The sequence below is a fragment of the Bradyrhizobium sp. WCU1 genome (assembly GCF_053474805.1).
Map to the genome: position 1 here is coordinate 508730 of NZ_CM130280.1, position 56494 is coordinate 565223.

A 56494-nucleotide genomic window follows, 5' to 3' on the forward strand; every position below is an offset into this window, starting at 1 on the left:
CGAACGCGCGCTGGCCGAGCTCAACGTCGAGGGCATTTTCACGACAAAGCCCCTGCACCAGGCGCTGGCGCGCGACGCCGACGTCAAGGCCGGACGCTTCCATACGGCATGGCTCGAACCGTGGCTGGAGTCCCATGCCGCCGGCCTTGCCACCGCTCAACCGCCATCGACCGTGAAGGTCGCGCCATGATGGCAAGAGAATCCGCCCCGTCAGCAACAGGAGGCCGCTAGTCATGCAAACCCGATTTTCCTTCGGCGGCGACGAGCACATCTTCGCCGAGGTCGGCGAAGCGATGTCGCTCGAGGCCTTTTTCAAGAGCCTCTTCATCACCAATGCGGTGCGCGACGCGAAGATCAAGGGCGTCACCGAGATCTGCCCGGCAAACGCGTCCTATCAGGTCAAGTTCGATCCCGACCAGATCAAGCCCGACGATCTCCTCACCGAGCTGAAGCGGCTGGATTCCGCATCGGAGAAATCGGAGCCGGTGATCAAGACGCGGATCATCGAGATTCCCGTGCTTTACAATGATCCCTGGACGCACGAGACCCTGATGCGCTTCCGCGAGCGTCATCAGGATCCAAACGGGACCGATCTCGAGTACGCCGCCCGGATCAACGGCCTCGAGAGCGTCGACGCCTTCATCAAGGCGCATTCCAGCGCGCCCTGGTTCGTCTCGATGGTCGGCTTCGTCGCCGGACTGCCCTTCCTCTACCAGATGGTCGAGCGCAAGCGGCAGCTTCAGGCCCCGAAATATCTGCGCCCGCGTACCGACACGCCGAAACTCACCGTCGGGCATGGCGGCTGCTTCAGCTGCATCTACTCGGTGCGCGGCGCCGGCGGCTACCAGATGTTCGGCATCACGCCGATGCCGATCTACGATCCCAACCAGAACATCAGCTATTTGCGCGACTTCATGTGCCTGTTCAGACCGGGCGACATCGTGAAGTGGAAGCCGATCGACCGGGCGGCCTATGACGCCGCGGTCGCCGACGTCGACGCCGGCCGCTTTGCGCCCGTGATCCGCGACGTCTCGTTCTCGCTGACCGAGTTCAACCGCGACGTTGACGCCTACAACGCCAAGCTCGATGGAGTTCTCCATGGCCGTTAAGGTTTTGAAGCCGGGTCTAGCGACCACCGTCCAGGATCTCGGGCGTCCGGGCTATTATCACATCGGCATCCCGCTCTCCGGCGGCATGGACCGTCACGCGCTCGCGGCCGCCAATCTCCTGGTCGGTAATGAGGCGGGTGCAGCCGTGCTCGAAGCCGTGTTCATGGGACCGGAGCTTGAATTCACCGAGGATACCATCGTCGCGATCACCGGCGCGGAGCTGCCGCCGAAACTCGACGGCGAGCCGCGCGAGACCTGGACCAGCTTCAAGGTGAGGCGCGGCCAGATCTTATCCTTCGATTTCCTCAAGCAGGGCGCACGCGGCTACATCGCAGTCGCCGGCGGTATTGATGTGCCCGTCGTTCTCGGCTCGCGCTCGACCTACGCGCTCGGCGCGCTTGGCGGATTCAAGGGCCGCAAGCTCGAGGCCGGCGACGAATTGCCCATCGGCCATGCCGCCGCGACAGGCAAGGACGGACGCAGCGTCGCCAGGGAGTTGCGCGGGCAACCGGCGGGAATGCCGACGGAACTGCGCGCGATGCCCGGCCTCTACTGGCACCGCATCACCGAGGCGGCCGGCAACGGCTTCTTCTCTGACACCTGGAAGGTCGCACCGGAGGCGGACCGGATCGGCTACCGCTTCAAGGGCGGGAAGCCGCTCGAATTCGTTCCACGCGAACCGCCGTTCGGCGCCGGTTCCGACCCGTCCAATATCACCGATGCCTGCTATCCCTACGGGTCGATCCAGGTTCCCGGCGGCACCGAGCCGATCGTGCTGCATCGTGATGCAGTCTCCGGCGGCGGCTACTTCATGGTCGGGACCGTCATCGCCGCGGACATGGACCTAATCGGCCAGCTGCAGCCCAACACGCCGGTGAAGTTCGTCAAGGTCGATATGAAGGAGGCGCTTGCGGCGCGCAAAAGCCGCTCGGAGTTGCTCGGCAGGCTGCACAGCGCATTGGCATAGTCGCCGGTAACCTGCCCTGTCCGCCAAGACCGCGGTCACCGATCGGTGACCGCGTGATCACGTCCTGCGCTTCAGGCCGTCGGTTGCGGCCTCTCAGGTCCGGAATCGGCGCCGCCGCGCGCTCTCGGCTTGTCGGCACGAGAGTTGCAAAGAATACCGCTGGGCTGAGAAACACGCTCATGAGTTAGGCAACATCGGAACAACCGCGATGTCCGTTTCTCTGAAACAGATCCGCTACTTCGTCGCCGCCGCCGAGACCGGGCGCATCAGCCAGGCGGCGATCGACCTCAACGTCTCGCAATCCGCAGTCACCGCGGCGATTCAGCAGCTCGAGGCGACCGTCTGCGCGCGCCTGCTGGAACGCGCGCCGAACGGCGTCACCGTAACGATGGAGGGCAGCCGCTTCCTGTCCCAGGGCCGTCAGATCCTCGCCGCCGTCGCCGAGGCGGTGCGCAACACGCAGATATCGGCGGGACCACTGTTCGGCACGATCCGCATCGGCGTCACCTATACCGTGTCGGGCTATTTCCTGCCGCGTCACCAGAAGCGGTTCCAGGCCAGCTTTCCCGGCATCACGATCGAGCTGTTCGAGGCGCCGCGCGACGTGCTGGAACGCGCGCTCGTCGACGGCGCGCTCGATCTCGCTGTGATGCTGGTCTCGAACCTGCGCGACAATGCCATGCTGACGAGCGAGACGCTGCTGCGATCGCCGCGCCGCCTGTGGCTTGCGCCAGAGCATCCGCTGACCCGCACTGAGCGGGTCCATCTCGCCGACATCGCAGCCTATCCCTACGTCATGCTCACCGTCGACGAGGCCAAGCACACCTCGATGCGCTACTGGAGCAACGCCTCGCTCGAACCGAACACGATCTTCCGCACCTCCTCGGTCGAAGCCGTGCGCTCCATGGTCGCAGGCGGCATGGGGATCGCCATCCTCTCCGACCTGATCTACCGGCCCTGGTCGCTGGAGGGACAGCGGATCGAGACCCGCGTCATCGAGGACGAGGTGCCCAGCATGGATATCGGTCTGGCCTGGCGGCGCGACACCAAGCCGTCGGAAGCAGCGATGGCGTTCCGCGATTTCATGCGCTTCGCGGTCGCCGGCGTCGGGCCGGGGCGGCCCCCCGTCAGCATGGATCAGCGGCACCAGGCCGAGGAGGCGATCGAAATCTAGAACATCTGTTTCCGTTTTATTCGACTTGACGCCGTCCGGCTGTCCTCGCCAAACTTTGGCCGGGGACACGACGACCGGAGGCACAGCCGGCGGCGGGGAGTGAGACATGCAAGTCACCTACACGACCAACGACATCCCGTTGCAGAGCCGCCGCCAGTACTGGCAGGAGGTCGTCTCGAAGACTTACTACTCGCTCGACCTGCGCTTCCCGAGCAGGCGCGAGTTCGATGCGCGCCTCGGCGCCTGGTCGATGGGTCCCCTCTCGGTCTCGCGAAACATCGCCAATGGCCTGCTGTACAAGCGCCATGAGCGGCATCTCCTGAGCGAGCGGGAGGAATCCTTCCTGATCACGGTGCCCGAACTCGCCGAAATCCGCTTCGAGCAGGACGGCAAGGTGGTGCACTGCAGGCCCGGCGCATTCCTGATCGAGCGCAGCCACCTGCCCTACGAATTCAGCCATCAGGATCCGACGGCGCTGTGGTGCCTGAAAATCCCGAGCGCTGTGCTGCGCGGGCGCATCACACGGCCCGAACGCCTCGCCACGCTGCAATTCGACGCCAGCCGCAGCGTCGGCGCGCTGTTCGTCGACACGTTGCGGCTCTCCGCCGAGCGGATCGAGGAAATGGACGAGACGGCTCGCGCGATGATGGGCAAGCACCTCATCGAGCTGCTTGCGATGGCCATCGAATCCGACGACCGCGTGCTCACCGGCCACTCCTCCTCGGTGCGCAACGGCCATCTGCTGCGCTGCGAGCAGTTCATCCGTAGCCACCTCGACGACATGCGGCTGACGCCGCAGATGATCGCTGATGGCTGCGGCATTTCGCTGCGCTATCTGCACCAGATCTTCGAAGGCGAGGGTCTGACCGTCTGCGCCCATATCCGCAACCAGCGGCTGGCAATGTGCGACGCCCTGCTGCGCGATGCGAGCTGCCGCAAGAGCATCTCGGAAATCGCCTATCAATGGGGCTTTGCCGACCAGGCGCAATTCAGCCGCAACTACCGGAGCCGGTTCGGCTGCACACCCAGCGAGGCCCGCGCCACCTCGCGCGCCGCCAACGCCTGACGACGGCATCGATAACGCCACCGGTGTGATGTTCCCTGGTCGGCCCGCCGCCGGTCCGGGCAGGTATGCCCCCGTGCAGGGCATCGCATATGGTTACGGCCAGGTCCCATAGCGGGTGTAAGCCGCCTGCATAGTTTCGGAATAATAGAATAACACGACTGATTTGCCCGACATGTCAAGCCGGGCGAATGCCGGCGCGCCGCCGGCTCCTTTGCATGGGGTTGTTTTCGACGTTTTGCAGTACGCCCCTGCGGAGGCGGGCGATATGCGACAGCCCCGCCCCATGCGGGTACGCTCTCTCGCACAAATCTTCCTGCGCTCAGCGTCAAGAAGGCAAGCCGCCGCTCTGCCTAAGATCGGCGAAACGCTTGTTCGAAAGGAAGACGCATGGTGCAGGACCTTCGTGTGGCTGTCGACGTCGGGGGCACGTTTACCGACATCTGCATCATGGACGAGACGACCGGTCTCATCCGCATCGAGAAGACCTCCTCCACGCGCGATCCGATCGAAGGGATCATGGGCGGCGTGTCCAAGGCCGGGATCGATCTGTCCAGGGTGGCGCTGTTCTCGCACGGCACGACGGTTGCCACCAACGCGCTGATTACGCGCCGACTGCCCCGCACCGCCGTGGTGACGACCAAGGGGTTCCGCGACGTCATCGAGATCCGGCGCGCCAACAAGGAAGATCTCTGGGACACCTACAAGGACGTCGTGCGGCCCTATGTGCCACGGCGGGACCGCCTGACCGTGCCCGAGCGCGTCGATGCCGGGGGCAAGGTGATCGAACCGCTCGACGTCGAAGCCGCGCGCGCGGTGGCGCGCATCCTCAAGCGTCGTGGCGTTGCCGCAGTCGCGGTCTGCTTCATGAACGCCTATCTCAACGGGGCCAATGAGCGCGCCATGCGCGACATCCTGCTGGCGGAGATGCCCGACATTCCGGTGTCGATCTCCTCGCAAGTGCTTCCCGAGATCTTCGAGCATGAACGGTTCTCGACCACGGTTGCCAACGCCGTGGTGAGCCCGGTCGTCGTCAACTACACGAGCCGGCTCGGCGAGCGCCTCGCCCGCGAGGGCTACACCCGCGATCTCCTGCTGCTGCACACCGGCGGTGGCGTGATGACGCCGGCGAGCGTCAAGGATTTTGCGGCCCGCCTCGCCGGCTCCGGTATCGCTGCGGGCGCCATCGCCAGCCGCTATATCGCCGGCCTCTGCGGCTTTCCCAATTCGATCGGCCTCGACATGGGCGGTACGTCCACCGACGTGTCGCTCGCCTATGAAGGCCACTCGCGCGTCACCAAGGACTGGCACATCGAATTCGGCTATCCGATCCGCTTCGCTTCGATCGAGGTGCTCACGATCGGCGCCGGCGGCGGCTCGCTGGCCTGGACCGACCCGGCCGGCTCCCTGCGCAACGGCCCGCAATCGGCCGGCGCCCACCCGGGACCGGCCTGCTATGGCAATGGCAACACGCAGCCGACCAACACCGACGCCAATGTGACGCTGGGCCGCCTCGGGACCGATCTCGCCGGCGGCAAGGTCAAGCTCGACCCCGCATTGGCCGAGCAGGCGGTCGAAGACGGCGTTGCAAAACCGTTCGGCCTCGGCCTGCACGAGGCCGCCGACGCGATCGTCAAGGTCGCCAATGCCAACATGTCGGATGCTGTGCGGCTGATCTCGATCAGCCGTGGCTACGATCCGCGCGACTTCGCGCTGGTGGCGTTCGGCGGCGCCGGCGCCCTGCACGGGGTCGACGTCGCGCGCGAGCTGGCAATTCCCGTCGTGATCGTGCCGCCGAATCCCGGCGTGACCTCCGCGCTCGGATGCCTGCTCGTCGACATGCAGCACGATTTCTCGCAGAGCTGCATGGTCGACGCCGCCGACGCCGACGCGACCGAGATCGAAGCACAGTTCGCCGAGCTCGAGAAAGCCGCGCTCGCGCGCCTCATCCATGAGGGCGTCGCGCAGCAGGACATCGTGCTGCAGCGCTCGATCGACATGATGTATCGCGGCCAGTGGCGTTCGCTCGCGGTGAACGCGCCGCAGCCGATCGGCGCGATCGCCGACCTGGTGCAGAGCTTCCACGCCGAGCACCAGCGCGAATACAATTTCCGCCGCGACAGCGCACCGGTGAGCTTCTTCCGCCTCAATCTGAAGGCGGTCGGTGTGGTTCCGAAGGCCGAATTTGCCGTTCACGCGCCGACCGGTGTTAGCCCCGCGCCGGTTGGCCACCGCAGGGTGTGGTTCGAAGGCAGCGGGCTCGATACGCCCGTCTATCGGCGCGCCGACCTGCCCTGCGGTTTCTCCTTCCAAGGCCCCGCGATCATCGAGCAGCTCGATGCCACGACCGTCGTGCCGCCCGGCGCCAGCGCCGAGGTCGACAAATATCTCAACATCATCATCCGCGTGAAGGAGTGAACCATGGCCACGGCCCTCCCGCTCGATCCCGTGACCTTCGAGGTCCTGAAGAATTCCTTCATCACCAGCGTCGACCAGATGGGCGAGCAGGTCCTAAGGACCTGCTACTCGTTCGTCATCTACAACCGCGACTTCTCCAGCGCGCTGCATGACGCCAACGGCGAATGCGCGGCGCAAGGCAACCAGGATATCGCTGTCCACGTCGGCACGCTGCATTTCACCTGCAAGGACGTGATGCGCCATTTCGAAGGTGACATGCATGAGGGCGATGTCTTTGCGATCAACGATCCCTATGCCGGCGGCACGCACTTCTCCGACGTGCGGCTGATCCGCCCGATCTTCGCCGACGGCAAGATCATCGCCTTCAGCCAGTCCAACGGACACTGGTCGGACGTCGGCGGCAGCGTGCCGGGATCGTTCGACGTCGCCGCCCGCGAGATGTTCCGCGAGGGCCTGCGCATCACACCGGTCCGCCTGTTCGACAAGAACGGCCTGCGCAAGGACGTTGCGCATCTGATCGCCTCCAACACCCGTGACCCGGCCTCGATCATCGGCGACATCCAGGCGCAGGCCGAAGCCACTGCGGTCTGCGAACGCGAGATCCTGCGCCTGGTCGGCAAATACGGCCGCGACACGGTCGAGACCGGACTTGCCGCCGTGCAGGACTATGTCGAGCGCTCGGCCCGGCAGCGCATCGCAGCGCTTCCTGACGGCGAATGGGAAACCGTCGACTATATCGACCGCGATCCGGCCGGCGGCGAAGGCATGATCCCGATCCGCATCAAGATGACGATCAAGGGCGACCGCGCGATCTACGACTTCACCGGCAGCCATCCGACCATCGGATCGATCTACAACTCGGCGTTCGGCGCCACGTTCTCGGCGGTTGCGGCCGGCATGAAGACCTTCTTCCCCGACCTGCCGCTCAATTCCGGCTTCTACCGCTGCTTCGACATCATCGCCCCCGAAGGCTCGATCGTCGATGCCAAATGGCCGATCGCGGTGACGGGCTTCCTGATGCCGTTCGAGAAGATCATGAACTCGATCTACGAAATGTGGTCGAAGTTGATGCCCGAGCGCGCGCTCGCCTGCGCCTTCAACCTCGAATATCTGCTGACCGGCGGGCTCGACGCCCGCAGCCCCGACAAGCCGATCTTCATGTTCTACGACTGGCTGCCCGGCGGCTGGGGCGGACGCAACGGCAAGGACGGCAGCAACGTCACGACCGCTTGCTTCGGCACCGGATTGATGTCGCAGCCGGTCGAAGGCCAGGAGCGCGCCAACCCGATCCTGACCACCGAATGCGAGATTCTCACCGACTCGCCCGGTCCCGGCAAATGGCGTGGCGGCGCGGGCGTGGTGAAGACGTCGCGGATGCTGCAGGCCGAGAAGACCGTGATCTCCTACATCTGCGACCGCGAGCGCGCCATCGTGTGGGGCATCGAGGGCGGCTTGCCGTCGATGCCGCACGGCCTGACCCTGAAGCGCGCCGGCAGCACCGCAGAGGAGCGGCTCGGCTCGATCTTCTCGGACGTCCCGATCGGCGAAGGCGACTTGTTTTCGCGTCCGACCGCCGGCGGCGGCGGTTTCGGCGATCCCTTAGAGCGCGATCCGAACCTCGTGATCGAGGACATCAAGGACGACTATATCTCGGTCGAGCGCGCCGCCAAGGACTATGGCGTCGTGGTTCACACTATCGACGCCGAACTCTGCAATTATGAAGTCGACAAGGTCGCGACCGCGGCGCTGCGCACGAAGATCCGCGCCGAGCGCGTCGCCAATGTCCGGCTCGATCCGGAGTTGGTCGCGCAGCGCTACCGCAGCGGTGAGCTCAACGCGTTCGACGTGATCCGCAGCCACGCGGTGATCCTCGACTGGGGCACCGGCGCGCTGCTTGCCGAGTCCACCCGCCAGTTCCGCGAAGCGTTCGAGCGGCGCTCGGTCGCGATGTGGAAAGCCGGCTGATCGTCACGGCAGCCGCGCCGCCGGCGCGGCCCGTGCGGCAGAAAAGGACGAGAAGCCGTCGCCCTTCACTTTCATTCAAACCATGAGGATTGCGCTATGACGATCTCGACGTGCCTTTCTTCCAACCGGCTGTGGCCAATCCGCTCCGTGCTCGGCATCGCCGCCGCCCTCGCCCTTGCCGGCGCCGCCACTCCGGCGGCGGCGGGGACCGAGACGCCGTGGTTTCCGATGAAGGTCTACGATGCGTCATCCGGCACGCCGAAGCCCGCCGACTACACACCGCTGCCGAAGGCCGAGAAGCCCTACAAGCTGTGCGTGCTGTTTCCCCACATGAAGGACAGCTTCTGGGTCGCCGTCGCCTACGGCATCGTGAAGCAGGCCGAGGCGATGAACGTCAACATGAACCTCTACGAGGCCGGCGGTTACGAGAACCTGCCCAAGCAGCTGTCGCAGTTCGACGACTGCATGGCAAGCGGACCGGATGCGATCATCGTCGGCGCCATCTCCGGCGCGGGCCTCAGCAAGAAGTTCGAGGAAGCCAAAACCAAAGGCGTGCCGGTGGTCGGCGTCACCAATCCGCTGCCGCCCAACGCGCTGCCCGCGGCCAATTATGTCGACTTCGTCGCGATGGGCGAGGTCACCGGCGACGGTCTGCTGGCGCAGGCCAAGCCCGGCGATAAGCTCAATATCGTTACGTTCCCCGGTCCGGCCGGCTCAGGCTGGGCAGAGTCGTTCAACGAGGGCTTCAAGAAGGCGATCGCCAAGAACCCGAACGCCAAGATCCTGGCTGAAAAGTTCGGCGACTCCGGCGTCGCCGCGCAGCTTCAGCTCATCCAGGACGCGCTGCAGGCCTATCCCGCCATGAACGTGATCTGGGGCACCGCCCCCACCGCGGAAGCCGCCATCGGCGCCGTTGCCGAGGCCGGCCGCAGCGACCTGAAGATCGTGTCGTCCTACGAGAACCAGGCCATGCTCGACGCGCTGAACCGCGGCGACATCCTCGCCTTCGCAACGCAATATCCCGTCGGCGAAGGCGCGATCGCGATCGACCAGGCCGTGCGTCTCATCGAGAAGAAGCCGGTCATGAGCCTGGTCCAGCCGGTGGCCACCGTCATCGACAAGACCACCGTGCCGAAATTGCAGATGGATCTCGTGCTGGCGCCCGCAAGCTGGACGCCGGTCTATTCGGTCAAGGCCAAGTAGGCCGATCGATACGGGCGGGAGCCGGCTCCCGCCTGCCTGCTCACGGCCACGGAGACGCGGATGAACGTCGAGATCGATCCAGAGCCGCCCGCACCCCTGCTTCAGTTGCGCGGGATATCGAAGCGATTCACCGGCGTCCGGGCGCTCGACCGCGTCGACCTCGATGTCCGTGCCGGCGAGCTTCACGTCCTGTTCGGCGAGAACGGCGCCGGCAAATCGACCCTGATCAATGTGGTCTCGGGCACCTTTCCACCCGACGAAGGCACCTTCCATTTCGGCGGCGAGGAGATCCACCGCCTGACGCCGCAGCGGGCGCGCGAGATCGGTATCAGTCCGGTGTTTCAGGAGTTCTCGCTGATCCCGAGCCTCACCGTGGAAGAGAACCTGTTTCTCGGCCGCGAGATCACGCGCGGCGGCGTGCTGCATTCGCGCGAGATGCGCAAGCGCGCTAAGGCGCTGATCGACGAGCTCGGTTTCGATCTCGATCCCGCGCGGCGGATCGATGACCTGTCCCGCGCGCATCAGCAGATGGCCGAGATCGCCAAGGCCCTGCTCGGCCGTGTCCGCCTTTTGATCCTCGACGAGCCGACCGCGTCATTGACCGAGCGCGAGACCGGACGGCTGTTTGAGCTGATCGCGCGCCTGAAGAGCCAGAATGTCGGGCTGATCTACGTCTCGCATCGCATGCGCGAAATCCGCGCGCTGGCCGACCGCGTGACGGTGCTGCGCGACGGCCGTCACATCCGGACCCTCGACGCCGCGACCTCAACCGATGGCGAGCTGGTGGAACTGATGACCGGCCGGACCATCGACCTGCTCTTCCCCGCCATCGCCCACCAGCCGGACCGAGTGATGGTCGACGTCGAAAACCTGACGCTCGCCGATGGCAGCGTGAGAGACGTCAATTTCCATGCCCGGTCAGGCGAGATCACCGGCATCGCGGGCCTGGTCGGCTGCGGCAAGTCGGAGCTGATCCGCGCGATCTACGGCATCGAGCGCACGTCGACCGGAACGATTCGGATCGGCGGTGCGCCTTACGAATCTCCAACCGCGAGACACAGCCTGAAGCGCGGCGTCGCCTACTTCCCTGCCAACCGGATCGCCGAAGGGCTCGCGCTGTCGCGTCCGATCCGCGAGAACGCGTCGATGACCGGGCTCGACCTGCCGGCCTTCGCCCGCTTCGGCATAATACGGCAGGCCGCCGAGCGCGTGACCATCGCGGGCATCATGCAGCAGCTGCAGCTCAGGCCGCCGAACATCGAACGCAGCGCCGGCGCCCTGTCGGGCGGCAACCGCCAGAAGGTGATGCTGGGGCGCGCGTTGACGCGCGAGTTGACCGTGTTCCTGTTCGACGAGCCGAGCGTCGGCATCGACGTCGGTGCCAAGCTCGAGGTCTACGAGTTCATGAAACGCCTCGTCGAGGCCGGCGCCGCCGTGATCGTGGTGTCTTCCGAATTGCCCGAGGTGCTGGCGCTGTCGAACCGGCTTTACGTCATGCATCAGGGCCGCATCGCCGCCGAGCTGACCGGTACTGAAAAAACCGAGCAGAATGTGCTTTCGAGCTTCTTCCGCGAACATCTCACCGCGGAGGTCGCATGAACTCGGCCCTGGTCGGCACAGCGCCGCGGGACGCGATCAGCCTCCAATCGATCGCAGGCCGAATCGGGCTGCTGCCGGCTCTGCTAGTGCTGCTGGTCGCCGGCATGTCGGCCGTCGATGCGCAGTTCTACGGCATCACCAACGTCCTCAACATCCTGCGCAACGCTTCGCTGCTGGCAATCGTCGCCTGCGGCCAGGCCCTTGTTATCATCGCGGGCGGCTTCGATCTTTCGGTCGGCGCGGTCGTCGCTTTGGCAAGCGTCGTCACCGCAAAGACCATGGCGGTCACCGCGGCCGCCTTTCCCGGCGCCAACGTCCTCATCATCGCCAGCGGGATCGTGGCCGGGCTCGGTTGCGGCGTCGTGGTCGGGCTCATCAATGGCTTCTGCGTGGCAAAGCTGAAGGTCTCCGGCTTCGTGGTGACGCTGGGCACGATGTCCGCGACCGCCGGCGTCGGCCTCATGATCACAAACGGCATCCCGGTCTACGGCATGCCCGAGATCTTCGTGAAAAGCTTCGGTCGCGGCCAGGCGTTCGGCCTGCCGACCGCCGCCCATGTCGCGCTGATCGTGATCCTGGTGATGGTGTTTGCACAGCGACGCACGCTGTTCGGCCGTTACGTCTACGCGATCGGCGGCAATGTCGATGCTGCCGTGGTGTCGGGCGTAACGATCCAGCGTCATATCGTCGGCACCTACGTCGTCTCGAGCGTCCTTGCGGCATTGACCGGCATTCTGCTGACGGCGCAGGTCGGTTCCGGACAAGCCAGCTTCGGCGGCGACCGAATGATGCTGCAATCGATCGCCGCCGCTGTGATCGGCGGCGTCAGCCTGCGCGGCGGCGTCGGACGCATCGAGATCGTCGCCGTCAGCGCACTGTTCCTGACCATCCTCGGCAACGCGCTCAACCTCCTGCACGTCGACTCGCGGCTTCAGCCGGTGTTCCTCGGCGTCATCATGGTTGCCGCCGTAGCGCTCGATGAACTCAGCCGACGGAGCACGCCGCGTGTCTGACCTCGAATTGACCGTTGCCGCCAAGGACACCGACCGCCCACAGCTGACGCTGGGCCGCCGGCTCTGGAGCGCGGTGCTTCCGGTCGCGTTGGCCGTGCTGTTGCTCGGCTTCGCCGCCGTCGACCATGGCGTGCTGTACCCAGCCAACCTGCTCAACATCGCACAACAGACCAGCTACCTGGCGCTGTTCGCGATGGCGCAGACGGTGGTCATCCTGACGCGCGGCTTCGATCTCGCCCTTGGCCCGACGGTGTCGATGGTCAGCGTCGGCACTGCGCTCGCGATGGCAGGCGTCACCGCGTCGGGCCATGGCACGACCGCCGCGCTGCTCACGGGGCTCGCGGCCGGCTTCGCGCTCGGCATCGCATGCGGCCTGTTCAACGGCGTGGTCGTCGCGCTGCTCGGGGTCAATCCGTTCGTCGCGACGCTGGGCAGTTACAACATCGCGATCGGGATCGCGACCACGCTTTCGTCCGGACGGCCGGTTCAGGGCGTGCCGGCGCCGTTCTCGCAGATCTTCTACAGCGGCAGCATCTTCGGCGTGCCGGCGGCGATCGCGATCACCTTCGCCGTCGGCGTCGGGCTGCACTTGCTGCTGGCGCGCACGGTGTTCGGCCGCTCGCTCTATCTGATCGGCACCAATCCGCGCGCTGCAGCGGTCGCCGGCCTGCCGGTGAAACGCATTCTGGTCGCGACCTATGTGCTGTGCTCCGCGCTTGCCGCGCTCGGCGCGATCATGATGACGGCGCGGACCGGATCGGGCGAGCCGAATCTCGGCGGCGCGCTGTCGCTGCAGGCGATCGCCGGCGCCGTGGTCGGCGGAACCAGCCTCGCCGGCGGGCGCGGCGGCGTCGGCACCGCGGTGCTCGGCGCCCTGTTCATCACCATTCTGTCCAACGGCATGAACCTCACCCGGATCGATGGATACGTCCAGATGGTCGTGCTCGGCGCGATCGTCATCATCGGCGTCCTGCTGGATCGCCTGCGGCAGGAGCGGCGCCCATGATGTCAGGCACTCTCATCCAGAACGGGATCGGGGCGCGCGATGCGTCGACGTCGATCTATGTCGCACCCTCGCTCGCCGCCGCACGCGATGCGCTGAGCGACTATGGCGCCGCGGGCTCTCCCCTGGCCGGCGGCACATGGATCATGCGATCTCCGATCCGGCACGCGCCGCTCAGGCCCCATTATGTCGCGATCGGAAGGATCGCCGAGCTGACCGCAATACGGATCGACAGCGACGCAGTCGAGATCGGTGCGGCCGTCACGCACGCGGCGCTTGCGGCAGCCTTGGCCGGCATGCCGGACTTTGCCGGCCTCGCCGCGGCCGCCGGCCGCTCTGCCAACCCGGCGATCCGCACGATGGCGACGATCGGCGGCAATCTCGCGGCATCGGACTTCGCCGCGGCGGATTGCGTGCCGGCGCTGCTCTGTCTCGATGCCGATGTCGAGATCTCGGGCCGCGACGGTTGCGAGCACCTGAGCCTGACGGATTTCCTCAAGATCCGCTCGACGCTCGTGCCCGGTCGCCTGGTGACACGGATCATCCTGCCCCGAAGCGAGCGTAAGACGGCCCATGTCCGGCTGCCGCTGCGCAGGTCGGGCGACTATCCGGTCGCCATCGTCAGCCTTTCGGTCAGCCTCGATGCGGCGAGCCGTGTCCGGGCCGCGCGGATCGCGGTCGGCTCGGTCGAAGCAGCCGCGCGACGATGGCCGCGGCTAGAAGCGGCGCTGCTCGGACGTCCGCTCGACGCTTTAGAAGCGGCGCGGACCGCGGCCGAACTGACTGACGAATTCGCCGGCCGCGACGGCGTCGATGCGCCCGCTTGGTATCGCGTCAGCGTGCTGCCCGGCCTCGTCCGCCGCGCTGCGATCGCGGCGCTCGGCTCCTGAACTTGCGGGGATCGACATGGGATTCAATTTGACCGTGAACGGCGATCGCCTCATCTCCGCTGCAGCCCCTGCGACGCCACTGGTCGATGTCCTCCGCGAGGAGATGCATCTGACCGGTGCGAAGCCGGTCTGTCGCGAGGGCTTTTGCGGCGCCTGCATGGTGCTGGTCGATGGCGAGCCCACGCCTTCGTGCCTGCTGCCCGTTGCGCTGGCCGATGGCCGCGAGACCCGAACAGTCGAAGGCCTTACGCCGCAGGGCCAGCTGAACCGCATCCAGGCCGCGCTCGAGGCGAGCGACGCCGTGCAATGCGGCATGTGCTTCCCCGGCATGGTGGTGACCTTGACGCACCTCCTGACGACCCGGCCGGATGCAACCCGTGACGATATACGGGCGGCGCTGACCGGGAACATCTGCCGTTGCACCGGCTATGAACGCATCGTCGAGGCGACATTGCTCGCCCTGGCCACGGCTTGATCGGGAGGCGCAGGGATGTCCGACGTTTCCGCAACGATGGATCTGCGCCGGCGTGATGCGGCCGACAAGCTGCGCGGCCGCACGCGCTACACCATCGATCGGTATCTGCCGGGCATGCTGCATGCGGCGGTGCTGCGCGCCTCCGTGCCTGCGGGGCGGATCATTCGTCTCGATACCTCCAGAGCAGCCCGCATGCCGGGGGTGCGCGCCATCGTGACGGCGGCCGATGCACCCGGCATGATCGGGATCGGCATCGCGGATCATCCGCTTTTCGCCCGCGACGTCATCCGCTACGACGGCGAACCGCTCGCCGCGGTCGCAGCCGTCACGCTGGCGCAGGCGCAGGCCGCGCTCGCGGCAATCGAGGTGGAGATCGAGCCGGTCCCAGCCGTCCTGACCATGGCGGATGCACTTGCATCGGGCGCGCCGCTGATTCATCCGGACTGGCGCAGCTATGAGGTCTTGCTCGAAGGCAGCGCACGCGGCGGCAACGTCGCCTGGCAAGCGACCGTGGTTCGCGGCGACGTCGATGCCGCGTTTGCCCGGCCTGACGTCGAGATCGTCGAAAGCTGCTTTCGGGTCGGCCGGCAGAACCATGTCGCCTTCGAGCCGCGTGCGGTGGTCGCAAGCTATGAAGACGGGCGCTTCCATATCGAGACCTCGACACAGGTTCCCTGGAGTGTCCGCAACGCGACCGCGCGCCTGCTTGGCGTGCCGGCGTCGCATGTCCGCGTCACCGTGCCGCCGGTCGGCGGCGGCTTCGGTCTCAAATTCGACCTGGCGGTTGAACCGTTCGCCGCCCTGCTCGCCCGCGCCAGCGGCCGGCCGGTGCGTCTCGTCAATTCGCGCGAAGAGGAGATGCTCACCTGCCTGTTCCGCGAGAACGCCGATATCCGCATCCGCTCGGCGGTGACGCGCGAGGGCGACATCGTGGGTCGCGAGGCGGTCGTCCTGATGGATTGCGGCGCCTATGGCGGCGAGCAGATCTTCCTGACCACCATGACTTCGCACACGCTTGGCGGCAATTACAAGCTCGGCAGCGTGCGCATGGTCTCGCGCGCGGTCTACACCAACACGGCGCCGAACGGCGCGTTCCGATGCTGCAACGGCGTCTACAACACATTTGCACTCGAGCGGCACACCGACGAGATCGCAGCGCGGATCGGAATGGATCCGCTCGCCTTCCGCCGCCGCAACGTGCTCGGCGACCGCGATCTCGGCGCCACCGGCCAAAGGTTCGAGGGCAATGTGCTCGGCCCGATGCTCGAGCGGATGGATACGCTGCGCGATGCGGCAGCGCCGCCGCCGGCGCGCAGTGACGGCCGGCTCTATGGACGCGCGACCACCGTCGGCACCTGGTTCGTGTTCGTCGGCCCGTCGGCCGCGACGGTGAACATGAACGCCGACGGCACGGCGACGCTGGTCACGTCTGGCGTTGAAATCGGCTCCGGCTCGATGATGCAGAGCCTGCCGCAGATCGTCGCCAGCACGCTCGGCATCACGCCCGAGCATGTGATCGTCCGCGCGGCCGATACCGATGCGGCTGGCTATGACGTCGGCGTCGGCGGCGGCCGCACCACCGTCTCGCTCGGCGCGGCGAGCCTGTCGGCAGCGCAGGAGGTGCGCACCAAGCTGCTGAAGGTCGCTTCCGAGATGATCGAGGCTGCGCCCGATGATCTCGTCATGCGCGATGGGCGGATCGAGATCGCCGGCGCGCCGGGCTCCGGTCGCACCGTCACGGAGGTCGCGACCCGCGCCCAAGCGCTGGGTGGCCCGGTCTCCGGCACCGGCGCCTTCACCGGCGCCGGCGTGCCGGCGATGCCCGGCTGCGTGGCCGGACATTTCATCGACGCGATCGACATCCCCGTCTTCGCAGTCCACGACTGCGAGGTCGCCGTCGATCCGGAAACCGGACATGTCGAGGTGCTCAGCTATCGCGTCGTCCAGGACGTCGGCCGCGCGCTGAACCCGCGCGCGATCCACGGCCAGATCCAGGGCGGAGTCGTGCAGGGGCTGGGTTATGCGTTGCACGAAGAAGTCACGATCGGCGACAACGGCCGGGTCTGCCAGAACGGTTTCGAAACCTATCGCGTTCCGCTGGCGCTCGATGTCGTGCCGGTCGAAATCAGCCTCTACGAGGGCGCGCCGTCAATCGGACCGCTCGGGACCAAAGGGGCCGGCGAGGTGCCGATCCTCAATGTCGGAGCGGCCGTTGCGTGCGCGGTCGCAAACGCCACCGGAAAACGCATCCAGGAGCTGCCATTGACGCCGCCGCGCGTCCTCGAGCTTCTGCTCGAGCGGAAGCGCGATCTGTCTCTTCCCCACATTGCCGAGACATGGTCGGACAATTTGATCCGTCCTCACGGGAAGTCCGAAGGCAGCAAATAGGAATGGGCCACAGCAAACCGCTTGAACCTAAGCAAAAAATGATCGCCAACCGGCCCTTGCGCCAAGCTGATAGCCTGGTGCAAGACCCCGATTGCCTTCTTCGACGGATTTGCAGCTCGACAGCAGCAAGCTGTCGTTCAGCTCAGCCTTTGAGCGCGGTCACCACGACCTCTATCAGCGCACCGCCACCGAGATCGGCCACGCCGACGGTGGCGCGTGCCGGCAGGTTGTCGCCAAAGAATTCGGTCCAGACCTGATCCATCTCCTTCTTCTTGGCAAGGTCGGTGACGAAGATCGAGGCACTGACGACGCGCGTCGTGTCGGTTCCTGCCTCTTTCAAATAGCCTGCGATCTTGCCGAGGATGCTGCGGGTCTGCTCGCCCATCGAGACGCTGGTGTCGTCGGCGATGGTCCCTCCCAGAAAAACGAAGCCGTTCGCTTCGACCGCGCGATGCATGATGGGCGTACGGATGTTACGGGTGATGCTCATGATGTCCTCTCGTTAGAGCGTTGAAGGATGGAAGCGATCGATGCCGAGATCGCCGATCCGGGTCTGGGTGCCACCGTTGGTGATCAGCTCCGCCATCACGGCGCCGGCGCCGGGGCCGAGCTGGAAGCCGTGCAGCGAGAAGCCGAACTGGTGATAAAGCCCCTTGTGCAGGGCGCTCGGCCCGAACACCGGGAGGTCGTCCTTCGTCCTCGCCTCGATGCCGGCCCAGGCCCGCACGATCGACGCATCGCGCATCACCGGAAACAGCTCGAACACCGTGCGCGCGCTGATCGCGAGGCCCTTCCAGTCCAGCACCGTCTCGTTGCGATCCTGGTCGGGTGTCGCCAGATGTCCACCGCCGATCAACACGGTACCGTTTGAAAACTGTTTGAACGACAGCTTGCGGCCGCGCAGGATCACGACGGGATCGATGAAATGCGGCACGCGCGAGGTGATCATCAGCATCGGCGCGACGGTCTCGACCGGCACCGGCTCGCCAAGATCAGCGGCGATCCGCCCTGCCCAGGCGCCGGCCGCATTGACCAGCACAGGAGCGGCGTAGCTGTCGGCACCGGCATCGACATGCCAGAGGCCGTCGCTCTGCCGGATGTTGGTGGCGGCTACGCCTTCGCGCACGATGGCACCGAGCCGCTCGGCCTTGCGGCGAAATGCCGTGGTCGTCTGCGCCGGGTTGGCCGCGCCGTCGCGGCGCGAGACCACACCGCCGGGACAGCTGTCGGCGACAGCCGGCACCAGCCGCCGCAGCTCGGCCACGCCAATCAGTTCCTCGTGGGTGAAGCCGAGCGCATTGAGCTCCGCAACGCGCGCGCGGCAAGTCGCCAGTTCGTCGTCATTCTCCGCAACGAGGACCTGACCGTGGCTCTCGAAACTGCAATCATCATCGACAAGCTCGCTGATCCTCTCCCAGATTCCCATCGAACGGATGGAAAGTGGAATCTCGGGAATGTGCCGCGCGAGCTGGCGCACGCCGCCGGCATTGACGCCCGAGGCATGCCGGCCGGCATAGTCTTTTTCGATCAGCACCGGCTTTATGCCGGCGAGGCACAGATGCAGCGCGGTCGAGCATCCGTGGATGCCGCCGCCGACGACGATCGCGTCCGCGCCTATGGTCATCCGCGCACCACCGCCTTGACGTCGGCCTCCGTCTTCGCGACGGAGGCGAGTTCGGCGAGCGTGATCGGCTTGACCGGCGCGCGCAGCCGATAATAGCCGATCTCCTGCGGGCTCTTGCCACGCGCCTGCGCCATCAACTCGGTGACGGTGAGGCCGCAAAGCCGGCCCTGACACGGCCCCATGCCGGTGCGGCGATAGGCCTTGAGCTGATTGGGACCAGTCGCGCCGATCGCTACCGCGTCGAGAATGTCCTTCGCGCTCACCTCCTCGCAACGGCACACGATGGTGTCGCCCGCGGGAAGCCGGAACTGCGGCGCCGGGCGAAACAGCGTGTCGAGGAAGGCCCGGCCGCGTTCGGCCTTGGCGAGATCGGCACGCAACGCCGCCATCGGCGGCAATCCGGCGGCAGCGGCCGGCGCCAACGACTCCACGGCAGCGCGCGCCGCAATCCGGCCGCGAACCTCGGCCGCTCCCGCACCGCCGATGCCGGCGCCGTCACCCGCGATCGCGATGCCGGGGACCGACGACGCGCCATTGGCATCGAGCACCGGCGCCCAGCACAATTGCAGCTCGTCCCAGCGATGCTCGGCGCCAGCCGCCATCGCGAGATTGACGTTGGGCACGACGCCCTGGTGCAAGAGCAGCAGATCCGTGGCAAGGGACTCGCGCTTGCCGCCCGCGACATAGCTCACGCTCGCGAGCCGGCCATCGCCGGCTGCAGCGAGTTCAGTGACGCCGGATACCACCCGGACCTTCGCCCGCACCTCGCGCATCATCGCGAGACCCTTGGCGAAATAGGGCGAGGTCAGGAACCCGAAGGCGTGCGGCAGGGCAGCAAGATAATTGCCGCGCGCAGTGGTGTCGAGAATGCAGTCGATGCGGCCCCCGAGACGCAGGATCTGTGCTGCCAGCAGCCACAGCAGCGGCCCCTGCCCCGCGATCACAGTTGGGCCGTCCGGCACCAACGCCGACGATTTCAGCATGGTCTGCGCCGCGCCGGCGGTCATCACACCGGGCAGCGTCCAGCCGGGAATTGGAAACGGCCGCTCCAGCGCGCCGGTCGCGAGGATCACGCGAGAAGCCTTGACGAAGGCCGAGGCGCCGCCGACCGAGATGCCGATCTCGAGGTTGCGATCGAGGCTCCAGACCGTCGCGCGCTGGATGACCTCGGCGCTGCTCGCGCGCAGTGCCTGCACGAGATCGGCGCCCGCCCAGTAATCGGCGCCGAGCTGACCGCGCTCCGTCACGGGCGTCGAGGCGATGGCGCGATACACTTGGCCGCCGGGGCCGATATTCTCGTCGAGCAGCAGCGTCGACAGGCCGGCTCCGGCAGACGTCACAGCCGCGGCAAGCCCGGCAGGTCCGGCTCCGATCACTACAACATCGTAGGCTTCGCGCTTGGGGCCCTTGGTCATTTTCCGATCTCCCGCTTGCCCTTCTGAATCTCGATCTGCATGTCCGCTGCAACCGGCACGAGGCAGCCCTGACGGTTGCCGACGCCGTCGATGGTGACGAGGCAATCGAAGCACACGCCCATCATGCAGTAGGGCAGACGTGGCGTGCCGTTGACCGCGGTCGAGCGGCGCACGTCGCGTCCGGAGGCCAACAAGGCCGCGGAGACGGTGTCGCCCTGGCGCGCTGCGACGGCAACGCCGTCCACGAAAATCTGCACCAACGGTCGCTGGTCCTGGTCGGAACGTTTGAACATGGGATGCTCTTTCTCGAGGTCTCTAGTAGCCGCTGTGGTTTGCCGCGCCGTTGCCGCCGAAGCGGCGGGCCGAGAAGGCGCCGACCAGTTCGGGCTCAAGCGCGCCCTGGGCAACCATGCGCGCCACGTCGAAGGCGTGATTGGAGGCGAGCGTGACGCCGGAATGGCAGCAGGCCACGAAGGCGCCGGGATGGCTCTCCGACTGATCGTAGATCGGAAAGCCGTCCTGCGGCATGACGCGGATGCCGGCCCAGCTCCTGACCACGTTGAGCCGCGCCAGATGCGGAAACATGCGCTGCGCGCGATCGGCCATCACCGCGCTGATCGAATGCTTGAGCGTGCGATCGTCGAGTTCCTCCTCCCTGCTGTCCCCGATCATCACGGTGCCCTCGTCGGTCTGGCGGATCGTGGTCAGCGGGTGCGGCAGGAACGGCATGGTGCGCTCGGTCACGACGATCTGACCGCGGGTCGGGCCCATCGGCGCATGGAGACCGACCATCGGCGCGAGCGTCTGGTTGGCATTGCCCGCGGCCAGCACGACCTTGGCGGCACGCAGCTCGCCTTGCGGCGTCGTCAGCCGGAATTCGCCGCCACGTTTGGAGATCGCCGAGACCGGCCGCTCCGGAAAATAATCGACGCCGAAGGCCTTGAAGCCGGTGTGGAACGCACGAAACGTGCGCAGCGAATTGACGTGGCCGTCGTGTGGACAATAGCTGCCGCCCGACACGTCCGGCCCGATCAGCGGCAGCGCCTTCTTCACCTCGGACGCCGGCATCATCTGCATCCTGTAGTCGGCGGCGCCCACCTGGTTGTGCATCCGCTTGACGAGATCGGCGCGCTGCCCGAACTCGTCCTCGCCGAGCGTCAGGTGAAAGCCGCCGTTCTGCTGCAGGCAAACGTCGAGGCCGGTCTGCTGCCTCAGCTCCGAGGCGAGCCTGCCCCACGCCTCCGACGCCCGAACCGTCCAGACCGTATAGGCCGGCATGCCCAAGCCCTTGCTCTGCACCCAGACCAGCGCGAAGTTGGCGCGCGATGCGCGTTTGGCAATATCGCCCTCGTCGAGCACCGCGACCGACTTGCCGAGCCGGCCCAGTCCCCAGGCGATGGCGGAGCCGAGCAGTCCGCCGCCGACGATGGCGACGTCATAATCTCCGGACATGAGTTCTCCTATCGTCCCGTATCGCTCTTGCCGGCGAGCACGCGGTCGAGCCCGTAGAAGCGGTCGAGCAGAATGAGGGCGGTCATGGTGATTGCGATCACGCAGGCCGACACCGACGTCACCAGCGGATCGATGTTGTCCTGGATGTAGAGGAACATGCGCACCGGCAAGGTCTCGGTGCCCGGCGCGGCAAGAAAGACGGTCATGGTCAGGTCGTCGAATGACTGGATGAAGGCGAGCGCCCAGCCGCTGATCACGCCGGGCAGGATCAGCGGCAGCGTGACGCGGCGGAACAGCGTCCAACCGCCGGCGCCAAGCGAGACCGCCGCCATTTCAACCGAGAGATCCATGCCGGTGGCGGCCGCCAGCGTCAGCCGCAGCGCGAACGGAAACACGATGACGACATGCGCGATGATCAGCGCCGCGAAGCTGCCGCCCATTCCGACCGAAGTGAAGAAGCGGAGGAAGGCGATGCCGAGCACGACATGCGGGATCATCAGCGGCGACAGGAACAGCGCCGCGAGCGCATCGCGGCCGCGGAAGCGATAGCGCGCGATCGCGAGCGCCGCCGGCACCGCGAACAGCAGCGCCACGAACGAGGACAGTGCGCCGAGGCCGAGGCTGACCCAGAAGGCGTGGATGAATTCCGGATAGTTCGCGATGGCGCGGAACCAGCGCAGCGAGAGGCCGCCCGTCGGCAGCGACAGGAAGCCCTCCGGCGTGAAGGCGACGAGGCAGACGACGAGGATCGGTGCCACCATCACGATCACGAAGATGGCGTGGAAGATCAGCGCCAGCGGGCCGTTCTGTCTCATCGGAACACCTCGGCATAGCGGCGCTCGATCAGCGCGTTGCTGCCGACGACGATCAGCACCAACGCGACCAGCAGCAGCGTGGCGACGGCAGCCCCCAGCGGCCAGTTCAGCGTGTTCAGAAACTCGTCATAGGCGAGCGTCGCCGCGACCTTGAGCCGGCGTCCGCCGATGATCGCCGGCGTTGCGAAGGCGCTTGCCGAGAGCGAGAACACGATGATGGCGCCCGACAACACGCCGGGCATGATCTGCGGCATGATGATGCGGCGAACGATGGTGAGGGAACCGGCACCGAGCGACATCGCGGCGTTTTCGATCTGTGGATCGAGCCGCTGCAGCGCGGCCCACACCGAGAGCACCATGAATGGCATCATCACATGCGCAAGCGCGACGACCATGCCGGTTTCGGTGAACATGAAGGGAATCGGTGTGCTGATCAGCCCGAGCGACATCAGCAGCTTGTTGACCACCCCGTTGTTGCCGCCGAACAGCAGCGCCCAGCCGAGCGTGCGCGCCACCACGGAGATCAACAGCGGGCCGAGAATGACGAGCAGAAAGAAGCTCTTCCAGCGCCCACTCATGCGGTTGAGGATGTAGGCCTCTGGCGCGCCGAGCACGGCTGTGAGCAAGGTGGTCAGGATCGCGATGCGAAAGGTCCGCCAGAACATCTCGGCATAGTACGGATCGCTCACGATCTCGTGCCAGTTCTTCAGGATGAAGACCGGCTCGACGCCCTTGTACTGGCCCCAGTCGTGGAACGACAGCAGCACGGTCATCGCCAGCGGAATCAAGAGCACGCCGACGAACAGCATCAGGGCCGGCGCCGTCAGCGCCCAGGGTGCGCGTGCGCTGGGTTGCTCCGTAGCCGTCCTCATGCAGCAGCTCCGGCGCGCGCACTCATGTCCTCCGGCCGCCAGGCAAGACGGACCGCGTCGCCTTCGGCAGGCTGGGTCTGGCCGTCATTCTGGCGGATCACGATCGCCGGGCCGCATTCGCTCTCGCACTGGAACAGCCAGTGATTGCCCTGGAAAATGCGCGTGACGATTTTTGCGCAGAGGCCCGTGTCGCCGAATCCGATCCGTTCGGGACGAATGCTGATCGTCACGGGACCGCTGAGCCCGGCAGGCGCCGGCGCGCTCCACGAGCCCGCGAGCAGTCGCGCGGGCGTGCTGGTCCGGTCGATCGTCGCGGCAAAGTCGTTGGTCTTGCCGAGGAATTGCGAGACGAACGCCGAGGCCGGCCGCTCATAGGTCTCCTGCGGCGTGCCGATCTGTTCGATGCGGCCCTGGCTCATCACGACGATACGGTCAGACAGCGACATGGCCTCGTTCTGGTCGTGGGTGACCAGGATCGTCGTGGTGCCGAGCGTGCGCTGGATCTGGCGCAGCTCGATCTGCATCTCCTCGCGCAGCTTGGCGTCGAGGTTCGACAGCGGCTCGTCGAGCAGCAGCACGCTCGGCCGGATCACCAGTGCACGCGCCAGCGCCACGCGCTGCTGCTGGCCGCCGGACATGCGGCGCGGATGGCGCTCTTCATAACCCGCGAGGCCGACCATCGCGAGCGCGGCACGGACCCGTTCGGCCCGCTCGGTCCGCGCCACGTTCCGCATCTCCAGACCGAATCCGACGTTCTCCGCCGCGGTCATATGCGGAAACAGCGCATAGCTCTGGAACACGATGCCGAGCCCTCGCCTCGCCGGGTGCACGGCGTTCAGGTCGTTGCCCTCGAGCCGGATCGCGCCGCGCGTCGGGTCGAGGAAGCCTGCGATCATCTGCAGGGTCGTGGTCTTGCCGCAGCCGGAGGGGCCAAGGAAGGAGATGAACTCCCCCTTCGCGACGGCGAGACTGAAGTCGTCGACGACAGTCTGCGCGCCGAACTGCTTGGCGACACGATCGAGCTCGAGATAGGCCATAACACTGACTCCGGTGCGGCGATCAGATCAGCGCTCGACCTCGCGATTCCAGCGCTTGGTCCACTCCTCGCGCTTGTCGTTGATCACGGTCCAGTCCGGATTGTAAAGCTTCGCCGCACGCTCGCCGATCGGGGCCATCTTGCCGAGTTCCGGCGATATCACGAGCGATTTCAGCACCGGCCCATAGCCGTAGTCCTTCAGCATCACGAGCTGGATCTTCGGATCGAGCAGCACCTTGACGAAGCTCGAGGCGAGCGGCGAGGCGTTGGGCTTGGCGATCGGACAGGCGGTGGTCAGCAGCGTCGCCGCGCCTTCCTTCGGATAGACGAAGTCGACGGGGAAGCCGGTATTGGCGAAGCTCTGCACGCGTCCCGAGCCCCATACGGCGATGACGGCCTGGCCGGACTGGAACAACTCAGTCATCTTGCCCGGCGACGGCTCGTAGGCGAGCACGTTCGGATTGATGTCGTTCTTGAAGATCTTGAAACCGGCATCGACATTGGCCTCGCTGCCGCCGTTCATCTTCGCAAGCATCAGCAACGCCTCCAGGCCGTAGGTGTTGTTGATCGGCGGAACGACGAGCTGCTTCTGGTATTTCGGATCCTTCAGATCATTCCAGGAGGTCGGCGGCGCCCAGCCCTTCTCCGCAAAGGCCTTGGTGTTGTACATCAGGCCGGTCGCGACGATGCCGATCGCCACGGCGCGATCATCCTTGAAGCGGGCGGTGTCGTAGAGATCGGCGGGAAGGCCGTCGAGCTTGCCACAGAAGCCGAGCTGGATCGCCTGATACATCGGGCCGTCGTCGACGATGACAACGTCGATCTGCTGGTTGCCCTTCTGGGCCTGGAGCTTTGCCAGCGTGTCGGTCGAGTTGCCGGCGACGTATTCGACCTTGACGCCATTCTCCTTCTCAAAGCCCGGGATCACCTGTTCGCGGATGGTCTTCTCGAACGAGCCGCCATAGCCGGCGACGTAGAGCGTTTTCTGCTGGGCGATGGCGACCGACGGGATCGCGGTGAGTGCCGCGATGCCAACCGCTGTCAGAAGGCTGAGATTCTTCATGTGACCGATCTCCAGTTCCGGGATGGGGTGACGTGCCGGCGGGCCGCACCGGCCAGAGCCATCCGCATTCGATCGGCGCCAATTCCGTCCGACCAGGGCTCCGGCCCCTGCTCCACGGGTATCGTCATTAGCGAGAGGGCTTTGAATCCCTCCCATCTGCCGAAAAAACGGGCTGTCTCCAGCGCTGATGAAAAAGATCGCAATCAACCCTTCCATCGTCCAATGAATAATGGCACCATCTGTATGCTTGAATGTTATGAAAGGGATGCGAGATGCCGCGGATCAACCCGCGACAGGTCGAGGCCTTCAGGGCGACGATGCTGTCCGGCGGCGTCACTGAAGCGGCGAAGCTGATGGCGGTGACGCAGCCCGCGGTGAGCCGGTTGCTGCGCGACTTCCAGGCGCTGTTGAAGATGGAGTTGTTCGAGCGGCGCGGCACCGGGCTGGTGCCGACCGCCGCCGCCATCGCGCTCTATACCGAGGTCGAACGCTCCTTCGTCGGCCTGGAACGCATCACCGCAGCAGCCGAGGAGATCCGCAGCCGTCGCACCGGCACACTGCGGATCGCCGCATTGCCGGCGCTCTCGAATGGTTACCTGCCGCGGCTCGCCGGACATTTCCTCAAGCAGCGACCCAACCTCAACCTTGCCTTCTTCGGCGTGATCTCACCGATCGTCATCGATTGGGTGTTGAACAATCAGTGCGACATCGGCTTCGCCGAGCTTCCGATCGCCCATTCAGCCTTGCCAAGCATGCGTCTCCCGGCCTTGCCACGCGTCGCGGTTCTCCCTACCGGTCATCACCTCGCGGCAAAGGAGGTTCTGCAGTCTCGCGATTTCGAGGGAGAAACGTTCATCTCACTCTCGGCCGGATCGGCCGGCCGGCATCTGATCGACCAGATCTTTCAACGCGACGAGATCCGTCGCGTGCTGCGGGTCGAGACCGCCTTGTCGGAAATCATGTGCGGCATGGTGTCGTCCGGGCTCGGCGTCGCGCTTTGTGATCCTTTCACCGCGCAGGAGTTCGCGACACGCGGCGTTGTCGTGCGCCGCTTCCTGCCACGGATCGACTTCCAGTTTGCAGCGGTTTTTCCTGCCCAGCGGAGCCCCTCGCCGGTGGCTTTGGACCTGGTCGAGACTGTGCGACGATCGCTCAACGAATTGGATAGCCTGCTCCACTAGGAGGATTTTTTATTGCACTCGGCACTTCCGGAGTAACGGCGCGGTTTGGCGTGCAAGACCGTGGTCTTTGGTAGCGGGTGGACGCCCCCGCGTGCTTCCCCCTGTTCGCGAGGCCGATCGGCACGGCTCGGCTCTTCCAGCCAGCGCAGATCGAACACGGCGGCAAAGCATCTCCAATTTCCGCGAAAATAGTCTGGTCGCCGCGCGGCAAGAAGCGGTATGGACCATCGCTGATCTCCCTTCATCCATTCAAGAAAGCGCGATGTAAGAGGGCCAAGCTCGGCCGAGGGAGTGATCCAAGCCGCCTCCCGCACGCAAACGAGATCGCGTTATGCGCCGGCGTCTCTGCTCACGGCAAATTGTTTTCGGTGGATCCATAGAAGAAAAGACTACCCAGCGGCACGGAACCCAGCATCGGGTCGTTTGACACGATGGAGGGCTCGCCTGGCCGCAGACCCGTCAGACGGTTCACGGCACCGGCAAACTCATGTGCGTAGAGCTGCTGGCTACCCGTAACGACGTCAAGTTCTTCGTCGGTAAGCAAGCAGAGGTCATTTCTGGTGTGTGTATCCAGGTTCGTCTCCTGTTTGCCAAGTGAGGGAGCGCCCCTCCAAGGGTGGTCGGCAGAATGAGCTCCTCGGTTCGTTCTTGCCGTGATCCGCATCACTAAGCAGACAGCAACATCTCGTCTCCGGACTAGCCGCCTGCCTCTTCTCTTCCAGTCCGGCGTATCCGAACGCGAAACCGCGGGTCCGCCAACGGAAACGGACTCGCGCTCTTTCTTGACAGGACAAAACCGCTGCAGAAGTTTGAGACCGACGATGGATTTGGCAGCCGCTTCTACCGGGCCGAGACCGCGGCCCAGCGGATGTCAGCCTCCGCCCTCAACAAGTGAGGACGGCTTTCTTGATGTGCTCCCCAGTGGCGCACGCCGATCCCACGCGACCGCCTGATACTCTCGATAGTTCTTCTTCACTGAGGTCCGCGTTGAGAATATCGCGAGAGCTTTCGGCGGGCTTGTGCTGCTTTCCAAAATCGGTTCGTCTGCTGTCCATGGTGTGACCCTTCTCCTTCAAGTTGCAGTAGGCAGTCGTAGGAGCTCAGCGCTCGCTCGGACGTGTCCCAAATAACATTGTCGCAGCCGGTTTCCGTTCCCGCGCACGCCACACCCGTTTCGCTCGGCGCCGGCTGGGCCTGCACGCTGTTGGGCCATTACGAAGATGCCCTGCCCAGGCTGCAAAGATCGCCCGCGAGAACGCGAGCCCGGCCTTTCTCGCGGCTGCAGACCACGTGGTGCAGCTCATGGTCGCCGCCGGGCTGCCTGAGGGCTGAGCGCACCTCCCCCCGTTTCAAACCACCTGCCCACGTCGGCTGCAACGGGGAATGATTTTTTCTCGATGGCTTCGTCGATAAAATTACTGATTTGCAGGTACGCTCAATGCGCACTGTTATTTTCAAAGTTGCTATGACCGCTGACATTCGTTCTCGGGCATGGAAAAGCCGTGTTATTCTTCGCCGCGTACTGCGCGCGAAGGAGGTTCTATGCGGCGAGCATCTTCTTGGCTTCAGATTTTCGGTCGCATCGGTCAGCGGTTCCAAGCGTGGCGCCGGAACCATGCGAGACCGAATGCAACCGAGAGGCGCGACGACCTCTACGAGATCTTCCTGTTCGGTCCGCACGGCTAACTGCATTCTCCCCGTATCGACCCCGCTGGGTGCAGCGGGTGGCTCTGTCGAGACTTGCGCGTCAGCACTCCACGCATCCTGACGCCCCGTATCGGCATGCGTTCAGATAGCGTGAACTGCTGGCATTGCGCGTCCGGCGTGACCGGCTGATCGATGGAGCGACGGCATGACGCGTACCGATGGCCGACATGTCATCATTATCGGCGGCGGCGCCAGCGGCGTCCTGCTGGCCTACCAGTTGCTGCACCAACCGATCCGCCGTCTTTGCGTCACGCTGATCGAGCAGCGCCCGGACATCGGCCGCGGCATCGCCTATCACACCGGAAATTCCGATCATTTGCTCAATGTGCGCGTCGCGAACATGAGCGCGCTGCCGGACCAACCGGATCATTTCTGGCGCTGGCTCACCTCGCGCGAGCTTGATGTATCGCTGTGCCCGGATCCCTATTGCTTCGTGCCCCGGCGCATCTACGGCGACTACATAGCGAGCTTGCTCGAACAGCAGACATCCGATCCGGCGGATGTCGAACGCTTGTCGATCGTGCGCGGCATCTGTGTCGATATCAGCGAAGGCCATGCCGGCGTGACTGTCACACTCGCGGATGGCCAGTCATTGATGGGCGATACCGTCGTCCTCGCGACCGGGCACGACATGCGCGCCAGCCGTGCGGGCTATGCCGATCCGTGGGCGCCGCCATCGGCCGCGCCGATCGATGCCGATGCCACCGTCCTGCTGCTTGGCACGGGGTTGACCATGGTCGACTATGTCCTGTCGCTGCTGCGCGACGGGCATCGCGGGCCGATCATCGCGATGTCGCGGCGCGGCCTGCTCGCAAAACCACACCGGCGCGTCGACGCGCAGCGCATAGAGGAAGCCGAGATCCCATTCGGCGCAAGTATCAGCAGCCTGCTGCGCTGGCTTCGCCTCCGCATCGACCGCAGCGTAGCCGAGGGCGGCGACTGGCGCAGCGTGATCGACGGCCTGCGACCGTACACCCAGCGGCTCTGGCACGAGCTTCCGCCACCGTCCAAGCGCCGCTTCGTCGAGCACGCACGCGCCTGGTGGGATGTGCATCGCCATCGGATGGCGCCGGAGGTCGAAGCCCGCGTGATTCAGGCGATCCATGCCGGACAGCTCGACCTGATGGCCGCCAAGGTCATCAGCGTCGCGCCGAACGACGACGGAGCCCGGGTCCACTACCGCCGGCGCGGCGATACGCGGATCGTCAGCACGCAGGTCGGCGCCGTCGTCGATTGCACCGGTATCGTCAAGGATCCTCGCGCGACGCCCAATCCGGCAGTACGCGCCCTGTTCGACCGCGGCCTGGCGCGCGTCGACCCGCTCTGCATCGGGATCGAGACCGACCGCAACTGCGCGATCATCGGCTGCGACGGCGCGCCTTCGCGCACCCTGTTCGCGGTGGGTCCGCTGACGCGCGCCGCGTTCTGGGAGATCATTGCGATTCCCGACATTCGAAACCAATGTGCCGCACTCGCCGCCCGGCTCGCCGAGGCAACCGGCGAGCATCGGACTCAGCTGGAGCAGGTCTAGCTGCTGAAGCCGGCCGGTATGAACGCCGGCAGCTTCTCCTCGATGAACTGCTTGACCTCAGGCGAGTTGAAGACCTGGATGAAGGCCCTCAGGCGCGGGTCGTCCTTTTTGTCCGGCCGTGCCGTGAAGCGCAACACCAATCCATCGTCCACGGTCCGATCGATGATCAGCGCCGACTTCGGATCACCGCCCGCCGGGATCAGATAGGTGACGTTGACGAGCGCGAGGCTGACGTCGTCGAGCGAGCGATAGGTCTGCGCCGGATCGAGCTCGACGATCTTCAGATTCTTCGGATTGTCGACGATATCGAACCGGCTCACCGCAAAGCCCTTGCCGGGCGCCAGCTTGATCAGCCCCGCACGCTCGAGCAGGATCAGGCCGCGCGCGCCGTTCAGCGGCTCATTCGGGATCGCGACGCTGTCGCCGGATTTGATCTCGTCGAGCGACTTGATCTTCTTCGAGAACAGCCCGACCGGCGCGATCACGCCGACCTTGTCGACCTGCACCAGGTTGAATCCGCGTTGCTTGTTCTGCAGCGCAAGATAGGTCGCATGCTGGAACAGATTGGCGTCGACATCGCCGCTGTTGACGACCTCGTTGAGCGCCACCCAATCCGACAACTCGACGATCTTGACGTCCTGCCCCTTGTCCTTGGCAAGCTTCGCCGCAAACGCGGCCAGCTGTCCGACCGGCCCGGCGCTGGTCGCGATCTTCAGTGGCTCGTCGGCCAGGGCTACTCCAGTCAAGGCTGCTTCAGTCAAGGCCGCGCCGGTCAAGGCCAGCGACAGGCCGAGCGCCTGCGCCAGACGCAAAAGTCTCTTCATCGTCTCAAGTCCGTTTCTTGTTGGAGTTTCCGATCAGGCCGCCTTGCGGGTGCTGCCTGCATCCGCCTGCGCCAGCGCCTGGATGAGATCGGCCAGGATATCGTCGGGATGCTCGATCCCGACCGACAGCCTGACGTAGCCGGGCGTCACACCGGCGGCGAGCTGTTCCTGGGCGCTGAGCTGCTGATGAGTGGTGGACGCCGGATGGATCGCCAGCGACCGCGCGTCACCGATATTGGCGACGTGGTAGAACAGTTTCAGCGCATCGATGAAGCGGCGACCGGCCTCGACACCGCCCTTGAGCTCGAAGCCGACCAGCGCGCCGTAACCGCCCTTCAGATAGGCGTCGGCGCGGCGCCGGTTCTCTCCGCTCTGCAGGCCCGGGAAGATCACCGTCGAGATCGACGGGTGCTTGGCGAGGAAGTCGGCAACCTTGATTGCATTCTCGTTGTGCTGCCGAATCCGCAGCGGCAACGTCTCGATGCCCTGGATGAACTGGAAGGCATTTTGCGGCGCGATCGCGGCGCCGAGGTCGCGCAGCAGCTTGACCCGGGCGCGCAGAATATAGGCGATCGGACCGAACGGCTTGGCCGCCTCGGTCCAGACCGCGCCGTGATAGGCCTCGTCCGGCTGGGTCAGCAACGGGAAGCGCTCGGCGTGAGCCGCCCAGTCGAAATTGCCACCGTCGATGATCGCGCCGCCGATCGACGTGCCGTGGCCGCCGATGTATTTCGTCGTCGAATAGACCACGACCGCGGCGCCGTGCTCGAACGGCCGGGCGATGATCGGGGCTGCCGTGTTGTCGAGGATCAGAGGCACGCCGAGCGAGCGGCCGATGTCGGCGACCTCCTTGATCGGAAACACGTTGAGCTTCGGGTTGGGCAGCGTCTCGGCGAAATAGGCCCTGGTCTTCGCATCGGTGGCACGGCGGAAATTCTCCGGGTCGGCAGGATCGACGAAGCGGACTTCTATGCCGAACTGCTTCAGGGTCTGCGACAGCAACGTCCAGGTTCCGCCATAGAGATCAGTCGAGGACACGATGTTGTCGCCGGCTTGCGCGATGTTGAAAATGGCAAAGGCCGAGGCGGTCTGCCCCGATGCGACGGCCAGCGCCGCAGCACCGCCCTCGAGCGCCGCCAACCTCTCCTCGAACGCATCGGCGGTCGGATTCTTGATCCGCGTGTAGATCTGGCCGATCGCCTCAAGCGCGAACAGCCGCGATGCGTGGTCGGCATTCTCGAACTGGAATGACGTCGTCTGGTAGATCGGCACGGCGACCGCGCCGGTTGTCGGATCCGAACGATAGGAACCGCCGTGCAAAGCGAGCGTCTCGACGTTCTTGGTTTCGACCGGCATTTCGAAATCTCCTGAAGTTCGTGATCCCAGCGTGACAAGTCGGCAAAGGATGCGCAGCCGCTTTGTCGCTGTCGAGATGTCCGGAAAAATAGCGATGGGCGTGCTGTCACAACCTGATGACGCATCTGGAATCTTTCGGGCGACGTGGAGCTCGCAATCGATTTTTTTTGTGTGCGACGCGACGGCAACCGACGCCGGCCGATCACAGATCGTCCCTGCGGGTGCATTGCGAACCGCGATTTCCGCTCGGATTCACGCGTTGCGGGGCGACGCGAACCGAACCGCGAAAGGAAACGTTCTACGTCTGACCAAGGCGCAGCAGGATTTTCACCCGCTCCCCAGGCATTTCAAAATCAAGTCGCGCCGCCGAGATGATAGACCTGACGGACAACTTCTTAACGAGACGAACCAGGTCGATGGCCAGATCCCGCGAACTCCGCTTCAACGCCTTCAACATGATGGCCCCGAGTCACAATTGGGCCGGGCTGTGGTCGCATCCGCGCGACACATCGCTCGACTACAATTCGTTGGACTACTGGGTGAACTATGCGAGGACGGCGGAGCGCGGCCTGCTCGACGGCATTTTCCTGGCCGACGTGTTCGGCGTCTATGACGTCTATGACAACAGCCCCGAGACCGCGCTGCGCCATGCAGTGCAGCTGCCGAACGCCGAGCCGACCCTGCTTGTTTCGGCCATGGCGCTGGTGACGAAGCATCTCGGCTTCGGCATCACGTCCAACCTCACCTACGAGCATCCGTACCAGTTCGCCCGGCGCTTCTCGACGCTCGATCACCTCACCGGCGGGCGGATCGCCTGGAACATCGTCACCGGCTATCTCGACAGCGGCGCACGCGGAATGGGGCTCGACGCGAACCGGGCACATGACGAGCGCTACGAGGCGGCCGAGGAATTCCTCGCGGCGACCTATCAATTGTGGGAAGGCAGCTGGGAGGACGGCGCCGTCCGCCGCGACCGTGCCGCGCGCATCTTCACGGACCCGTCCAGGATCCACCCTGTCCGGCATGATGGGCGTCACTACAAGGTCGACGGCATTCATCTGGCGGAGCCGTCGCCGCAGCGTACGCCGCTGTTGTATCAGGCCGGAACCTCGAAGCGCGGTCGCGCCTTCGCGGCGCGACATGCGGAGGCGATCTTCCTCAACGGCCAAACCAGGCCGATCCTCGCCCGCGCCGTTCGCGACATCAGGGATGCGGCAAAGGAATTCGGCCGCGATCCCTACGATATCCGCTTGTTTGCAGGCGCGACCGTCATCGTCGCCCCGACGCGTGCGGAGGCCAACGATCTGCTCGCGGAGTACGCAGCGCATGTCGACCAGACCGGACAACTCGCCCTGCTCTCCGGCTGGACCGGGATCGACTTCTCGACCTATCGCCCCGACCAGGCCGTGCAATATGTCGAGAGCAACGCGATCCAGTCGATGGTCGAGAATTTCACGGTGCGGAGCGATCGCCCGGTCAGGGTCGGCGACCTCGCGACCCTCAGCCGGATCGGCGCGCGTTCGCCCTTCGTGGTCGGTTCACCCCAGGATGTCGCGGACGAGTTGATCAACTGGGCGGATGAAACCGACATCGACGGCTTCAATCTGTTCCGTCTGGTCGCACCGGAATCACTCGATGGATTTGTCGATCTGGTGGTGCCGGAGCTGCAATCGCGCGGCGTCTACAAGACCGCATACCGCGAGGGCACGCTGCGCGAGAAGCTATTCCCCGGACGCGGGCCGCGGCTTCACGTCACGCATCCGGGCGCGGGCTATCGCCGCGCGCCCGCCAAGGCCGGCCACGCCGACGCCGCCGAGTAAATTGCACGGCAGTCCATCGGCGGCTCGTCAGCCGCGCCTTACCAGGTCGCGATGTAGGTGCCCTTGAAGCGCTTGTCGAGGAACGCCTTCACTTCGTCGGAGTGATAGGCATCGACGAGCTGCTTGACCCAGGGCTTGTCCTTGTCCTCTTCGCGCACCGCAATGATGTTGACCCACGGACCGTCCGCCGCCTCGCGCGCGATGGCATCCGCGGCGGGATTGAGGCCGGCCTGAACCGCGTAGTTGTTGTTGATCGACACCAGGTCGACATCCTGCAGCGACCGCGGCAGCTGTGCAGCGTCCAGCTCGACGAAGCGCAGCTTCCTGGGGTTGTCGGTGATGTCAGCGATCGTCGAAGCGACGCTACTCGGATCCTTCAGCTTGATGATCCCGTGAAGGGCGAGGATCATCAGGCCCCGCGCGCCGTTGGACGGATCGTTGGCGATCGCCACCCGCGCCCCTTCCGGCAGGTCGGTGAGCTTCTTGTACTTCAGCGAGTAGACGCCCTGTGGCGACGCAATCGTGTTGGCGACCTTGACGATCTTCCACCCGGTCTTGGAGATCTGGTTCTTCAGATACGGCTCGTGCTGGAACGAATTCGCCTCGATATCTTTCAGCGCCAAGGCCTGGTTCGGAATCACATAGTCGGTGAACTCCACGACCTTGATATCGAGTCCATGGCCGGCGGCCACCTTCTTCACGACGTCGAGGACCTCGGCGTGCGGGCCGGCTGTCACGCCGACCCGGATGGTCTCGGCCCTGCCCGGGCCGATCAAGAGAGTCGCCGCAGCGATTGCGGCCAGCAAGATGCGCATGAATGTCTCCTAGCCGCAGGATCGGCCGTTACCAGCTCGGCAGCACCGCGCCCTTGAACTTGGTCAGGACGAACTCCTTGACCTCCGGCGAGCGGTAGCTGTCCACCAGGGTCTTGACCCACGGCTTGTCCTTGTCGGTGCTGCGCACCGCGATCAGATTGACGTACGGCCCCTTCGGATCCTCACGCAGGATCGGGTCCTTCACGGGATCGAGTCCGGCCTGGGTCGCATAGTTGGTGTTGATCGCGGCGGCATCGACATCGTCCAGCGCGCGAGGCGCCTGGGCTGCGTCGACCTCGACGAATCTGAGCTTCTTGGGATTTTCCGTGATGTCGACGACCGACGGCTTGAAGCCGACCCCATCCTTCAGCTTGATCACGCCCTTGTCACGCAGCAGCAACAGCACACGGCCGCCATTGGTCGGATCGTTCGGGATCGAGACCTTGCCGCCATCGGGAATATCGGCCCAGGCCTTGTGCTTCTTCGAATAGACGCCGATCGGAAAGTTGACCGTCAGCCCTACCGACTCGATCTTGTAGCCACGATCGGCCTTCTGGTTGTCGAGATAAGGCTGGTTCTGGAACGAATTGGCCTGGATATCGCCGGCATCGAGCGCGGCATTGGGCACGACATAGTCGGAGAACTCGATGAGCTGGATGTCGAGCCCGCCCTTTGCGGCGATCGGCTTCACTGCCTCGAGAATCTGGGCGTGCGGGCCCGGCGTCACGCCGATCTTGATCGTTTCAGCGGCGGCCGCTGCCGACCAGACAGCGAGGGCGCTCGCGAGCGTGACAACAGAACGAAACGACATCTTGGTCTCCGTGAGATAGGCAAAACAGGTGGCGTAGTGGTGATGCGTCAGCGATGACGCAGCCGGCGATTGACCCGGCGCGCCAGATAATCGCCGGCGGTCTGCACGGTCTGCACCAGCGCGATCAGCACCACGACGACGGCCAGCATCATCTCCGGCATGAAGCGCTGATAGCCGTAGCGGATGCCGAGATCGCCGAGGCCGCCGCCGCCGACGGCACCGACCATCGCGGAGTAGCCGAGCAGGCTGACGACCGCGAGCGTCAAGGCCAGCACCAGACCGGGCAACGCCTCCGGGATCAACACCTTGAACACGATCTGCAGCGGACTGGCGCCGAACGACGATGCCGTTTCGATCAGGCCGCCATCGACTTCGCGGATCGCGCCCTCGACCAGGCGCGCAATGAACGGCGTCGCCGCGATGGTCAGCGGCACGATCGCCGCGCCCGAGCCGATCGAGGTGCCCGCGATCAGGCGCGTGAACGGAATGATCGCAACGACCAGGATGATGAACGGCGTCGAGCGGGTCGCGTTCACAACCATCCCGAGGATGCTGTTGACGGCGGGCGCCGCGAACAGCTCCCCCTTGCGGCTGGTTGCCAGGAAGATCCCGATCGGCAGACCGAAGACGGTCGCGAGCAATGCGGCGACCGACACCATGAACAGGCTCTCGCCGGTCGCCTGGATGATCAGATTGATGAGTTCACGCGACATAGCCGAGCCGCTCCACCGGGAAGTTGTGCTGAGACAGATAGGCCACGGCCTGCTTGACCGCGGCCTCGCCGCCGGGAATGCCGATCGTCAACGAACCGACGTGCTGGCCGCCGATCTCGTCGATCCGCGCCGACAGCAGCGCGACGTCGATCGACAGCTCGCGCGCCAGCCGCGCAACAATCGTATCGCCGGCATCGCTGCCGCGGACCTGCAGGCGGATGACGGCCCGTCCGCCGGCGATCGGTTGTGCCACCAGGCGGCTCGCCAGCGATACCGGAACGCTGTCGCCGACCACTTCCGAAAGGAAGGCCTGCGTGACCGGATGGCTGGGATGGGTGAAGATGTCGGCAACATGGCCGCGCTCGACAATCTCGCCGGCGTCGATCACCACGACCTCCTTGGCAAGCTGCCGCACCACCGACATTTCGTGGGTGATCAGGACGATCGTCACGCCGAGCTCGCGATTGATGTTGGCAAGCAGGTCGAGGATCGCACGGGTGGTCTGCGGATCGAGCGCCGAGGTCGCCTCATCCGAGAGCAGCACATTCGGCCGCGTCGCCAGCGCACGGGCGATGCCGATGCGCTGCTTCTGGCCGCCGGACAGTTCGGACGGATAGCGGTCGTATTTGTCGGCGATGCCGACGAGCTCCAGCAGTTCCTCCACGCGGGCCGCGATCTCGGCTCTCGACCAGCCGGCGATCTCGAGCGGCAAGGCGATATTGTCCGCCGCCGTGCGTGACGACAGCAGGTTGAAATGCTGGAAGATCATGCCGATCGAGCGCTGCGCCAGCCGCAGCTCGCGGCCGGCAAGCCCTGAGATGTCGCGGCCGTCGACGACGACCCGTCCGGCCGACGGCTTCTCCAGCCCGTTGATCAGCCGCACCAGGCTCGATTTTCCGGCGCCGGAGCGACCGATCACGCCGGTGATCGATCCGCGCGGTATGGCAAAGTCGATTCCGGCCAGCGCCTGCACGCTCGGCTTATCGCGGTAGGCCGGATAGATCTTCGAAACGGACTCGAACCGCACCATCGTATCGCGCTCGATCGGAGCAGATGCGATAGGCGGCGTCTCGACGGGTTGCACCGCCGTCAGCGATTGATGCACGTTCATTCAGTCGTCCAATTCGAATGGCTTTGGTCGGTCGGAGTCGCGGACTCAATGACCAAAGAGAAGGTAACTGCGGTCGTCGCCGCGGCGATCCCGCGTACCGTCGGTCCAGCCGACAGCCCGCCGATAGCTCCCCATCGCGTCGGTTTGCCTGAGCGCGACGAGGTCGATCGCCTGGGCCTGATCGGCGAAAGGCGATACATAGAGCGCATCCTCGGGACAGTAAAGCTCGCAGAGAAAGCAGGTCTGGCAATCGCTCTGCCGGGCAATCACCGGAACTCCGTCGGTCTTGTCGAACACGTTGGTCGGGCAGACGTTGACGCAGATGTCGCAGGACGTGCAACTGGCGGCATCGATGACTTCGATCATTCCGCAGCCTCCGCATAGGCCGCGTCCGCATGCGGCCGGACCGAGGTCCAGACCTCGTCGAGGCCGCCGCTCGTCACGTAATGCCGCTGGCGATCGTCCTGCTCGGGGAAATCGTCGCGGCGATGCATGCCGCGGCTTTCCTGGCGCGCCAGCGCGCTGCGATACATCAGCCGCGCGGTTGCCAGCATCGCGGCGCCTTCGCGGGCCCGCAACAGATCGGCCCTGGAGGCGGCGTCCGCCTCCGAGACGTCGAGCCAGGCCCCATCGAGCCGCGCCAGCGCCCCCTCAAGCCGCGAAGCCTCCCGGAAATAGTTCAGCTCATACGGGAACACTTCTCTCTGGACCGCCTTCGCCAAGGCAGCCGGCTCGAACGCCCGCCGCGACCGGCTGCGAAACGCGATCGTTCCCGATGGCGACAGCTTCCGCCGGCCTGTCGGACCGAATTGTCGGGCGTAGTCGGCGGCACCCTGCCCCGCCCAGCTGCCCGACGACATCGCCCAGGCCGCGTTATGGCTGCCTCCGCCGGTGAAGCCGCCGCAGATCAGTTCGCGTGTCGCCGCGTCCCCGGCCGCATAGAGCCCGGCCACGCTGGTGGCGCAGCTGTCATCCACGATGCGCAGACCGCCGGTACCGCGGACCGTCCCTTCCAGGCGCAAGGTGATCGGAAAGCGATCGTTGAATGGATCGATGCCGGTGCGGTCGAACGGCAGGAAGAAGTTCGGCTGCGAGACGCGCATCTGCCGCTGCACATCGTCATCGGCCTTGTCGAGCCGGGCATAGACCGGCCCCTCAAGCAACGCGCGTGCGATCGCCGACCGTCCGCCCTTCGACGCCGCGCCGGGAACGACGCTGCCGTCATCATGAGTGAAGGTCGCCCAGCCGTAGAACAGCGTCTTGGTGACCGAGCCGAACGCTGCCGAGATCGCATAGGGGTTGGAAAACTCCATGCTGCTGAACTCGGCACCGACCTCCGCGGCCATCAGGTAACCGTCGCCGGTCAGTACGTTCGATCCGAGCGTCTTGCTCAGGAATGCGCAGCCGCCGGTCGCGATCACGACGGCCTTGGCGCGAACCGTCCAGCGATCGTCCTTCTGCCGGCGCACGCCGCTCGCACCGGCGACCGCCCCGGCGTCGTCCACCAGCAATTCCAGCGCCGGGCTGTGATCGAGGATGGTGACGCCGGCCTGCTTGGTGCGCTTGCGCATCAGGCGCATATATTCCGGGCCCTGCAGCGAGTTGCGCTGCGACTTGCCGCTGTCGTCGACCGGATAGGGATAGCCCCAATCGGCCAGGCGATTGCTTTGCTGATAGGTGCGGTCAAGCACGCGCGCCATCCAGCGGCGATCCTGCAGATGACCGCCGAGCTTCTCGCGGTTGGCCATCGCTGCCTCGCGCAGCGCCGGATCGGGATCGACATACCAGACGCCGGTTCCGGCCGCGGCGGTCGCGCCCGATGTGCCGCAAAAGCCCTTGTCGGCCAGCACCACGCGCGCGCCGCGCTCGGCGGCACTGACCGCAGCCCAGGTCCCCGCCGGGCCGCCGCCCAGCACCAGGACGTCGGCGTCGAACTCCACCGATCCGGTCGGTGCATGCACCCGCTCGGCGCGGTTGGGCTGGATCGTCATGCTTCATGTCTCCGGCGGACTCGAACGCGGCCCGCATCTCGGCAACATCGTTGCGCGAGCAAGCACTGCAGGCAATTGCAGATATTTGTGCAGAGTTGGACGAAGTTTTCCCCGGCATCCGCAGCCGAAGAAGATTTGTATTGCCGCACGACGGATGTTTCATGTCTGCCGTCAGCTCCGGCACCCGACGATGCGCCGGGAACTTCAACAGAGGCGAATATTTCTTTTTGCACGCGGGTGGCCGCCGCTCATTTCCTCTTACGCGCCAGGGCGATATCTCGTGACGGAGAGCATCCAAGCCCATGGCCGCCATGTCCCATCGTCAACTCCACCTCAATGTGAACCTGCTGCATTCCGGCGTCTATGCGTCGGCGTGGCGATTGCCGGACAGCGATCCCCGCGCCTGCTTTGACGTCGGCCACTACGTGCGCGTGGCGAGAATCGCCGAGCGCGGCAAGCTCGACGCCATCTTCCTCGCCGACACGCCGGCGATCACCGACCGCATCGACTATCGCTCGTTCATGTCGATGGAGCCGACCATCGTGCTCGCCACAGTCGCGGCGGCCACGACCCATATCGGCCTGATCGCGACCGCGTCGACGACCTACAACGAGCCCTACAACATCGCCCGCCGCTTCGCGACGCTGGATCTGGCGAGCGGCGGCCGGGCCGGCTGGAATGCGGTGACCACCGCCGACGCCGCGGCGAGCCGCAATTTCGGCCTCGCCAATGTGCTGGAGCACAAGGCGCGCTACGACCGCGCCAAGGAGTTCGCCGAGGTCGTGCATGCGCTGTGGGACAGCTGGGAGGACGACGCCTTTGTCGGGGACAAGGCGACCGCACGCTTCGTCGACACTTCGAAAGTGCATCCGATCGCGCATCGCGGCGCGCATTACAGCGTCGCCGGTCCGCTCAACGTCCCGCGTTCGCCGCAGGGACGCCCGGTCACGGTGCAGGCCGGCGGCTCCAGCGACGGCCGCGACCTCGCCGCCGCACAGGCCGAAGCCGTGTTCACGCTGGCGCAGACCATCGACGAAGGCGCGGCCTACGCACGCGATCTGCGGACGCGCGCCGCAGCTTATGGCCGCAGCGGTGATTCCATCGTGATCCTGCCGGGACTCGCCACCGTCATCGGCAGCACCGAGGCCGAAGCCAAGCGGCGCCAGGATGAGCTCTGGGAGCTGGTTCCGATCGAATACAGCCTTGCCCGGCTTGCCGGCACTTTGCAGGTCGATCCGGCCATTCTCGAGCTCGACAAGCCGCTGCCGGATCTGCCGCTGCCGGCCAATGCCAATCACACCATGTTTCAGGGAACCGTGGCGCTGGCCCGGCGCGGCAATCTCACGGTCCGCCAGTTGCTGCGCGCACTCGGCGGCGGCGTCGGCCACCGGATCATCGTCGGCACCCCGGAGCAGATCGCCGACGACATCGAGGCCTGGTTCAAGGCGGGCGCCGCCGACGGATTCAACCTGATGCCGGACGTGCTGCCGACGGGGCTCGAGGTCTTCGTCGACACAGTGGTGCCGATCCTGCAACAGCGCGGGCTGTTCCGACGCGACTACGCCGGCACCACCCTGCGCGATCATCTAGGATTGCCGCGCCCGGTGAGCCGCTTCGCGCGTCGGGAGGTGGCCTCCGCCAGCGCCTGACGCAATCACCGCGCAACCGCGTGGGCCGGAGCGCCGGCGGTCGCAACCGGCGCCCATTCGCGGACGCGCGGGATGACCTCCCTTGCAAAGCGCTCCATCTCGGCCTCGAACGGCTGGAACTGCAGCATGAACAACTCGATGCCGGCAGCGTGAAACGCCTTGATCCGAGTCGCCACTTCCTCGTAGCTGCCGACCAGCCCCGCGGCGGTCCCGCCATTGCTGCCGACCCGCGCCGACTTCTGCATGGTCTGCATCATCACGACCTTTGGGTCGGTGTTCTGCTTCTGGATCGCCTTGATCGGCGCATCCTTCTTCGACAGGGCGAGCAGCCGCTCATACGCGGCTTGAGCCTCGGCCTGTGTCTCGCGCGCAACGACAAAGGCGGACAGGCCGAAGCGCAGCGGCGCGCCCGCTCGCGACCGGCTCGCAACATCGGCGATCAAGCCGGCGACATCGTCGAGCGGCTGGCCGTTGATGAACCAGACATCGCCGTGATCGGCGACCAGCGCCCGCGCCGGCTCCGATTCGCCGCCGACATAGATCACCGGCCGCGACCGATAGAGACTGGAGGGCCGCAGCGCATAATCCTGCACGTCGAAATGCTCGCCCTTGTAAGTCAGCCGCTCGCCCTGCATCAGGCGTGACACCACCGTAATCCACTCGCGTCCGTAAGCGTAGCGGGCGTCGTGCTCGGCGAAGCCGATGCCGGCCTTGTCGAGCTCGGGACGATTCCAGGCATTGACCAGATTGATCGCAAACCGGCCGCGACTGATGTTCTCGATGCCGAGCGCGAGCTTGGCGAGCACGACCGGATGATAGAGATAGGGCTTGATTGCCGCGATGATCTCGATCCGGCTGGTCAGCGCCGCAAGCGCCGCTGCCGCACTCCACGCTTCGAGCTGATCGAGGTCTTCCTGATGCGGATTGATCGTGTGCTGCGCAATCAGCGTCGAGTCGTAGCCGAGCCGTTCCGCCGCGAGCACGAGGTCACGATTGCGTTCCCAGGACGCATCATAGGGCTCTTCGGGATCCTGATAGGCGGCGCGAGAACCATGCACCAGCGCCCAGATGCCAAAGCGGAGCGGTCGTGTCGTCATTTGCTGTCTCTCCTGCGACTCTTCACGTCGTTGTCGCGCCGGGTAGCACGTGAGATCAAGCAGCCGCGGATCAAAAGATTTTCCTTGCCGTGTCCTGCATGCGGATAACCGAGAAACACTCCGGAACGAACGACAATTGAAAAACCGCTCTATTTCTGTTGGCAAAAAATCGTGGGACAGTTTGAGTGTATCAACGAGTGCTTCATGCGAGACGGCAACACCAGGCCGATCGCGTGAGCGACGACATGCGCCACGCACGATCACGGACGATCGCGCGCAGCGGTGAAACAGGACGAATTCATCTTGAGCAACCTCGAACAAACCGCTTCGCCGGTTGCCTTCGACACCACATCGCGGGACGACATTGTCGCCGCCTCTGCACCGGCGCGCCGGTTCGAAATCGGCCGTCGCGGCTTGCAGCTCCTGTCATGGCTTGCACCGGTCGCGCTGCTCGTCGTCTGGGAGCTCCTGGCACAGGCCGGATGGCTGTCGCCGCAGGTGCTGCCGGCCCCGAGCAAAGTCGTGCGGACCGCATTCAAGCTGGTGGCCTCCGGAAGTCTGCTGAACGACCTCGGCATCAGCCTGTTGCGGGCAGCCGCGGGTTTCGCGATCGGTGGCACCGTCGGCTTCGCGCTCGGCACCCTGGTCGGCTTCTCGCGGATCGCCGAGGCCGCGATCGACCGCAGCGTCCAGATGATCCGCGCCATTCCATTCCTCGCCGCGCTGCCGCTGGTCATCGTCTGGCTCGGCGTTGGTGAAGCCGAAAAGATCTTCCTCGTCGCGCTCGGCGTCACCTTTCCGATCTACATCAACACCACGCTGGGAATCCGGCAGGTCGATCCGAAGCTGGTCGAGCTCGGCCGGGTCCAGGGCCTCGGCACGCTGGAGCTGATCCGCCGGATCGTTCTGCCGGGCGCATTGCCCTCGATCCTGACCGGCGTACGCTACGCGCTCGCCACCGCATGGCTGGCGCTGGTGGTGGCCGAAACCATCGGTGCCCAATCCGGCATCGGCTTCCTTGCGATGGATGCACGTGAGTTCCTGCGCACCGATGTGATCGTGCTGACGATCGTCATCTACGCGCTGATCGGGGTTGCCGCGGACGGCATCGCGCGAACTCTCGAGCGGCGGCTGTTGGCCTGGCATCCGAACTACGGGAGCGCGCGATGACCCTGCACGTCGTCCCTGCCCTTACCGCGGCCTCGCCGGCCGTGGTGGTGACAAATCTCCGCCGCGCCTACGGCAATCGTATCGTGATCGAAAACCTCAATCTGCGCATCGAGCGCGGCGAGTTCGTCGCCCTGCTCGGCGAGAGCGGTTGCGGCAAGACCACGCTGCTGCGCGCGCTCGCCGGACTCGATCCGGTCGACGGCGGACGCATCGCAGCGCCCCGGCGGCCCGCGGTCGTGTTCCAGGAGCACCGACTGCTGCCGTGGGACAGCCTGTGGCGCAACGTTGCGCTCGGCTTGCAGGTCAGCAATCCGCGCGATCGCGCCGCGACGGCGCTCGCCGAAGTCGGCCTCGGCGACCGGCTCGACGACTGGCCGCGGAACCTGTCCGGCGGGCAGGCACAGCGCGTCGCCCTGGCCCGCGCGCTGGTGCAGGAGCCTGAACTCCTGCTGCTCGACGAACCCTTCGCCGCACTCGATGCGCTGACCCGCATCCGCATGCACGACCTCGTCCGCGAGCTGGTCGCCACCCATCGGCCCGGCGTTCTCCTGGTGACTCACGATGTCGACGAGGCGATCGCGCTCGCTGACCGCATCCTGGTGATGCGCGACGGCCGGATCGCGTTCGAGCATCGCACGGCCGGTCGTGGCCGAGCATCGATCGCGCGCACCGACCTGCTCGCTGAGCTCGGTGTCGGCGCCGCTCACCCCATCCCCGCCTAGACTTTCGAAGGACAGCTATGTCTCGCTCAATCACAAAGCCTTCCCGCCGCGGTTTCCTCGGCGGTGCCGCGTTCGGCATCGGCGCCCTCGCCGGCTTCAACTTCACGGATGCCGCGCAGTCGGCCACCGGCCGCGTCACCGACACCGTCCGTCTCACCTGGGGCCTCAGCGGCCTTAATTTGATCGCCAAGGAACGCGGCGAGTTCGAGAAGCTCCTTGCCAAGGACGGCATCAAGGTCGAATGGCTGGGTCCGTTCCCCAACCATGCCCCGACATTGCAGGCGGTCACCGGCGGCAGCGCGGATTTCAGCTTCGGCGGCAGCACGACGCCGGCGCTCGCCGCCATCATTGCCGGCTCCCCGCTCGTCTTCACCCAGTTCGTGGTCTACGAGCCACGCACCACCGCGATCATTGCCAGGGACGATTCCGGCATCAACAAGATCGAGGACCTGGTCGGCAAATCGGTTGCGGTGAACCGATCCGGCCTCGGCGAGTTCCTGCTCGTTGCCGCTCTCGAGAAGCACAAGGTCGATCGCGCCGCCGTGAAGTTCGTCTATCTCAATCCGCCGGACGCCGCGCCGGCGCTGGCCTCCGGCAAGGTCGATGCCTGGTCGATGTGGAGCCCCGGCGTCGACATTGCCCGGCTCGAATACAAGGCGCACGACATCTTCCTCGAGGGTCGCGATCTGGATTTCCAGATCGATTACACCTCGTACCTGACCACCAGGAAGTTCGCGACCGAGAACCCCGCGCTGGTGCGCGCCGTCAACGACGCCTTCCGCGCCGAGGGCAAGTGGATTTCCGACAACAGCAAGGCCGCCGAATACATCGCGCAGAAGGCCGGCAAATACAGCGACCAGGTCCGCGACCAGTTCGTCGCGCTGGATCGCAAGTATCGCTACTTCCCGGTCAACGACGAAAAATTCCTGTCCGAGTTGCAGCGGGCGGCCGACTGGCTGGTGGCACGCAAGGTGTTGCCCGAACCGGTCAAGGTCACCGACCATCTCGCGCAGCTCTGATCGAAATCGTCAACCAACGTCGCTTTGGGTGAAACCAATGAACAAACCTGTCCCCGCCGCCGCGCTGGCGTCATCCGACCTGCTTCACAGTCATTCGCCTGACATCGACGCACTGCTCGGCCGCATTGCCGAGGGCGCCGGCGAGCGCGAGCGCGAGCGTGTGCTGCCCTTCGCGGAGGTCGACCTGATCCGCAAGGCGCGGCTCGGCGCGCTGCGGCTTCCGATCGAGGCCGGCGGCGCGGGCGTGTCGATCCGCGCGCTGTTCGAGGTCGTGATCCGCCTCGGCGAGGCCGACGCCAATGTCGCGCACATCCTGCGCAACCATTTCAGCGTGGTGGAACGCCTGGTGCGCCAGCCGAAGAACGACCAGCACCGGCAGTGGCAGAAAGCTGTCGCCGACGGCGCGATCATCGGCCTCGCGGCCACCGAACTCGACACGCCGAAAGTCGGAAACGTCACGCCGAACACGACGCTGACGGCGGATGGCGACGACTATCTGCTCAACGGCACCAAATATTACAGCACCGGCACGCTCTACTCGGACTACGTCCTGGTGCGCACGGCAGATGCCTCAGCCACCAATGCGGCGGTGCTCATTCCCGTCAATCGCGAAGGCATCGAGCTGGTCGACGATTGGGATGGCCTCGGCCAGCGGCTGACCGCGACCGGCACCAGCCATTTCCGCAATGTGCGCGTCAAGCGCCAGGAGGTGGTGTTCGATGCGCCCGACGCCGGCTACGGCATCCCCTACTCGAACACGTTCGCGCAGTTGTTCCTGACCGCCATCAATGCCGGCATTTCGCGCGCGATCCTGCGTGACGCCGCGGCGCTGGTGCGCTCCCGCAAGCGGACCTTCTACTACGCACCGAGCGAAACGCCGGTCGACGACCCGCTGCTGCAACAAACCGTCGGCCAGATCGCGAGCGGCGCGTTCGCGGCCGAAACCGTCGTGCTGGCGGCGGCGGAAGCGCTCGACGTCGCGACCGATGCGTTCGACGCCGGCGATGCCAATGCCGGCGATGCCGCCCACCGGGCGGCACTGCTGTCCGCCAAGGCCAAGATCGTCGCGGACGAATTCGCGATCCGGAGCGGCAGCCTGCTGTTCGATGTCGGCGGCGCCTCGGCCACCAAGAAGGCGACCAATTTCGACCGACATTGGCGCAACGCACGCACGCTCGCCTCGCACAATCCGAACACTTTCAAGGCCCGCTCGATCGGCCAATTCGAGATCAGCGGCACGCCACTGCCGGCGAAGGGCTTCTTCTGAACGACTGTCCGGTGCAGCGAGAAAGGGAGAAACCTGATGAGCAAGCCGGATATCCATCTCGTCGACGCCGATGACGAGATCGAGCGCCAGTTCCGTCTGATCATGCGCCGCCTTGCCGGCGGCGTTTGCATCATCACCGCCGGCCTCGGCGAAGACATCACGGGCATGACCGTCACCTCGCTGACCTCGCTCAGCGCGGCGCCGCCACGGCTGTTGGTGAGCATCAACCGCCAGGCGTCGTCCTTTGCCCCGATCGCGCGTCACCGGCTGTTCGGCGTCAATATCCTGGGCTCCGACCAGCAGGTGCTGGCGGAGCGCTTCAGCAACGGCCGGCTGACGGGCCGGGAGCGCTTCGAAGGCATCGACTGGAGTCATGGCTCGTCGGGCGTGCCGCTGCTCAGCCGCTCTCTGGCGATGGTCGAATGCCAGGTCGAAGAGATCATCGAGCGGCATTCCCATGGCATCATCGTGGGCCGCCTCGCCAGCATGGAGCTGTCGCACCGGCTGTCCGGGCTCACCTACTGGAACGGACAGTACGTCCAGATCGATCACGAAGCCGATCTCGATCTTCTGGCCGAGGTCAGCATTCCCCTGGCGCATGTCCGATAGGACAAGGAGAGCTCACCATGAAGCGCGAAACCCCTCCGCAGTCCCCACTCTCACCGATCGGTGCGGCAGGAACGCCACCGGGCCGCTGGCAGCTCGACCGCATCGTGGCCGAGTTGCGGGTCTCCAGGGAACAGACCCACAGCATCCGGCAAGACGGCGAGGCACGGCGCGCGCCATCGCGCGATACGCTCGAGGCGATCCTCGACGGTCTCACCGAAGCTCTGTTTCCGCGGCATTACGGCCAATCGGACCTCGACGGCGAGAACATCGACTATTTCGTCGGCAACAAGTTGAGCATCGCGCTGGATTCGCTCAGCGCGGAGATCCATCGCGGTGCGCTGTTCGTCGGCGACGAGCTCGAACCGGGTTTCGAACGCGAGGAGGCCGTCGAGCTGACGCGTGCCTTTGCATCGCAACTGCCTGATGTCCGAGGGCTTCTGATCAACGATCTGCGCGCGGCCTTCGTCGGTGATCCTGCCGCACGGAACTTTCCGGAGATCCTGATCGGCTATCCCGGCATGACCGCGGTCATCCACCATCGCCTGGCACATCTGCTGTATCGCCTCGGGGCACGGCTGATCGCCCGCCTGATGTCGGAGATCGCCCATGCGCGAACCGGGATCGACATCCATCCGGGCGCCAGCGTCGGCTCCGGCTTCTTCATCGATCACGGCACCGGGGTCGTGATCGGGGAAACCGCCATCATCGGCAACAATGTCCGCATCTATCAGGCCGTCACCCTCGGCGCGCGGCATTTTCCAACCGACGACGAAGGCAGCGTCATCAAGGGTGACGCCCGCCATCCGATCGTGGAGGATGACGTCGTCATCTACGCCGGCGCCACCATCCTCGGCCGCATCACGATCGGCCGGGGCTCCACCATCGGCGGCAATGTCTGGCTGACCAAGGACGTGCCACCGAACAGCGTGGTCACCCAGGCCACCGTCCGCAATAGGCCGGGCTGACGCTTACGCCGCGGGCTTCCACCGCATGAAGCGCCGTTCCAGCGCCTCGAGCACGGCGTTGAACACGAGGCCGATCACGGTGATCCCGAGGATGCCGAAATACATCTGCGGGATCAGGAAGCTGTATTGGCTGTTGATGATGAGATAGCCGAGGCCGGCCTTGGCGCCGACCATTTCGGACGCGACAAGGACGAGCATCGCCGAAGCGCTGGCGAGGCGGATGCCGACGAAGATGGTGGGCAGCGCCGCCGGCAGGATCACCTTGCGGAACAGCTGCTGCGGAGACGCGCCCATCGTTCGCGCCGACTTGATCAGGAGCGGATCGACCTGCTTCACCGCCGCGATGGTGTTGAGCAGCAGCGGCCAGGCGCAGCTGTAGATCACCATCGTGATCTTGGAGAGCTCGCCGATCCCGAGCAGCAGAATGAACACCGGCAGCAGTGCCAGCGGCGCGGTGTTGCGGCAGATCTCGATGAACTGGTTCAGCAGATCGCCGAGGCGGGTGTACCAGCCGACCGCAAGGCCAAGCGGCACGATCAAGACAACCGAGATCAGAAACCCGCCCAGGGCACGGAGCAGGCTGGCCGATACGTCGTCATAGAGCTCGCCGGTCTGCGCGAGCTGCCAGCCGGCAGAGATCACCTCCGAGAACGGCGGCAGGAATACCGGATCGATCAGGGCGAGCCTCGGCGCCGCCTCCCACAGCGCGAGCAGCATGACCAGCAGCAATGAGCGGCGGCCAAGGCCGGCCGATTTCCGTAGCACGGTGCGGAGGCCCTTCACGACCGGTGCCCGTCTCCGCGCAGCGGACAGCGGCTCGCCGCGCCCGCGCGCCGGTCCGAGCAACGGCGAGATCTCAAGGCTAGACATGGGCAACCTCTTTCACCTCGCGCTCGAGGCGACGCGCGGCGACCCCGCCAGCCAGTTGTTGCGCCTTCTGCACCTCTTCGCGGAGCAGGCTCCAGACTTCGTGCCGCACCTCACCGAATTCCGGCAACGCCCTGACGTCTTCGGCCTCGCTGCGCAGCACCTCGGGAATGTCGATGACCTGCTTGATCCGGCCCGGGCGCGACGTCATCACCGCGACCCGCTGGCCGAGCACGACGGCTTCGTCGATGCCGTGGGTGATGAAGACGATGGTCTTGCCGGTCGCGCGCCAGATCCGCAGCAGTTCGCCCTGCAGCGTCTCGCGGGTCTGGGCGTCTAGTGCCGCGAACGGCTCGTCCATCAGCAGCACTTCCGGATCGTAGGCGAGGCTGCGTGCGATCGCGACGCGCTGCTTCATGCCGCCGGAGAGCTCGTGCGGATAGCGGTCGGCAAAGCCGGACAGGCCGACGAGGTCGAGAAAATGCTCCGCAATCTCGTGCCGCTGCCTGGCCTTGAGGCCCGCGATGTCGAGCCCGAACTCGACGTTCTGCGCAGCGGTGCGCCAGGGGAACAGCGCATATTGCTGGAACACGATGCCGCGATCGCGGCCGGGCCCCGTAATCGGGCGGCCGTCGAGCTGGATGCGGCCGCTGGTCGGTGTCGTCAGGCCGCCGAGCAGATCGAGCAAGGTCGATTTTCCGCAGCCGCTCGGGCCGACCAGGGCCAGGAATTCGCCGGAACGAACGTCGAGCGTGATGTCTTCCAGCGCGGTGAAGCGGCCCGCGGGGCGACCGCCCTCACCGCGCGTCACGAACTCCTTGCGGACCTGCTCGAAGCGGATCTTGACCGCGCTCATCGTGCCTCCGCCGTCTTGCCGGGACGGTAATAGTTGAACTCGTTGGTGTAGGTGTCCGAGGCCTTGATCTGCCCCGGCTTGAGCAGACCGTCCTTGACCAGCCAGTCGATCCAGACCTGCAGTTCGGCATCCGAGATCACCCCGCCCTTAGACGCGACGCCGGTGCTCTTCCAGTACTTGATCGAGGAGGCATCCTCGTTGCGCTTGCGCTCCGCGATGATCCTCTCGAAGCGCGCCCGCACCTGCTCCGGCGGCGTGGTCTGCGCCCACTCAATGGCGCGCGAGATGCCCTCGACCAGTTTCCGCGCGGCATTGGGGTTGTCTTTGATGAACCTGTCCCGCAGCACATACGCGCCGCCGGTGAACTGGCCGAACAGGTCGGTATCGTTGAACAGCGAACGGATCCCGCCGCGTTCCAGCGCCTTGTCGCGCAGCACGCCGCTGAGCGCGCTGACCTCGACCTGGCCCTGCCGCAATGCCTGCTCGCCGGAAACCGGCGGAATCGCGACCAGCGTGACCTGCTTCGCCTCGCCGGCGCTGAGCCCGTTGCGCGCGAGATATTCGCGCAGCACGAATTCGAGATGGGCGCCGAGCGTGTTCACGGCGACCTTCTTGCCGATCAGGTCGCGCGCGCCCTTGATCGGGCTGTCGTCCTTCACGAAGTAGGCGTAATAGGTGTTGGCGTCGGAGCCGTAGTAGCCGACCACCGCCTTGATCGGCGCTTTCGCCGCGATCAGCTTGAGGATGGCGCCATAGAAGGCGCCGCCGATGTCGGTATCGCCGGTGACAACGGTCTGGATGTCCTGCGGACCGCTGATGGTGTTGCCGACCCATTTCAGCTTGAGCGGCGCAAGATAGCCGAGGTCTTCCGCGAGCTCGGTGAACGTCACCTGCCCGGCCCAGCCCTGATAGCGGATCTCGGTCTTCTCGAGCGGCGGCTCGGCGAGGGCCGGCGCTGCGAGGCCCACTGCGAAGGCGCCTGCGAGCAGGAGCCGCGCAACCCGGCGCGCGGCGGCGCGCCGCGCGCGAACAAATCGAATGATGGCGTTCATCTGCTGCTCCAATCGATGAGATGCTCAGGCGGCTTTCGCGGCCTGCGGCTTCGACGACTTGATGCGGGTCACGCTGCGACGGCCGTCGACGCTGAGCGGCACGTCGCCATCGATGGTGGCGCGGCGGACCACGCGATGCTGATCGCCGTAGTCATTGACTGCGTAGTGCTGCGTCGCGCGGTTGTCCCAGATCGCGACGTCCCCGGTCTGCCAGTTCCAGCGCACGGTGTTCTCGGGTGCGGTAATGTGCGACTGGAATAGATCGAACAGCTTCTGGCCGTCATATTTCGGCAGGCCGACGAACCGCTGCACGAAATTGCCGAGCACGAGCGTACGCTCGCCGGTCTCGGGATGGACCCGCACCACCGGATGCTCGGTCTCGTAGATCGTGCCGGTGAACACCTCGTCGAAATGCTTCCTGTCCGCCTCGGTGGCACGCGACTTGACGGCATAATCATAGGCATTGCTGTGCACCGCCCAGAGCTCGTCGGCGAGCTTGCGCAGCGGCGCCGGCAGGTCCAGATAGGCCGCTGCCGTGTTCGACCACACGGTGTCGCCGCCATAGGGCGGGATCACGACGCCGCGCAGCACCGAGATTTTCGGATAGGCGTCAACGAACGTCACATCGGTGTGCCACTGGTCGGCGCGGCCGCCGCCACGACCCGAATCCAGTTCCAGGATTGACGACGTACCGTTGATCGCGCCGACCGTCGGATGCGGCACGAGCTTGCCGAGCCGCACCGCAAAGCGCTCCTGCTCCGCGTCGTCGAGGTGGCCTTGATCCCGGAAGAAAATCACCTTGTGCTCGAGCAGCACCTGGTTGATCGCGCGGACGACCTCGTCGGACAAATCGCCCGACAGCCTGATGTTCTTGATCTCGGCGCCAAGCCGGGCCGCCCGCTTGATGATGTCGGCGCGCGGAATGGCGTTGTCGATGGTCGTGGTGCTGCTCATGATCCCGTTCTCACCTTGCGATCCCCAGAACAAAGCTCCGCCGTGCGCCGGTCGCGGGAGCGACGGCGGAGACTGATGACGCTGTCGTGCGTCTTACTCGGCCGCGACGTGCTCCGGCGGCCGCCAGACCGCCGACGCATAGAGCTCCGGCGCGAAATCCTCGGCTATCGTTCCGCTGATGCGGGCTTCATGGGAGGCGAGATCCGCCAGGAACAGATCGCGGCTGATGCGGGCAACGATCGCCGGAATATCGCGCTTGAAGCTCGGCACATCGCCAACCGGGAGGCCGAAGCTGACGAACGCCGCCGGATTGAAGACGTGGATATCCCTGAGGTACGGCGCGCGCCCCGGCACCTTCTCCAGATATTCATGCCCGGACCCGAGATAGGGATAGGCCGCCAGCGTCTCGTCGCGCTGGTCCGCGGGCGGCGCAAAACGATCGCGCCACAACAGGATGTCGTCGGCGAAGTCGCGCAGCTCGGCTTGCGCGCCGAGGCTCACCGCATAGCCGGTGCCCGCGATCGCAAAGTCGAAGCCGAATTCACCATGCGGCGTTTCCGCGACCGGACGTACGCCCTGCAATCGTGCCGAGGTCCAGGGCGCCCCGAGGTGCAGATGGAAATTAGGGAAGGACACCGCGCGCGAGATCGCATCCGGCGGCGGGGTCGAGCCGGCTTGCCGGAACCGGATCGCCTGGTGCCAGCGCACGGCGTCCGGCAGCGCGCCGTAATTGTCATAGGCACCTGGGTAGCCGCGGATCCGGATCACCGGCAATGAGGCCAAGGTCTCGCGCCGCGCGAACAGATGCACATCCCTCGCGCCTGCCTCGAGCGCAACCGCCGCCGCATCGAACGCCGATGCGGCGCTGCCGATCACGGCGATGGAGCGGCCGCGCAGGCTCCTGAAGTCGATCGCCTCGGAAGTATGCGCGTAGAACCGTTTCGGCAGCTCTTGGAGGACCTCCGGCACGGACGCGCCGCCGCTACCGGCGAAGCCGGTCGCGAGCACCAGCTTCCGCGTGCTCTCGATCACAGCCGCCCCGTTCCGCTCCAGGTGCAGTCGCAAATGCCCGTCCGCCGGTTCGATGCGAACCAGCCGCGTGCCGTAGCGAACCGCACCACCGGTAACCTTGCGGTACCAGTCGAGATAGGCCGCCCAATCGAGCCGCGGGATGCGATCGAGCGCGTCATAGGCGGCCGCTCCATGGCGCGCTTCGTACCAGGCCTGGAAGCCGAGCCCCGGCAAGCCGAGCTCCGGTCCCGGCAACGACTTCGGCGTCCGCAGCTTGTGCATGCGCGCGCTGGTCAGCCAGACGCCTGCTTTGGTGCCGTCCGCCGCGGCATCGATCACCGAAACCTTGCCGATCCCGGCGCGCCGAAGCGCAAAGGCAAAGGCGGAGCCGGATTGCCCGCCGCCAACCACGACCACGTTGTGATCGATCCCCTCGCGCTCGGGTACCCAGTTTTGCGGATCGGGACCGATCAGGCGAAGCGCCTCGCGGGCAACGCTGTCGGGATCGGATTGCGGCATGGTGCAGAACCTCGCTTTGACGTTGCAAATCGTAAAAGCGATCGAGGTTCAGTCAATGAAAGGAATCCAGCTTTGTTTTCGACGGCGAGCAATGTTCGCTTCGTCCGCGACGCGCCTGCGGGAATATTTGCGACGATCGCGATCCGGTCGATCGTCTCGCGCGCTTTGCAACGCGCAAAATCGAGCAATCGACGTGCGTAGCGGCCTCACGCCGCCGCTTTCGCCGTCATTGCGAGCGCACTCGTCTCCGATCGGCGATCTCCTCGTAAGGTTCATGCTCGGCGTTCGCGCAACAACGCAAATTCATTTCACAGGCGCCGACGTAGAGTCCGCGGCAACGCTCGCGCCGAATGTCGGCGCTTTGCCGTGAAGCAAATGGACGGATCGAATGCCGCAATCCGCAGGCGCCATCAGCCTTGAGCACGACACACCGGAGCTCGCCCGCTCCTATGATGAAGCTGGATTGGTTCAGTTCCGTCACGGCAAGTTCCTGATCGGGCCGCTGGCGATCCGGTCCGGCGAGCATGTGCTCGACATCGGAACCGGCACCGGGCGGCTCGCGGAATTCGTCGCCGGACTGGTCGGCCCGGACGGCCGCGTGATCGGCATCGATCCGCTTGCCGGCCGTATCGAGATCGCTCGGCTGCGGCAGGCCGACAATCTCCAGTTCGACACCGGCCGTGCGGAGGAACTCTCACGCTTCGCTGACGCCCAGTTCGACGCGGTCTATCTCAACAGCGTGTTTCACTGGATTGCCGACAAAGACGCCGCCCTGCAGGAAATCCATCGCGTGCTGAAGCCGGGCGGCCGCCTTGGACTGAACGTGCAGGATCCATCCCGGCCGCATCAATCCCGCGTGCTGCTCAGCCAGGCCATCGCCGAAGCAGGTCTTGGCGATCGCCGTCAGGATTCCAACCCCGTGCTCGGATCGACCGACGAGGAGCTCAGCGCGCTGTTCGCGGCCAACGGCTTCACTGACTACCGCAGCGAACTGCGCGCGCTGGTCGACATCCATGACAATGCCGACTCGCTGCTGCGCTGGTCGGAAGCAAGCGCCTTCGGAAACTTTCTCGAAGCCTTCTCTCCGGCCGAACGCAGCTTGGTGCGGCAGGCGTTCGCCCGGCTTGTCGAGGACAAGCGTACACCGGAAGGCCTGTCGCTCGAGCGCTACCTTCGCTTCGCGTTCGTGCGCAAGGCGCCGACCGCCAACTGACCGATCATCCCCCGCGAGTGCCGCCATGAGCAAACGACAGCTTTCTCTCAACTTCTTCATCTATCCGGACGGCCACCACGAGGCGGCCTGGCGGTACAAGGCCTCGACCCCAAGCCGCCTGCTCGACGTCACCTATTATCAGGAGCTCGCGCAACGCGCCGAGGCGCACAAGTTCGACGCGGTGTTCTTCGCCGACGGCCCGGCACTGGCCGAGAATGTCCGGCACGCCGCGCGGTTCCGGCTCGAGCCGATCACCCTGCTCACCGCGATCGCATCCGCCACCAAGCGCATCGGCCTGATCGCGACGGCATCGACGACCTATACCGAACCCTACAATCTGGCGCGCCTGTTCGCCTCGCTGGATCACCTCAGCCGCGGCCGCGCCGGCTGGAACATCGTCACGACGAGCTCGCCGCAGGCAGCGCAGAATTTCGGGCTGCCCGAACATCCGCCGCATCACGAGCGTTACGAGCGGGCGCGCGAATATCTCGACGTCATCACGCGGCTGTGGGACAGCTGGGAAGACGATGCGCTGGTCAATGATCCCGCGTCCGGCGTCTTCGCCGACACCGCCAGGATCCATGCCATCAACCACGTCGGAAAGCACTTTCGCGTCCGCGGCCCGCTCAACGTTTCGCGAACGCCGCAGGGACGACCGGTCTATGTGCAAGCCGGCTCGTCCGACGACGGCCGCGCCTTCGCGGCGCGCTTTGCGGAAGCGATCTTCACCGCCCACCAGACCCTGTCGAGCGCGCAGGAGTTCTACACCGACATCAAGCGTCAGGCCCGTGCATTCGACCGTGGTCGCGATCAGATCAAGATCCTGCCCGGCATCAGCCCGTTCATCGCCAGTTCACAGCTCGAGGCAGATCGGCTGCAGGACGAGTTCAACGAACTGATCCAGCCGGAATATTCGCTGGCCCAGCTTCGCCAGATGATTGGCCTCGATCTCTCCGGTTTCGACCTCGACGGCCCCTTCCCCCGCCATCTGATCGACACCGACAGCGCCCGCGGCGTCGCCAGCCGGTTCAAGCTGGTGGTCGATATCGTCGATCGCGAGAAGCCGACGATTCGCCAGCTGGTGCAGCGCCTCGCCGGCGCGCGCGGCCATTGGGTGATCGCGGGCCCGCCGGAGAAGATCGCCGACAACATCCAGACCTGGTTCGAGAACGGCGCGGCCGACGGCTTCAATGTCATGCCGCCCTGGCTACCCGGCGGCTTCGATCTCTTCGCCGAGCAGGTCGTGCCGATCCTGCGCAAGCGGGGCCTGTTCCGCCACGACTACGAGGGCACGACGCTGCGCGACCATTACGGCTTGACCCGACCGGCGAGCCTTTACTCCAACGCCATCCAGGCGATCGCCTGATCGCGTCCCCTGAGCCGCCCGCGCCGCGGGCGGCGATCATCTCCGCGCCGGGTCCAGCACCCGGCGTCGTAGACAGCGACATTCGCCTTTTATTTTAAACATAAAACATCCGTACCTGCCGGAGATCGCCGGAGCATTCATCGGAATATTGCGGAGATTGCCTTCCGGCACGAAACCCGCCGCAAAATCCCTACACCCCGACGCCGATCCGTGCCCCCTGAACGAGCCTTGAATTTACTTTTGGCACGAACTATCTTCCGGGCGTCATCGAGACCGTCACCTTCAACGGGCCGGGTGCTGCAGGAGATTTGATTTGGCAGTCGCGAAGGAGTCCCCGCCTGTTTCACCCAGGAACGGAGGTGATCAGGAGGCCGAGTACAGGGCTCAGACACGGCTTTGGCTTCGGCTGCTCGCCTGCACGACCCTGATCGAGGGCGAGCTGCGGCGCCGGTTCCGCGAGGAATTCGACTTCACGATGCCGCGCTTCGACGTCCTGGCCCAGCTTGACCGCGAGCCGAGCGGATTGGTGCTGGGAGAGCTGCCGAAGCGGCTGATGGTCTCTGCGGGAAACCTGACGCCGATCGTTGATCGGCTGGTCGAGGACGGCTTCATCACCCGCACGCCTTCAAACCTCGACCGGCGCGTGCAGATCGTTTGCATGACCGTCGAAGGCCGCAAAGCCTTCAGGCGCATGGCCAAGAGCCATGGCTCGTGGCTGGCCGAGCTGCTGGCAAGGGTTCCGGCCGACCGGCTC

General features: G+C 65.5%; 53 protein-coding genes (2 of these 53 cut by a window edge). 28 read left to right on the forward strand and 25 right to left on the reverse strand.

Features of this window, described 5'->3' with window-relative positions:
• From ACTUWL_RS02480 to ACTUWL_RS02545, 14 genes are all read left to right on the forward strand, one after another.
• Window positions 1–190 carry the 3' end of an acetyl-CoA carboxylase biotin carboxylase subunit gene (locus ACTUWL_RS02480; RefSeq protein WP_021082330.1) on the forward strand. 1211 nt of this gene lie to the left of the window's left edge, so the window shows 190 of its 1401 coding nt (coding positions 1212–1401); its start codon lies off the left edge, out of view; its stop codon occupies window positions 188–190.
• Window positions 191–233: 43 nt separating this feature from the next.
• Window positions 234–1109 carry a 5-oxoprolinase subunit B family protein gene (locus ACTUWL_RS02485; protein ID WP_021082331.1) on the forward strand — a complete coding sequence of 292 codons (876 nt, stop codon included), beginning with the start codon at window positions 234–236 and terminating at the stop codon, window positions 1107–1109.
• Window positions 1099–2076 carry a 5-oxoprolinase subunit C family protein gene (locus ACTUWL_RS02490; RefSeq protein ID WP_021082332.1) on the forward strand — a complete coding sequence of 326 codons (978 nt, stop codon included), beginning with the start codon at window positions 1099–1101 and terminating at the stop codon, window positions 2074–2076. Before ACTUWL_RS02485 ends, ACTUWL_RS02490 begins: the two co-directional genes overlap by 11 nt.
• A gap of 208 nt (window positions 2077–2284) precedes the next feature.
• On the forward strand, window positions 2285–3250 hold the full coding sequence (locus tag ACTUWL_RS02495; protein ID WP_021082333.1) for a LysR family transcriptional regulator: 966 nt from the start codon (window positions 2285–2287) through the stop codon (window positions 3248–3250).
• A gap of 106 nt (window positions 3251–3356) precedes the next feature.
• Window positions 3357–4316 (forward strand): AraC-like ligand-binding domain-containing protein, encoded by a 960-nt coding sequence (locus ACTUWL_RS02500; RefSeq protein ID WP_021082334.1) that lies wholly within the window; start codon window positions 3357–3359, stop codon window positions 4314–4316.
• A gap of 390 nt (window positions 4317–4706) precedes the next feature.
• Window positions 4707–6731: a hydantoinase/oxoprolinase family protein gene (locus ACTUWL_RS02505; protein ID WP_035653605.1), complete on the forward strand. Its 2025-nt coding sequence runs from the start codon at window positions 4707–4709 to the stop codon at window positions 6729–6731.
• A 3-nt stretch (window positions 6732–6734) separates the two neighbouring features.
• Window positions 6735–8696, forward strand: a complete 1962-nt coding sequence (locus ACTUWL_RS02510) for a hydantoinase B/oxoprolinase family protein (RefSeq protein ID WP_021082336.1) — start codon at window positions 6735–6737, stop codon at window positions 8694–8696.
• A gap of 96 nt (window positions 8697–8792) precedes the next feature.
• Window positions 8793–9899, forward strand: a complete 1107-nt coding sequence (gene torT, locus ACTUWL_RS02515; RefSeq protein WP_021082337.1) for a TMAO reductase system periplasmic protein TorT — start codon at window positions 8793–8795, stop codon at window positions 9897–9899.
• Window positions 9900–9959: 60 nt separating this feature from the next.
• A complete protein-coding gene (locus ACTUWL_RS02520) occupies window positions 9960–11498 on the forward strand; it encodes a sugar ABC transporter ATP-binding protein (protein WP_021082338.1) in 1539 nt (512 codons plus the stop codon).
• Window positions 11495–12511: an ABC transporter permease gene (locus ACTUWL_RS02525; RefSeq protein WP_021082339.1), complete on the forward strand. Its 1017-nt coding sequence runs from the start codon at window positions 11495–11497 to the stop codon at window positions 12509–12511. The genes ACTUWL_RS02520 and ACTUWL_RS02525 overlap by 4 nt, the downstream gene beginning before the upstream one ends.
• Entirely contained in the window at window positions 12504–13517 is a 1014-nt protein-coding gene (locus tag ACTUWL_RS02530) for an ABC transporter permease (protein WP_021082340.1), read from the forward strand. Before ACTUWL_RS02525 ends, ACTUWL_RS02530 begins: the two co-directional genes overlap by 8 nt.
• Window positions 13514–14404, forward strand: coding sequence for an FAD binding domain-containing protein (locus ACTUWL_RS02535; RefSeq protein WP_021082341.1), 891 nt, complete (start codon window positions 13514–13516; stop codon window positions 14402–14404). The genes ACTUWL_RS02530 and ACTUWL_RS02535 overlap by 4 nt, the downstream gene beginning before the upstream one ends.
• Window positions 14405–14420: 16 nt before the next feature.
• The gene (locus ACTUWL_RS02540) at window positions 14421–14879 is read left to right on the forward strand and encodes a (2Fe-2S)-binding protein (protein ID WP_021082342.1); all 459 of its coding nucleotides are present in this window, start codon (window positions 14421–14423) and stop codon (window positions 14877–14879) included.
• 15 nt (window positions 14880–14894) lie between these two features.
• Window positions 14895–17267 carry a xanthine dehydrogenase family protein molybdopterin-binding subunit gene (locus tag ACTUWL_RS02545; RefSeq protein WP_021082343.1) on the forward strand — a complete coding sequence of 791 codons (2373 nt, stop codon included), beginning with the start codon at window positions 14895–14897 and terminating at the stop codon, window positions 17265–17267.
• Between the two features lie 142 nt (window positions 17268–17409).
• Here ACTUWL_RS02545 and ACTUWL_RS02550 read toward each other — a convergent pair whose 3' ends face one another.
• From ACTUWL_RS02550 to ACTUWL_RS02590, 9 genes are read right to left on the reverse strand one after another with little or no spacing between them, the layout of a single operon-like run.
• Entirely contained in the window at window positions 17410–17757 is a 348-nt protein-coding gene (locus ACTUWL_RS02550; RefSeq protein WP_021082344.1) for a RidA family protein, read from the reverse strand.
• A gap of 12 nt (window positions 17758–17769) precedes the next feature.
• Window positions 17770–18891 (reverse strand): NAD(P)/FAD-dependent oxidoreductase, encoded by a 1122-nt coding sequence (locus ACTUWL_RS02555; RefSeq protein WP_021082345.1) that lies wholly within the window; start codon window positions 18889–18891, stop codon window positions 17770–17772.
• Window positions 18888–20306, reverse strand: coding sequence for an FAD-dependent oxidoreductase (locus ACTUWL_RS02560; RefSeq protein WP_021082346.1), 1419 nt, complete (start codon window positions 20304–20306; stop codon window positions 18888–18890). The genes ACTUWL_RS02555 and ACTUWL_RS02560 overlap by 4 nt, the downstream gene beginning before the upstream one ends.
• Window positions 20303–20599 carry a (2Fe-2S)-binding protein gene (locus ACTUWL_RS02565; protein ID WP_021082347.1) on the reverse strand — a complete coding sequence of 99 codons (297 nt, stop codon included), beginning with the start codon at window positions 20597–20599 and terminating at the stop codon, window positions 20303–20305. The genes ACTUWL_RS02560 and ACTUWL_RS02565 overlap by 4 nt, the downstream gene beginning before the upstream one ends.
• Before the next feature lie 22 nt (window positions 20600–20621).
• On the reverse strand, window positions 20622–21758 hold the full coding sequence (locus tag ACTUWL_RS02570; RefSeq protein WP_021082348.1) for an NAD(P)/FAD-dependent oxidoreductase: 1137 nt from the start codon (window positions 21756–21758) through the stop codon (window positions 20622–20624).
• Window positions 21759–21766: 8 nt separating this feature from the next.
• Window positions 21767–22573, reverse strand: coding sequence for an ABC transporter permease (locus ACTUWL_RS02575; RefSeq protein WP_021082349.1), 807 nt, complete (start codon window positions 22571–22573; stop codon window positions 21767–21769).
• Window positions 22570–23445, reverse strand: a complete 876-nt coding sequence (locus tag ACTUWL_RS02580; RefSeq protein WP_106940251.1) for an ABC transporter permease — start codon at window positions 23443–23445, stop codon at window positions 22570–22572. The genes ACTUWL_RS02575 and ACTUWL_RS02580 overlap by 4 nt, the downstream gene beginning before the upstream one ends.
• Complete coding sequence (locus ACTUWL_RS02585) at window positions 23442–24482, reverse strand: ABC transporter ATP-binding protein (protein ID WP_021082351.1); 1041 nt, start codon at window positions 24480–24482, stop codon at window positions 23442–23444. Before ACTUWL_RS02585 ends, ACTUWL_RS02580 begins: the two co-directional genes overlap by 4 nt.
• Before the next feature lie 27 nt (window positions 24483–24509).
• Window positions 24510–25544: an ABC transporter substrate-binding protein gene (locus ACTUWL_RS02590; protein WP_021082352.1), complete on the reverse strand. Its 1035-nt coding sequence runs from the start codon at window positions 25542–25544 to the stop codon at window positions 24510–24512.
• A gap of 272 nt (window positions 25545–25816) precedes the next feature.
• Between ACTUWL_RS02590 and ACTUWL_RS02595 the strand changes: the two genes are divergently transcribed.
• On the forward strand, window positions 25817–26725 hold the full coding sequence (locus ACTUWL_RS02595) for a LysR substrate-binding domain-containing protein (protein ID WP_021082353.1): 909 nt from the start codon (window positions 25817–25819) through the stop codon (window positions 26723–26725).
• A gap of 349 nt (window positions 26726–27074) precedes the next feature.
• Here the strand turns inward: ACTUWL_RS02595 and ACTUWL_RS02600 are convergent, their stop codons facing one another.
• Entirely contained in the window at window positions 27075–27269 is a 195-nt protein-coding gene (locus ACTUWL_RS02600; protein ID WP_146160369.1) for a hypothetical protein, read from the reverse strand.
• A gap of 1203 nt (window positions 27270–28472) precedes the next feature.
• Window positions 28473–28748 carry a hypothetical protein gene (locus tag ACTUWL_RS02605; protein WP_291738671.1) on the reverse strand — a complete coding sequence of 92 codons (276 nt, stop codon included), beginning with the start codon at window positions 28746–28748 and terminating at the stop codon, window positions 28473–28475.
• Between ACTUWL_RS02605 and ACTUWL_RS02610 the strand changes: the two genes are divergently transcribed.
• Entirely contained in the window at window positions 28650–29963 is a 1314-nt protein-coding gene (locus ACTUWL_RS02610; protein ID WP_291738670.1) for an FAD/NAD(P)-binding protein, read from the forward strand. The genes ACTUWL_RS02605 and ACTUWL_RS02610 overlap by 99 nt on opposite strands.
• Here ACTUWL_RS02610 and ACTUWL_RS02615 read toward each other — a convergent pair.
• The gene (locus ACTUWL_RS02615; protein WP_021082355.1) at window positions 29960–30787 is read right to left on the reverse strand and encodes a MetQ/NlpA family ABC transporter substrate-binding protein; all 828 of its coding nucleotides are present in this window, start codon (window positions 30785–30787) and stop codon (window positions 29960–29962) included. The two genes, ACTUWL_RS02610 and ACTUWL_RS02615, sit on opposite strands and share 4 nt — an antisense overlap.
• 33 nt (window positions 30788–30820) lie before the next feature.
• Window positions 30821–32143, reverse strand: coding sequence for an O-acetylhomoserine aminocarboxypropyltransferase/cysteine synthase family protein (locus ACTUWL_RS02620; protein ID WP_021082356.1), 1323 nt, complete (start codon window positions 32141–32143; stop codon window positions 30821–30823).
• Window positions 32144–32559: 416 nt separating this feature from the next.
• Here ACTUWL_RS02620 and ACTUWL_RS02625 point away from each other — a divergent pair, with 416 nt between their 5' ends.
• Entirely contained in the window at window positions 32560–33963 is a 1404-nt protein-coding gene (locus ACTUWL_RS02625; protein WP_021082357.1) for an LLM class flavin-dependent oxidoreductase, read from the forward strand.
• Between the two features lie 38 nt (window positions 33964–34001).
• On the opposite strand, the gene ACTUWL_RS02630 is transcribed toward ACTUWL_RS02625, so the two are convergent.
• The 6 genes from ACTUWL_RS02630 to ACTUWL_RS02655 are packed head-to-tail and all read right to left on the reverse strand — an operon-like array spanning window position 34002 to window position 39404.
• Window positions 34002–34778, reverse strand: a complete 777-nt coding sequence (locus tag ACTUWL_RS02630; protein WP_021082358.1) for a MetQ/NlpA family ABC transporter substrate-binding protein — start codon at window positions 34776–34778, stop codon at window positions 34002–34004.
• 28 nt (window positions 34779–34806) lie between these two features.
• A complete protein-coding gene (locus tag ACTUWL_RS02635; protein WP_021082359.1) occupies window positions 34807–35589 on the reverse strand; it encodes a MetQ/NlpA family ABC transporter substrate-binding protein in 783 nt (260 codons plus the stop codon).
• A gap of 47 nt (window positions 35590–35636) precedes the next feature.
• Window positions 35637–36302, reverse strand: a complete 666-nt coding sequence (locus tag ACTUWL_RS02640; RefSeq protein ID WP_021082360.1) for a methionine ABC transporter permease — start codon at window positions 36300–36302, stop codon at window positions 35637–35639.
• Window positions 36292–37413: a methionine ABC transporter ATP-binding protein gene (locus ACTUWL_RS02645; protein ID WP_021082361.1), complete on the reverse strand. Its 1122-nt coding sequence runs from the start codon at window positions 37411–37413 to the stop codon at window positions 36292–36294. The genes ACTUWL_RS02640 and ACTUWL_RS02645 overlap by 11 nt, the downstream gene beginning before the upstream one ends.
• 45 nt (window positions 37414–37458) lie before the next feature.
• Window positions 37459–37779 carry a 4Fe-4S dicluster domain-containing protein gene (locus ACTUWL_RS02650; RefSeq protein ID WP_021082362.1) on the reverse strand — a complete coding sequence of 107 codons (321 nt, stop codon included), beginning with the start codon at window positions 37777–37779 and terminating at the stop codon, window positions 37459–37461.
• A complete protein-coding gene (locus tag ACTUWL_RS02655; RefSeq protein ID WP_021082363.1) occupies window positions 37776–39404 on the reverse strand; it encodes an FAD-dependent oxidoreductase in 1629 nt (542 codons plus the stop codon). The genes ACTUWL_RS02650 and ACTUWL_RS02655 overlap by 4 nt, the downstream gene beginning before the upstream one ends.
• Before the next feature lie 311 nt (window positions 39405–39715).
• Between ACTUWL_RS02655 and ACTUWL_RS02660 the strand changes: the two genes are divergently transcribed.
• A complete protein-coding gene (locus ACTUWL_RS02660; RefSeq protein WP_035653614.1) occupies window positions 39716–41053 on the forward strand; it encodes an LLM class flavin-dependent oxidoreductase in 1338 nt (445 codons plus the stop codon).
• 5 nt (window positions 41054–41058) lie between these two features.
• Here the strand turns inward: ACTUWL_RS02660 and ACTUWL_RS02665 are convergent, their stop codons facing one another.
• Entirely contained in the window at window positions 41059–42150 is a 1092-nt protein-coding gene (locus ACTUWL_RS02665) for an LLM class flavin-dependent oxidoreductase (RefSeq protein ID WP_021082365.1), read from the reverse strand.
• Between the two features lie 363 nt (window positions 42151–42513).
• On the opposite strand from ACTUWL_RS02665, the gene ACTUWL_RS02670 reads away from it, so the two are divergent.
• From ACTUWL_RS02670 to epsC, 6 genes are read left to right on the forward strand one after another with little or no spacing between them, the layout of a single operon-like run.
• Window positions 42514–43320 carry an ABC transporter permease subunit gene (locus ACTUWL_RS02670; RefSeq protein WP_106940257.1) on the forward strand — a complete coding sequence of 269 codons (807 nt, stop codon included), beginning with the start codon at window positions 42514–42516 and terminating at the stop codon, window positions 43318–43320.
• Window positions 43317–44042, forward strand: a complete 726-nt coding sequence (locus ACTUWL_RS02675; protein WP_021082367.1) for an ABC transporter ATP-binding protein — start codon at window positions 43317–43319, stop codon at window positions 44040–44042. The genes ACTUWL_RS02670 and ACTUWL_RS02675 overlap by 4 nt, the downstream gene beginning before the upstream one ends.
• Window positions 44043–44059: 17 nt before the next feature.
• Window positions 44060–45061: an NrtA/SsuA/CpmA family ABC transporter substrate-binding protein gene (locus ACTUWL_RS02680; RefSeq protein ID WP_021082368.1), complete on the forward strand. Its 1002-nt coding sequence runs from the start codon at window positions 44060–44062 to the stop codon at window positions 45059–45061.
• Window positions 45062–45098: 37 nt separating this feature from the next.
• The gene (locus ACTUWL_RS02685) at window positions 45099–46328 is read left to right on the forward strand and encodes an acyl-CoA dehydrogenase family protein (RefSeq protein ID WP_021082369.1); all 1230 of its coding nucleotides are present in this window, start codon (window positions 45099–45101) and stop codon (window positions 46326–46328) included.
• A 36-nt stretch (window positions 46329–46364) separates the two neighbouring features.
• The gene (locus ACTUWL_RS02690) at window positions 46365–46937 is read left to right on the forward strand and encodes a flavin reductase family protein (protein ID WP_021082370.1); all 573 of its coding nucleotides are present in this window, start codon (window positions 46365–46367) and stop codon (window positions 46935–46937) included.
• Window positions 46938–46954: 17 nt separating this feature from the next.
• On the forward strand, window positions 46955–47902 hold the full coding sequence (gene epsC, locus ACTUWL_RS02695) for a serine O-acetyltransferase EpsC (protein WP_021082371.1): 948 nt from the start codon (window positions 46955–46957) through the stop codon (window positions 47900–47902).
• A gap of 3 nt (window positions 47903–47905) precedes the next feature.
• On the opposite strand, the gene ACTUWL_RS02700 is transcribed toward epsC, so the two are convergent.
• The 5 genes from ACTUWL_RS02700 to ACTUWL_RS02720 form a co-directional block, all read right to left on the reverse strand.
• Entirely contained in the window at window positions 47906–48772 is an 867-nt protein-coding gene (locus ACTUWL_RS02700; RefSeq protein WP_021082372.1) for an ABC transporter permease, read from the reverse strand.
• Window positions 48765–49625, reverse strand: a complete 861-nt coding sequence (locus ACTUWL_RS02705; RefSeq protein WP_021082373.1) for an ABC transporter ATP-binding protein — start codon at window positions 49623–49625, stop codon at window positions 48765–48767. The genes ACTUWL_RS02700 and ACTUWL_RS02705 overlap by 8 nt, the downstream gene beginning before the upstream one ends.
• Entirely contained in the window at window positions 49622–50677 is a 1056-nt protein-coding gene (locus tag ACTUWL_RS02710; RefSeq protein ID WP_021082374.1) for an ABC transporter substrate-binding protein, read from the reverse strand. The genes ACTUWL_RS02705 and ACTUWL_RS02710 overlap by 4 nt, the downstream gene beginning before the upstream one ends.
• 24 nt (window positions 50678–50701) lie before the next feature.
• On the reverse strand, window positions 50702–51631 hold the full coding sequence (locus ACTUWL_RS02715; RefSeq protein ID WP_021082375.1) for a TauD/TfdA dioxygenase family protein: 930 nt from the start codon (window positions 51629–51631) through the stop codon (window positions 50702–50704).
• A gap of 93 nt (window positions 51632–51724) precedes the next feature.
• Complete coding sequence (locus ACTUWL_RS02720; RefSeq protein ID WP_021082376.1) at window positions 51725–53161, reverse strand: FAD-dependent oxidoreductase; 1437 nt, start codon at window positions 53159–53161, stop codon at window positions 51725–51727.
• On the opposite strand from ACTUWL_RS02720, the gene ACTUWL_RS02725 reads away from it, so the two are divergent.
• The 4 genes from ACTUWL_RS02725 to ACTUWL_RS02740 all read left to right on the forward strand — a co-directional run.
• Window positions 53160–53531, forward strand: a complete 372-nt coding sequence (locus tag ACTUWL_RS02725) for a hypothetical protein (protein ID WP_146160368.1) — start codon at window positions 53160–53162, stop codon at window positions 53529–53531. The two genes, ACTUWL_RS02720 and ACTUWL_RS02725, sit on opposite strands and share 2 nt — an antisense overlap.
• A gap of 18 nt (window positions 53532–53549) precedes the next feature.
• Window positions 53550–54374, forward strand: a complete 825-nt coding sequence (locus ACTUWL_RS02730) for a class I SAM-dependent methyltransferase (RefSeq protein WP_021082377.1) — start codon at window positions 53550–53552, stop codon at window positions 54372–54374.
• A gap of 25 nt (window positions 54375–54399) precedes the next feature.
• Window positions 54400–55740, forward strand: coding sequence for an LLM class flavin-dependent oxidoreductase (locus tag ACTUWL_RS02735; RefSeq protein WP_021082378.1), 1341 nt, complete (start codon window positions 54400–54402; stop codon window positions 55738–55740).
• A gap of 313 nt (window positions 55741–56053) precedes the next feature.
• Window positions 56054–56494, forward strand: the 5' portion of a protein-coding gene (locus tag ACTUWL_RS02740) for a MarR family winged helix-turn-helix transcriptional regulator (protein WP_021082379.1). 66 nt of this gene lie beyond the right edge of the window; 441 of the gene's 507 nt are visible here — the first part of the coding sequence; it begins with the start codon at window positions 56054–56056; its stop codon lies off the right edge, out of view.

Excerpts from the sequence above, each read along its gene's own strand:
- ACTUWL_RS02555 (WP_021082345.1), bottom strand. The coding sequence starts at position 18,891 with ATGACCATAGGCGCGGACGCGATCGTCGTCGGCGGCGGCATCCACGGA.
- ACTUWL_RS02720 (WP_021082376.1), bottom strand. The coding sequence starts at position 53,161 with ATGCCGCAATCCGATCCCGACAGCGTTGCCCGCGAGGCGCTTCGCCTG.
- ACTUWL_RS02635 (WP_021082359.1), bottom strand. The coding sequence starts at position 35,589 with ATGTCGTTTCGTTCTGTTGTCACGCTCGCGAGCGCCCTCGCTGTCTGG.
- ACTUWL_RS02590 (WP_021082352.1), bottom strand. The coding sequence starts at position 25,544 with ATGAAGAATCTCAGCCTTCTGACAGCGGTTGGCATCGCGGCACTCACC.
- ACTUWL_RS02585 (WP_021082351.1), bottom strand. The coding sequence starts at position 24,482 with ATGGCCTATCTCGAGCTCGATCGTGTCGCCAAGCAGTTCGGCGCGCAG.
- ACTUWL_RS02510 (WP_021082336.1), top strand. The coding sequence starts at position 6,735 with ATGGCCACGGCCCTCCCGCTCGATCCCGTGACCTTCGAGGTCCTGAAG.
- ACTUWL_RS02535 (WP_021082341.1), top strand. The coding sequence starts at position 13,514 with ATGATGTCAGGCACTCTCATCCAGAACGGGATCGGGGCGCGCGATGCG.
- ACTUWL_RS02550 (WP_021082344.1), bottom strand. The coding sequence starts at position 17,757 with ATGAGCATCACCCGTAACATCCGTACGCCCATCATGCATCGCGCGGTC.
- ACTUWL_RS02655 (WP_021082363.1), bottom strand. The coding sequence starts at position 39,404 with ATGACGATCCAGCCCAACCGCGCCGAGCGGGTGCATGCACCGACCGGA.
- ACTUWL_RS02540 (WP_021082342.1), top strand. The coding sequence starts at position 14,421 with ATGGGATTCAATTTGACCGTGAACGGCGATCGCCTCATCTCCGCTGCA.
- ACTUWL_RS02690 (WP_021082370.1), top strand. The coding sequence starts at position 46,365 with ATGAGCAAGCCGGATATCCATCTCGTCGACGCCGATGACGAGATCGAG.
- ACTUWL_RS02490 (WP_021082332.1), top strand. The coding sequence starts at position 1,099 with ATGGCCGTTAAGGTTTTGAAGCCGGGTCTAGCGACCACCGTCCAGGAT.
- ACTUWL_RS02650 (WP_021082362.1), bottom strand. The coding sequence starts at position 37,779 with ATGATCGAAGTCATCGATGCCGCCAGTTGCACGTCCTGCGACATCTGC.
- torT (WP_021082337.1), top strand. The coding sequence starts at position 8,793 with ATGACGATCTCGACGTGCCTTTCTTCCAACCGGCTGTGGCCAATCCGC.
- ACTUWL_RS02545 (WP_021082343.1), top strand. The coding sequence starts at position 14,895 with ATGTCCGACGTTTCCGCAACGATGGATCTGCGCCGGCGTGATGCGGCC.
- ACTUWL_RS02665 (WP_021082365.1), bottom strand. The coding sequence starts at position 42,150 with ATGACGACACGACCGCTCCGCTTTGGCATCTGGGCGCTGGTGCATGGT.
- ACTUWL_RS02730 (WP_021082377.1), top strand. The coding sequence starts at position 53,550 with ATGCCGCAATCCGCAGGCGCCATCAGCCTTGAGCACGACACACCGGAG.
- ACTUWL_RS02615 (WP_021082355.1), bottom strand. The coding sequence starts at position 30,787 with ATGAAGAGACTTTTGCGTCTGGCGCAGGCGCTCGGCCTGTCGCTGGCC.
- ACTUWL_RS02645 (WP_021082361.1), bottom strand. The coding sequence starts at position 37,413 with ATGAACGTGCATCAATCGCTGACGGCGGTGCAACCCGTCGAGACGCCG.
- ACTUWL_RS02605 (WP_291738671.1), bottom strand. The coding sequence starts at position 28,748 with ATGATCGGAATTTCCGGTGTGATAGGCGATGCCGCGGCCGATGTCCGG.
- ACTUWL_RS02485 (WP_021082331.1), top strand. The coding sequence starts at position 234 with ATGCAAACCCGATTTTCCTTCGGCGGCGACGAGCACATCTTCGCCGAG.
- ACTUWL_RS02640 (WP_021082360.1), bottom strand. The coding sequence starts at position 36,302 with ATGTCGCGTGAACTCATCAATCTGATCATCCAGGCGACCGGCGAGAGC.
- ACTUWL_RS02580 (WP_106940251.1), bottom strand. The coding sequence starts at position 23,445 with ATGAGGACGGCTACGGAGCAACCCAGCGCACGCGCACCCTGGGCGCTG.
- ACTUWL_RS02495 (WP_021082333.1), top strand. The coding sequence starts at position 2,285 with ATGTCCGTTTCTCTGAAACAGATCCGCTACTTCGTCGCCGCCGCCGAG.
- ACTUWL_RS02560 (WP_021082346.1), bottom strand. The coding sequence starts at position 20,306 with ATGACCAAGGGCCCCAAGCGCGAAGCCTACGATGTTGTAGTGATCGGA.
- ACTUWL_RS02700 (WP_021082372.1), bottom strand. The coding sequence starts at position 48,772 with ATGTCTAGCCTTGAGATCTCGCCGTTGCTCGGACCGGCGCGCGGGCGC.
- ACTUWL_RS02525 (WP_021082339.1), top strand. The coding sequence starts at position 11,495 with ATGAACTCGGCCCTGGTCGGCACAGCGCCGCGGGACGCGATCAGCCTC.
- ACTUWL_RS02565 (WP_021082347.1), bottom strand. The coding sequence starts at position 20,599 with ATGTTCAAACGTTCCGACCAGGACCAGCGACCGTTGGTGCAGATTTTC.
- ACTUWL_RS02660 (WP_035653614.1), top strand. The coding sequence starts at position 39,716 with ATGTCCCATCGTCAACTCCACCTCAATGTGAACCTGCTGCATTCCGGC.
- ACTUWL_RS02500 (WP_021082334.1), top strand. The coding sequence starts at position 3,357 with ATGCAAGTCACCTACACGACCAACGACATCCCGTTGCAGAGCCGCCGC.
- epsC (WP_021082371.1), top strand. The coding sequence starts at position 46,955 with ATGAAGCGCGAAACCCCTCCGCAGTCCCCACTCTCACCGATCGGTGCG.
- ACTUWL_RS02715 (WP_021082375.1), bottom strand. The coding sequence starts at position 51,631 with ATGAGCAGCACCACGACCATCGACAACGCCATTCCGCGCGCCGACATC.
- ACTUWL_RS02710 (WP_021082374.1), bottom strand. The coding sequence starts at position 50,677 with ATGAACGCCATCATTCGATTTGTTCGCGCGCGGCGCGCCGCCGCGCGC.
- ACTUWL_RS02520 (WP_021082338.1), top strand. The coding sequence starts at position 9,960 with ATGAACGTCGAGATCGATCCAGAGCCGCCCGCACCCCTGCTTCAGTTG.
- ACTUWL_RS02570 (WP_021082348.1), bottom strand. The coding sequence starts at position 21,758 with ATGTCCGGAGATTATGACGTCGCCATCGTCGGCGGCGGACTGCTCGGC.
- ACTUWL_RS02675 (WP_021082367.1), top strand. The coding sequence starts at position 43,317 with ATGACCCTGCACGTCGTCCCTGCCCTTACCGCGGCCTCGCCGGCCGTG.
- ACTUWL_RS02685 (WP_021082369.1), top strand. The coding sequence starts at position 45,099 with ATGAACAAACCTGTCCCCGCCGCCGCGCTGGCGTCATCCGACCTGCTT.
- ACTUWL_RS02680 (WP_021082368.1), top strand. The coding sequence starts at position 44,060 with ATGTCTCGCTCAATCACAAAGCCTTCCCGCCGCGGTTTCCTCGGCGGT.
- ACTUWL_RS02735 (WP_021082378.1), top strand. The coding sequence starts at position 54,400 with ATGAGCAAACGACAGCTTTCTCTCAACTTCTTCATCTATCCGGACGGC.
- ACTUWL_RS02630 (WP_021082358.1), bottom strand. The coding sequence starts at position 34,778 with ATGCGCATCTTGCTGGCCGCAATCGCTGCGGCGACTCTCTTGATCGGC.
- ACTUWL_RS02595 (WP_021082353.1), top strand. The coding sequence starts at position 25,817 with ATGCCGCGGATCAACCCGCGACAGGTCGAGGCCTTCAGGGCGACGATG.
- ACTUWL_RS02620 (WP_021082356.1), bottom strand. The coding sequence starts at position 32,143 with ATGCCGGTCGAAACCAAGAACGTCGAGACGCTCGCTTTGCACGGCGGT.
- ACTUWL_RS02575 (WP_021082349.1), bottom strand. The coding sequence starts at position 22,573 with ATGAGACAGAACGGCCCGCTGGCGCTGATCTTCCACGCCATCTTCGTG.
- ACTUWL_RS02725 (WP_146160368.1), top strand. The coding sequence starts at position 53,160 with ATGGTGCAGAACCTCGCTTTGACGTTGCAAATCGTAAAAGCGATCGAG.
- ACTUWL_RS02625 (WP_021082357.1), top strand. The coding sequence starts at position 32,560 with ATGGCCAGATCCCGCGAACTCCGCTTCAACGCCTTCAACATGATGGCC.
- ACTUWL_RS02705 (WP_021082373.1), bottom strand. The coding sequence starts at position 49,625 with ATGAGCGCGGTCAAGATCCGCTTCGAGCAGGTCCGCAAGGAGTTCGTG.